Origin of the sequence: Paenibacillus turicensis (genome assembly GCF_017873435.1) — a bacterium.
Classification (GTDB): domain Bacteria; phylum Bacillota; class Bacilli; order Paenibacillales; family Paenibacillaceae; genus Fontibacillus; species Fontibacillus turicensis.
Window position 1 is genome coordinate 173015 of record NZ_JAGGKG010000006.1, and the last position, 43467, is coordinate 216481.

General features: G+C 38.7%; 40 protein-coding genes and 1 pseudogene (1 of these 41 running past the window's edge). 12 read left to right on the top strand and 29 right to left on the bottom strand.

Going from position 1 to position 43467, the window contains the following annotated elements:
- The 5 genes from J2Z32_RS08380 to J2Z32_RS08400 all read right to left on the bottom strand — a co-directional run.
- Positions 1–279, bottom strand: partial view of an ABC transporter ATP-binding protein gene (locus J2Z32_RS08380; protein WP_210088705.1) — the 5' portion only. Its footprint begins 513 nt before the window's first position; the window shows 279 of its 792 coding nt (coding positions 1–279); the start codon lies at positions 277–279; its stop codon lies off the left edge, out of view.
- Complete coding sequence (locus J2Z32_RS08385) at positions 260–1285, bottom strand: ABC transporter substrate-binding protein (RefSeq protein ID WP_245251307.1); 1026 nt, start codon at positions 1283–1285, stop codon at positions 260–262. The genes J2Z32_RS08380 and J2Z32_RS08385 overlap by 20 nt, the downstream gene beginning before the upstream one ends.
- Before the next feature lie 697 nt (positions 1286–1982).
- Entirely contained in the window at positions 1983–3074 is a 1092-nt protein-coding gene (ribD, locus tag J2Z32_RS08390; protein WP_210088706.1) for a bifunctional diaminohydroxyphosphoribosylaminopyrimidine deaminase/5-amino-6-(5-phosphoribosylamino)uracil reductase RibD, read from the bottom strand.
- Positions 3061–3840 carry a GTP cyclohydrolase II gene (locus J2Z32_RS08395; RefSeq protein WP_210088707.1) on the bottom strand — a complete coding sequence of 260 codons (780 nt, stop codon included), beginning with the start codon at positions 3838–3840 and terminating at the stop codon, positions 3061–3063. The genes ribD and J2Z32_RS08395 overlap by 14 nt, the downstream gene beginning before the upstream one ends.
- A 36-nt stretch (positions 3841–3876) precedes the next feature.
- On the bottom strand, positions 3877–4971 hold the full coding sequence (locus tag J2Z32_RS08400; protein WP_210088708.1) for an FAD-dependent monooxygenase: 1095 nt from the start codon (positions 4969–4971) through the stop codon (positions 3877–3879).
- Positions 4972–5271: 300 nt separating this feature from the next.
- On the opposite strand from J2Z32_RS08400, the gene J2Z32_RS08405 reads away from it, so the two are divergent.
- On the top strand, positions 5272–5592 hold the full coding sequence (locus tag J2Z32_RS08405) for a winged helix-turn-helix transcriptional regulator (RefSeq protein ID WP_210088709.1): 321 nt from the start codon (positions 5272–5274) through the stop codon (positions 5590–5592).
- A 75-nt stretch (positions 5593–5667) separates the two neighbouring features.
- Here the strand turns inward: J2Z32_RS08405 and J2Z32_RS08410 are convergent, their stop codons facing one another.
- The 3 genes from J2Z32_RS08410 to J2Z32_RS08420 all read right to left on the bottom strand — a co-directional run bounded on the left by J2Z32_RS08410 (position 5668) and on the right by J2Z32_RS08420 (position 14627).
- Complete coding sequence (locus J2Z32_RS08410; RefSeq protein ID WP_210088710.1) at positions 5668–8403, bottom strand: glycoside hydrolase family 43 protein; 2736 nt, start codon at positions 8401–8403, stop codon at positions 5668–5670.
- Positions 8404–8663: 260 nt separating this feature from the next.
- A complete protein-coding gene (locus J2Z32_RS08415) occupies positions 8664–13328 on the bottom strand; it encodes a collagen binding domain-containing protein (RefSeq protein WP_210088711.1) in 4665 nt (1554 codons plus the stop codon).
- 144 nt (positions 13329–13472) lie between these two features.
- Entirely contained in the window at positions 13473–14627 is a 1155-nt protein-coding gene (locus J2Z32_RS08420) for a response regulator (protein ID WP_210088712.1), read from the bottom strand.
- A 207-nt stretch (positions 14628–14834) separates the two neighbouring features.
- Here J2Z32_RS08420 and J2Z32_RS08425 point away from each other — a divergent pair, with 207 nt between their 5' ends.
- Entirely contained in the window at positions 14835–15059 is a 225-nt protein-coding gene (locus J2Z32_RS08425) for a helix-turn-helix domain-containing protein (protein ID WP_210088713.1), read from the top strand.
- Between the two features lie 114 nt (positions 15060–15173).
- Here the strand turns inward: J2Z32_RS08425 and J2Z32_RS08430 are convergent, their stop codons facing one another.
- The gene (locus J2Z32_RS08430; protein WP_210088714.1) at positions 15174–15563 is read right to left on the bottom strand and encodes a pepsin/retropepsin-like aspartic protease family protein; all 390 of its coding nucleotides are present in this window, start codon (positions 15561–15563) and stop codon (positions 15174–15176) included.
- Positions 15560–15820 carry a hypothetical protein gene (locus J2Z32_RS08435; protein ID WP_210088715.1) on the bottom strand — a complete coding sequence of 87 codons (261 nt, stop codon included), beginning with the start codon at positions 15818–15820 and terminating at the stop codon, positions 15560–15562. Before J2Z32_RS08435 ends, J2Z32_RS08430 begins: the two co-directional genes overlap by 4 nt.
- A gap of 152 nt (positions 15821–15972) precedes the next feature.
- On the opposite strand from J2Z32_RS08435, the gene J2Z32_RS08440 reads away from it, so the two are divergent.
- The 5 genes and pseudogenes from J2Z32_RS08440 to J2Z32_RS08460 all read left to right on the top strand — a co-directional run bounded on the left by J2Z32_RS08440 (position 15973) and on the right by J2Z32_RS08460 (position 20069).
- Positions 15973–16323, top strand: a complete 351-nt coding sequence (locus tag J2Z32_RS08440) for an AAA family ATPase (protein ID WP_210088716.1) — start codon at positions 15973–15975, stop codon at positions 16321–16323.
- Positions 16302–17009, top strand: a complete 708-nt coding sequence (locus J2Z32_RS08445; RefSeq protein ID WP_210088717.1) for a hypothetical protein — start codon at positions 16302–16304, stop codon at positions 17007–17009. The genes J2Z32_RS08440 and J2Z32_RS08445 overlap by 22 nt, the downstream gene beginning before the upstream one ends.
- Positions 17010–17036: 27 nt before the next feature.
- Positions 17037–17129: pseudogene (locus J2Z32_RS08450) on the top strand (LuxR C-terminal-related transcriptional regulator); the annotation flags it as partial.
- Between the two features lie 143 nt (positions 17130–17272).
- Positions 17273–18034 carry a SagB/ThcOx family dehydrogenase gene (locus J2Z32_RS08455; RefSeq protein ID WP_210088718.1) on the top strand — a complete coding sequence of 254 codons (762 nt, stop codon included), beginning with the start codon at positions 17273–17275 and terminating at the stop codon, positions 18032–18034.
- Between the two features lie 157 nt (positions 18035–18191).
- Positions 18192–20069 (top strand): flavocytochrome c, encoded by a 1878-nt coding sequence (locus J2Z32_RS08460; RefSeq protein WP_210088719.1) that lies wholly within the window; start codon positions 18192–18194, stop codon positions 20067–20069.
- Positions 20070–20234: 165 nt separating this feature from the next.
- Here J2Z32_RS08460 and J2Z32_RS08465 read toward each other — a convergent pair whose 3' ends face one another.
- Positions 20235–20750, bottom strand: a complete 516-nt coding sequence (locus J2Z32_RS08465) for a hypothetical protein (protein ID WP_210088720.1) — start codon at positions 20748–20750, stop codon at positions 20235–20237.
- Between the two features lie 33 nt (positions 20751–20783).
- Entirely contained in the window at positions 20784–21107 is a 324-nt protein-coding gene (locus J2Z32_RS08470) for a MazG nucleotide pyrophosphohydrolase domain-containing protein (protein ID WP_342453937.1), read from the bottom strand.
- Between the two features lie 81 nt (positions 21108–21188).
- On the opposite strand from J2Z32_RS08470, the gene J2Z32_RS08475 reads away from it, so the two are divergent.
- Positions 21189–21755 (top strand): LOG family protein, encoded by a 567-nt coding sequence (locus J2Z32_RS08475; RefSeq protein ID WP_245251310.1) that lies wholly within the window; start codon positions 21189–21191, stop codon positions 21753–21755.
- Positions 21756–21929: 174 nt separating this feature from the next.
- Here the strand turns inward: J2Z32_RS08475 and J2Z32_RS08480 are convergent, their stop codons facing one another.
- From J2Z32_RS08480 to J2Z32_RS08490, 3 genes are all read right to left on the bottom strand, one after another.
- Positions 21930–24194, bottom strand: a complete 2265-nt coding sequence (locus tag J2Z32_RS08480) for a sensor histidine kinase (RefSeq protein WP_210088721.1) — start codon at positions 24192–24194, stop codon at positions 21930–21932.
- Positions 24169–24867, bottom strand: a complete 699-nt coding sequence (locus J2Z32_RS08485; RefSeq protein WP_210088722.1) for a response regulator transcription factor — start codon at positions 24865–24867, stop codon at positions 24169–24171. Before J2Z32_RS08485 ends, J2Z32_RS08480 begins: the two co-directional genes overlap by 26 nt.
- Before the next feature lie 134 nt (positions 24868–25001).
- A complete protein-coding gene (locus tag J2Z32_RS08490; protein ID WP_210088723.1) occupies positions 25002–26792 on the bottom strand; it encodes an ABC transporter substrate-binding protein in 1791 nt (596 codons plus the stop codon).
- A gap of 110 nt (positions 26793–26902) precedes the next feature.
- Between J2Z32_RS08490 and J2Z32_RS08495 the strand changes: the two genes are divergently transcribed.
- A complete protein-coding gene (locus J2Z32_RS08495) occupies positions 26903–28141 on the top strand; it encodes an MDR family MFS transporter (protein ID WP_210088724.1) in 1239 nt (412 codons plus the stop codon).
- Positions 28142–28222: 81 nt separating this feature from the next.
- On the opposite strand, the gene J2Z32_RS08500 is transcribed toward J2Z32_RS08495, so the two are convergent.
- Entirely contained in the window at positions 28223–29242 is a 1020-nt protein-coding gene (locus tag J2Z32_RS08500) for a YhcN/YlaJ family sporulation lipoprotein (protein WP_210088725.1), read from the bottom strand.
- A gap of 173 nt (positions 29243–29415) precedes the next feature.
- Between J2Z32_RS08500 and J2Z32_RS08505 the strand changes: the two genes are divergently transcribed.
- Positions 29416–30348, top strand: a complete 933-nt coding sequence (locus tag J2Z32_RS08505) for an NAD-dependent epimerase/dehydratase family protein (protein ID WP_210088726.1) — start codon at positions 29416–29418, stop codon at positions 30346–30348.
- An 18-nt stretch (positions 30349–30366) separates the two neighbouring features.
- Here J2Z32_RS08505 and J2Z32_RS08510 read toward each other — a convergent pair whose 3' ends face one another.
- From J2Z32_RS08510 to J2Z32_RS08520, 3 genes are read right to left on the bottom strand one after another with little or no spacing between them, the layout of a single operon-like run.
- Complete coding sequence (locus tag J2Z32_RS08510; RefSeq protein ID WP_210088727.1) at positions 30367–30747, bottom strand: hypothetical protein; 381 nt, start codon at positions 30745–30747, stop codon at positions 30367–30369.
- Positions 30748–30778: 31 nt separating this feature from the next.
- Complete coding sequence (locus tag J2Z32_RS08515; RefSeq protein WP_210088728.1) at positions 30779–31843, bottom strand: glycosyltransferase; 1065 nt, start codon at positions 31841–31843, stop codon at positions 30779–30781.
- A gap of 17 nt (positions 31844–31860) precedes the next feature.
- Positions 31861–32199, bottom strand: coding sequence for a hypothetical protein (locus tag J2Z32_RS08520; RefSeq protein ID WP_210088729.1), 339 nt, complete (start codon positions 32197–32199; stop codon positions 31861–31863).
- 177 nt (positions 32200–32376) lie between these two features.
- Between J2Z32_RS08520 and J2Z32_RS08525 the strand changes: the two genes are divergently transcribed.
- Positions 32377–33006, top strand: coding sequence for a DUF1796 family putative cysteine peptidase (locus J2Z32_RS08525; protein ID WP_210088730.1), 630 nt, complete (start codon positions 32377–32379; stop codon positions 33004–33006).
- Between the two features lie 65 nt (positions 33007–33071).
- Here the strand turns inward: J2Z32_RS08525 and J2Z32_RS08530 are convergent, their stop codons facing one another.
- From J2Z32_RS08530 to J2Z32_RS08575, 10 genes are read right to left on the bottom strand one after another with little or no spacing between them, the layout of a single operon-like run.
- On the bottom strand, positions 33072–33239 hold the full coding sequence (locus J2Z32_RS08530; RefSeq protein ID WP_210088731.1) for a hypothetical protein: 168 nt from the start codon (positions 33237–33239) through the stop codon (positions 33072–33074).
- A 16-nt stretch (positions 33240–33255) separates the two neighbouring features.
- On the bottom strand, positions 33256–34458 hold the full coding sequence (locus J2Z32_RS08535; protein ID WP_280921117.1) for a glycosyltransferase family 4 protein: 1203 nt from the start codon (positions 34456–34458) through the stop codon (positions 33256–33258).
- Positions 34459–34511: 53 nt separating this feature from the next.
- Positions 34512–35225, bottom strand: coding sequence for a glycosyltransferase (locus J2Z32_RS08540; protein ID WP_210088732.1), 714 nt, complete (start codon positions 35223–35225; stop codon positions 34512–34514).
- Positions 35222–36169 carry an NAD-dependent epimerase/dehydratase family protein gene (locus tag J2Z32_RS08545; RefSeq protein WP_210088733.1) on the bottom strand — a complete coding sequence of 316 codons (948 nt, stop codon included), beginning with the start codon at positions 36167–36169 and terminating at the stop codon, positions 35222–35224. Before J2Z32_RS08545 ends, J2Z32_RS08540 begins: the two co-directional genes overlap by 4 nt.
- On the bottom strand, positions 36130–36978 hold the full coding sequence (locus tag J2Z32_RS08550) for a dTDP-4-dehydrorhamnose reductase family protein (protein ID WP_210088734.1): 849 nt from the start codon (positions 36976–36978) through the stop codon (positions 36130–36132). Before J2Z32_RS08550 ends, J2Z32_RS08545 begins: the two co-directional genes overlap by 40 nt.
- Positions 36975–37961, bottom strand: coding sequence for a polysaccharide biosynthesis protein (locus J2Z32_RS08555; protein WP_210088735.1), 987 nt, complete (start codon positions 37959–37961; stop codon positions 36975–36977). The genes J2Z32_RS08550 and J2Z32_RS08555 overlap by 4 nt, the downstream gene beginning before the upstream one ends.
- On the bottom strand, positions 37954–39045 hold the full coding sequence (gene wecB, locus J2Z32_RS08560; RefSeq protein WP_210088736.1) for a non-hydrolyzing UDP-N-acetylglucosamine 2-epimerase: 1092 nt from the start codon (positions 39043–39045) through the stop codon (positions 37954–37956). Before wecB ends, J2Z32_RS08555 begins: the two co-directional genes overlap by 8 nt.
- A 35-nt stretch (positions 39046–39080) precedes the next feature.
- Entirely contained in the window at positions 39081–40577 is a 1497-nt protein-coding gene (locus tag J2Z32_RS08565) for a glycosyltransferase family 4 protein (RefSeq protein WP_210088737.1), read from the bottom strand.
- 22 nt (positions 40578–40599) lie between these two features.
- Positions 40600–41709 carry a CgeB family protein gene (locus J2Z32_RS08570; RefSeq protein WP_210088751.1) on the bottom strand — a complete coding sequence of 370 codons (1110 nt, stop codon included), beginning with the start codon at positions 41707–41709 and terminating at the stop codon, positions 40600–40602.
- 56 nt (positions 41710–41765) lie between these two features.
- Entirely contained in the window at positions 41766–42851 is a 1086-nt protein-coding gene (locus J2Z32_RS08575; RefSeq protein ID WP_425342987.1) for a CgeB family protein, read from the bottom strand.
- On the opposite strand from J2Z32_RS08575, the gene J2Z32_RS08580 reads away from it, so the two are divergent.
- Complete coding sequence (locus J2Z32_RS08580; protein WP_210088752.1) at positions 42822–43088, top strand: hypothetical protein; 267 nt, start codon at positions 42822–42824, stop codon at positions 43086–43088. The two genes, J2Z32_RS08575 and J2Z32_RS08580, sit on opposite strands and share 30 nt — an antisense overlap.
- Positions 43089–43467 lie beyond the last annotated feature (379 nt).

Sequence of the window (43467 nt, forward strand, 5' to 3'; positions counted from 1 at the left end):
ATTTTGTGGTACAAAACCAATAAGTGTATCCTGATTTTTTTGCAGTTGAGAATTGTTATATAAAATTTCACCTTGAGTAGGTTGAATTAAGCCAGCAACACTTCGTAATAACGTCGATTTCCCACAGCCTGATGGTCCTAGCAATGTATAAATTTGATGCTCAGGCACATTCAAATCAATCCCATTTAAGGCTAACTCTCCACTGACATAACGAACGCTCACATCGGCAATTTGCAGCCCACTTGATTTTATCAAATTTTTATTTGTCGAATGCAACATTTGAAATCACTTCTTTAGGGGAAATGTCTTTCTTTAACAAACCTTTTGACTTCGCCCAAGCAAACGCACGCTCCACTTGCTTTTCATCCACTTGATTTGCCGCAACATAAGCAGGCACTGTAATTTCATTTTTTAATGTAGTTGGATAACCCACTTCTTTAATAATGAGGTCGATATATTCATCTTGCTTATGAGTTTTCATGTAATCCACTGCATCATTATAAGCTTGATACATCGCAACGATCTCTTTTGACTTCACATCAATGACGCTTTGCGGAATTGCCAAAATAAACGGATTAATTTCCGCTGTATGTGTAGAGCTTAACACCGTTAATCCAGCCGCTTTTCCCATCGTTACAAATGGTTCAGGTAAAATCGCAGCATCTGATTTGTTATTTTTAAGCAATTCTAAACGGGTTGGAATTTGTGGAACCTCTGTAATGTTGATATCATCTTCAGTAAGTCCTACTTGCTCAAGCATCATTGCTACTGTATATTGTGTAGATGTATTTTTGGATAAGATCACATTTTTCCCTTTTAAATCCTTAACCTCTTTAATGTCCGCAGATCCCGTCAACAAATCAAATTCACCAAAGGTTGTACTCGTTGCCTTTACGTCCAATCCAGCTTGATTATAAATCGCTAAAGCAACAAGATCCGCACTAATCGCTTCAATTTTACCTGCTTGAAACGCTACATCCCGATCCTTAGCACTTTTAAAGGTTTGGATATTTAAATTTACACCATGGTTTTTATCAAACCCTTGTTCATGTGCAATTACAAATGGAATTGCATCTATGGAAGGCAGCATTCCAAGATTAAGCTCGCCAAGTTGCTCCGCTTGTGCTTGATTGCCACCATTTTTTTCTTTGTCAGCTTCATCTGCACTAGAGTTGAACGCTTTGTCTTTTGCCCCACATGCAGCAAGCATACTTACTAAAAGAACAATTAAAATCGATAATGCCCATTTTTGCTTTACAGTTTTTTCAGTCTTTCCTTTTAACAATGTCAAAACCCCCGTCTGTTCACTATGATAGCTATATTTTAGATCATTAATTACGAATTCATTAATTACTAACAACTAAATGAATTGATCTTTCAATTTCTTAATACGTGTAAAAAAATGAGTCTCCTTCCTCTTGAATTGATATTGAGCATTTATTCACAAGTCACATCAAACAAAAACATGACAACGTGCCCCGCCTAAACAATGCAATTTTACACCAATCCTCACATTTTGTATATTTATAAATTAAAATATTTGAGGTTTGATATAAATTTGGCGCGCGAGCAAAGCTTGATGGAAGACGGATATTGAAAGATTGTGGAATCATGAAGTAGTCGCTGTTAAAACTAATTTTTTTCCTTTAACTTTCTTCAACGACTCAATCCGCTTTTAGTATTTGACACTTACTTACAGTAGCGAAGGGGCAGAGGGATGGTGGAGAAGCGAACGCGGCCGCCTTTAAGGTATGACTTTTATCATTTATAAGCTATATTTAAAAAAGTCATACCTTAACAGCGGTTGAAGCCACCCTCTGCACCGTAGCAACATACTCCCAATAGTGTCAAGTACTGATTTTTGATTGAGTCATTATAATAAATATTAGTTTGAACCGCGAGTGGTACATTCACTACTTGTACTACCAGCATCCTTTGTGCCTCTACCATTAATTTATATTAAGCCGAAAAAAAAGAGCTACTTAGAAGTAGCCCTCCATCTTAAAATCAACCCCAATTTGTGAAAAAGTAACATCACGAAGTGGCTTCGCCTCGCTCATTAGCTGTACGCCTGCACCTTCTAGGAAGGTTGGAGCCTCTGCGCCACCCACTACTTTGGGAGCAATATACAAAATCAACTTATCGACAAGTCCCTGCTCGATAAAGGAGGCATTCACATGTCCCCCACCTTCAATCATTAAGGAGGAATATTCGTGCGCACCTAAAGTTTCAAGCACTTCCTTTAAATTAACCTGATCAGTTGATGTTCGAAATACTTTGATCCCAAGCTGCTGAAGTCTTGCCTGCTTTTCCTCGTCAGGAGAATGACCAGTAAAAATCCAAGTTGGTGCTTCTCCATCGGTAATCACTCTTGCCTCTTCTGGAATACGTAACGTACTATCTAAAACTACACGTAATGGATTGCGCCCATGAGGCAATCTAGTAGTTAGCTGCGAATCATCATGAATGATCGTGCCTACTCCAACTAAAATTGCAGCATATTCATGACGTAAACGATGGACATCCTCTCTTGCTGCTTCAGAGGTAATCCATTTACTGCTTGCTTCACGCGTCGCAATTTTACCATCCATCGTCATCGCTGATTTCAGCATCACGAAGGGTGTTTTTGTTACGATATATTTGTTAAAGACTTCATTCATCTTCGTTGATTCCTCGGCTAACACACCTTGAATGACTTCAATTCCCGCATCCTGCAAAATTTTAATGCCCCTACCCGCAACCAGTGGGTTCGGATCTAAAGCAGCAATGACGACCTTTGTAATCCCCGCTTGTACGATGGCCTCGGCACATGGACCTGTCCGTCCATGATGAGAGCAAGGCTCTAAGGTGACATAAATGGTTCCACCCTTAGCAGCATCACCTGCCATTCTCAACGCATGAATTTCAGCATGAGGTTCTCCAGGCTTCAAATGTGCACCTACGCCCACAATTCTTCCTTCATTAACAACGACAGAGCCCACCATCGGATTAGGTGCCGTCTGGCCTGACATCGCTTTGGCATTTTCTAAAGCAAGTCTCATATACATTTCATCTGTTTTATCATGCATATTCATTTAACATCCCTTCACCTTGTGCAAAGTGACCTGATCTTTTCACCTTTGTTTGTAAATATTTCACGTTATATTCGGACACGTCACCCCATAACGGCATTCTTCCCGAAATATTCATACCTGAAGCACGTAAAGCTTCTAATTTCTTAGGATTATTTGTTATCAAGGTTACTGGTTTTTGTCTTAAATATTGCAAGATGCTAATTGCATCGCTATAATTACGCGCATCATCAGAAAAACCTAATGCAAGGTTAGCCTCTACTGTGTCAAGACCTTCCTCTTGTAATATATACGCCATCGATTTACTTAGCAAGCCAATGCCTCGACCTTCATGGTTTGCAAGATAAAAGAGTGCACCTGCACCATGCTCTACGATTAGCTTCATCGATTGATGTAATTGATAACCACAGTCACAACGTTTGCTACCAAAAATGTCACCCGTATGACAAATGCTATGCATCCGAATTACGGCATCTGGACTATGCTCAAAATCACCATAAACAAGCACACTGGATTGTTGCCCCTCAGCAAGCTGGAGTGATGGTAGTAATGAGATCAACTCTTCTGACGTATACGCGGCATATCTAGCCCGTTCCGCTTCATCGTGAAGCGACAACCATGAATACCATTGAAACTGGATCGTTTGCCCGTCCAAATTAACAGGGAGCTTAATAGGACCAACCATAATACTTGTTGCATTTTGAGCATTCACGGTATGAATTTTATGTTTAAGCACATCAAGTGCATCGTTTGTATGATCTTGTAGCATAATAATTACACCTTCCTTTAATCGATATATTAATAATTAGCTGACTATAAAGTTTTGTTGATAGGTTTCTTCCATTAAAAATTGCTCCTGTTGCAGAGCATCCACTGTTTTTCGTCTTGCTTGCTCAAGTTGCTTAAGCCAGGTTAGGTTTAGCTTGTTTGCATGTAATCCTTCGATTAAATGTTCTGCCAGCCAGTCCGCGTCCCGAAGCGCCTCATTTAAACCAAAAGCTCCTGTTGGTGTCATCGTATGCGCTGCATCACCGATTAGGACAAGACCGTCTTTTGCCCAAGTATCTACTTGACTACTAAAGATATCTAACAAGACAAAATCATGCCATGACTGAATGTGCTTCGTAACATGATGCTCAAGATCAGGAAAAGCCTTAATTAATGTTGCAATAAACGGCTCAAACGACTGTCTTCGCAACCTCGGGTAAGCATCTTCCTCGATGTTCCAGCCAATTTGGATATGACCTGTCGCTTGTGTAAATAAATGAAGCTGCTGGTTGTCCACGATAGCGGAACGAATAACAGGCTGCCAGTCATCTGGTGCAGGAATACGTGCCCATAATAGATCATAACCATGACTACGATGTGACACTGACAAAGCGGCTTGCTTGCGAACTGTTGAATAACGTCCATCTGCACCTACAATAATGGAGCTTTGTAGCTCGAATGGCTCACCATTTTCTAAAACAGCTGCAACCCCGCAATATTGTCCATCCTCATTTTGAAGAAGTTGATTGATTGTGACTCCAGTGTACAGGGTAAAGTTATCATATTGATTTGCCTGATTAATGATTCCATTTAGCAAATCACCTTGGGGTACATGTATACCCACATTTCCATCCGGTGAATCAGGAAATAATTTCTTTACAATTTTTCCACCAGACCAATACTCAATATGCGTTAAAGGTAAGACGGTTCCTTCGGCAAGAAAAGACAAGATTTGATGTTTGTTTAGAACCGCTTCGCCTTCCCCATTCAAAATTTCGCCACGAAATGCTTTACCAAGTGTTGGCTGCTTCTCTAATAAAACGACAGAAAGTCCCGCTTTGGCTAAAACATATGATAGTAATGCGCCTCCAGGACCCGCTCCAATCACACAAACTTCAGCATTTAATTTCATTATATGTTCCTCCCAAGCAGCCAAAAGCTAATTTAAAGCTGTAAAACCAAATCTAACTTTAAAAAATATAAAACAATATTATACATTCTTATCTGATTTTTCGACATAAAAAGAAGACGTCATAATCCGACATTTTCTAATACACTTCAATTCACTTAGTTACTTTATGTAATAAAGTTTATTTTATATTATAAGTTTCGTCAAGTAATTAATTTTTATTATGTAAGCTTGTTAAATTAATAAAGTCATTATATAATTTGGTATAACATTGGTTGTAAACATTAAAAAGAGGTGGAAACAATGACAACAGCGATAATGTGTCCACGGTTTGAAAAAGCGGTTGAATTACTCAGTAAGCGTTGGACTACATTTATTGTATATAAGTTATTAGATGGTCCAAAACGGTTTGTAGAGATTGAAAATTCGCTCTCTAATTTAAGTGGCAAGGTATTGTCCGAACGTTTGAAGGAGTTGGAAGAGGAAGGCATTATTCAACGTACCGTATATCCTGAAAAGCCAGTTCGCATCGAATATGCGCTAACCGAAAAAGGAAAAGCACTTGCTCCTTTGTTTGGTCAAATTCAGGATTGGGCATCAGATTGGATCGTACTTGCTGAATAACACAAATAACCTGACCTAATATGATCTCACATTTAGTCAGGTTATTTGCGGTGCTGTATATTTATTGCTTCATATTCATTGCTTCGTAATGATTATCCAGCTAATTTGTGGATCAGAATGAGACGTAGGTGCATGAGGGGAACGACGTACTGTCACCTCTAAATCCTCATTGTCATTTACATGCTTGTTAAATTGAAGGACATCTTTTGCATTAGTAAAGGTATACCCTTCTTTTACAATGCTGTTATTGATCACAATATCTGCAATCCGGTTTCCTTTAGAGGAGGAGTACCACGGATCATGAAGTCCCACATAAATTGTGTAATCCCCTTGCTCAATAGCAAAACGGTAGCTGAGATCATCACCGGAATTCCCTTTTAAATAACGTAACGCTGTAAATAAATCACCTGAATCACTGCCAGCCGTATTTGTACCATTCCCTATATAACCCCAGTTTTTTCCTTGGGCTGGTTGATAAGCCTGATCAGGCTGATTCGCATTTTGTAAAAGGTCTTTCTCCATTTTAGATAACCATGTTGTATAATGCTCTGTCATCGCTCCCCCTGCATTCACAAAATACACCACATTGTCTGGAATAACATCTAAGTTAAATGAAATTTCTCTTCCGGAAAGCTCTGGTAACACCCCCGTAATGACTAAACGATCAGGCTTGCTAAAGTCTGCGGAGTTAAGTTGCCAATTGACGCTAGTCTGTTTAACTTGGCCGTTTGATGTCTGCACCTCCAGAAATGTAGGCAATTGCGGTACTTCATCAACAGACGTTGTTGTTGGCAATGGGGTAACGACTTTGATGCGATCCATTTTATCTAGCAGCGATAAATCCCACTCATCTACCCATTTTAAAGCAATTTGGTCATCTTGCTGAAGCTCAATGGGCAGCCAGACATAACGAGAGTCCTTTAAATCGCCTTCCTTCCAGCGGTCCCCCATGTATATAAACTTGCCGTTTTCAGGATCAACTGGAATGACAAATGTACTTTGCGAATCAAAGGTTGTTGATGCCTTTTGACCTACAGCAGGATCACGCATCGGCTTCCATGGTCCAAAAATATGATCTGCAACCGTATAACGTGCTGGATTAGGTGCCCAGCCTGTTGCGCCTGAGGTAATCAAATAATATTTCCCATCGTATTTAAACATCGCTGGTGCTTCCCGTTGTGCTCCTGGAAATACACGTACATAATCGACACCATACTCTGCTTGATAGGTGGCATCGCGCTCTTTTTTGCCCTCTTTATGCCAACCTACTACATCGGTATATTCTTCATTCAGCTTAGAAATATAAATTGTCATATTTTCTTCACTGGAATAAATCAAATAAGCAGTCCCATCATCATCCTTAAACAATGTCATATCCCTAGCCATCCCAGGTTGATTAGGTTGACCGTTATATTCCGCTCCAGGTGGTACACGATCCATTCGTTCACTCTTGCCATATACAAACGGACCTGTTGGAGAATCACTTAACGCATACCCTGCTTCTGCTTTGGCATAGTTAGCTGTCGAGGTTGTACTTGGTCCATCCGTGTGGAGCCACATCACGTACTTGCCTGTGCTGTCATTGTAGATCACCTTTGGTCTTTCTAACACTCTTGTACTTCCAATATCATTAAATATGTCTGCTCGATCATTCCGACCTGCATATAACTGTGAAATGAGTGGATCATTATCAAATTGCTCCATGGACTCAATTGCGGTTAATGCGAGCCCTTCATCCTTCCAATTATACAAATCTTGTGAGCTGTAGACATGGATACCTTTGGTTGGTGAATAGCCATACGTTTTATCCTCACCATACCAATAATACGTTGAGGTGTTCTCATCATACAAAATGCCGCCACCATGGGCTTGAATCGGTACCCCATTCGTGTCCTTCCATACTTCTCCTGGTTTAAAGGAGGAATAGGTTTGAATGGCTTCAAGTGCAGAGATTGCTTGATCTAGCTTGCTTTTCCAATTGTGTAGTTCATTTTGTAGTGTAAGCTCGGCTTGTTGTTCATCGTTGATGCTATTAAGAAACTGTTGAGCCTGTGAGATAACATCCTGTAGCGTAGCGATGCTGCTGTTTGTGTATTGTGGATCAGAGGTATACTGCTCTGCGGTAAGTAAGCTTGCTTGTAGGTCTTGAATCTTCATAATATCAGGACTGCTAATTATAATGTAATTAATGAGTGGGTCATTCCAGCGATGAATGTCCCCACCTTGTGGGCCTTGAATTGCGATGTTTAACATCCCATCTGCCACTTCAAGGCTGCGGTACGTAAATTGTGTTAATGTTTCTGATCCTATCGCATAATTACCGCCTGCAAGGTTTTTTCCTTCTGCGATAATATTAACGTCTCTGCCACTCCAGGGATTGTAGAAGCCAAATGTAACATCGTAGTTGCCATGCGGTAATTCAAAATCATAATCAATACTTTTATCTGGACGTTGACTTCCATTATAATAACGTAACGAACCAAGCTTTGTACTATCTTCACTCGTATACACAGCTGTGGTTGTGGTTTTAAGTCCCCACATTTTACCTGTTGTTGGATCAGCTCCATAAGGCTGTTCTGTTGAGCTTGCGTATAATCCTAATTGCTCTCCTTCCTTAACCACGGTTGGCGTAGGATCTCCCGCATTAACAAAATAATAAATCTCAGATTGTGGTGATTGGGTGGGATTATTTTCCTTGCTTTCTGCAGCATGACCTACTTGGAAGCCGAAAGGAAAAGACAAACTCAACATAAGGGTGCTTACTAAAAAATGGCGAAATCCTCTTGATCGACGCTTACGTAAACTGAACATAACTAAATCAAACCTCCCATCAATTATAATTTACCATTCAAATTTAAATGGATATATTACCCATATTCATACTAACGATAAGCTCATCTCCTATGCAATTGTACAAATATGTAATTGGTGAACTATTATAACTTCCATGAAGTGAAGTATTTGGACATATATGTATTTTCTGTGCTTAAACAACGAAAAAACAGCCATACCTGAGTTGCTTTAGCAGCCAGATATGACTGTTTAATGATACATTAAGTCCATTAATGCATTTAGTTCATCGTTTGTTTTCTTTTACGTACATATAAGGCAATCCCCGACAAGATCATTGCTCCTCCAAGAAGCTGGATTGGTAATGAGCTATTTTCACCTGTTTGTGGAAGGGTGCCTGTTGAAGATGGGTTTGATCCTGAACCATCCCCTGTTACTCCACCTAAAGGAATCACATCTACGTCGATAGTAAGGAATTCCTCTTGTCCTTCTTCATTTTGAATAGAAATCGTAAATGAATCTTTACCTTCAAACTTTTTGTTTGGCGTGTAGGTCCAGTTTCCATTTTTATCGATAGTTACTTTTCCGTTTTTTGGTTTTTCCGAAACCTTAGGCGTTGTATTCTCTGGAACCTTTACCTTCCCACTCACTGGCGTTTTCTTAGGCGTTTTTACTTCCTCTTTTTTGGGAGGATTGTTATTTTCTTTGTCCGGTGTGTTAGGTTCGTTTGGTTTTGGCTGCTCAGGTTGTTCCTCACCTGGTCCGTTAGGCTTTTCTGGGTCTGGCTTTTGTGGCACATTAGGCACGGGAGGTGTGCTACCACCATCTGGACCACTTGGCGTTCCACCGCCACCTCCACCTACATATCTTTCATTCGCAATGGTTACTTTTATTTCCTTGTCCTTCACAACCTCAATTGGCGTTAAAGTGTTTTGAAGTACATAACCAACTGGCGCTTGAATTTCCTGCAAATAATATTTCCCAGGTCTAAGCTTAAATAAAGCTTGCCCCGTAGTATCTGTCGTTACTTGATCCACTGCCTTGCCCGAGCTGTCCTTTAGAATTGCTTTATTTTCGTCTAAAATTCTAAAGATTGCATTTGCTAATTTGCGCTCAGGACGGTTCGCTTCAATTTTGGATAGGATCACTGTACCTGGAATTTGCTCGTTCGTGACCTCAACGTTAACCGTCACACCTTCCTCCACAATTTCAAAATTACGTGGGGCTGGATCTAGAACATAATCAGGATGACTGCTAACCTCAACAAATTGATATTGACCTGCTGGAAGATTAGCGACTGTAATCTGTCCCTCAGCATCTGTGGTTAGGTTGTCTTGAATTAACTCACCTGACTCAGTTTGAAGCTTAAATATAACGTCTGCTAACGGTGTTTTCGTTAATGCATCCCGCTTTATAAGCTTAACTGCTCCAACATTAATTTCATTTACAGCCTGAATCTGCTGTGTCGCACTTTGGTTTTCATCTACTGTAAACAAAATTGGTGTGGCATCAAGCTTGTAGCCATGTGGTGCTACGGTTTCAATTAGGCGGTAATGCCCTCCCTTTTGCAAATTGCTATAAGAAATTGTACCGTCATGTAATGTAACCATATCTCTATAATCTACAACGTCTTCATATTCTCCTTGTGCATTACGTAGTTGAAGCTTATAATGCGCACCTTCTAACACTTTATCTGTCTTATCTTTGTCCACTTTAGTCAGTTGTACATCCCATACTCCTTTGACGTTTTTCACTTCAATCGTATGGTTACTGCTACTAAATGAAATCACTTTACCTGTTTTATATTCAAGATCAAACAAATAACCTACAGGTGCAGATAACTCCTTAAGCATATATTCCTTATGCTTGATGTTACTAAATACAGCTAGACCTGCTTCATTTGTCTCTGCCGTTTGAATTAATGTTTTGCCTGTTTTATCATAAAGGCCAAATGTAGCACCCTTGAGCTTCACATCAGGGGAAGCTGCATCTACCTTAACGATCGTTAAATCGCCCTTTGAAGTCGTTCCCCCACCAGAAGCACCTGAGAAAATGACTTTAATGCTTTTATCCTGTGACTTATCTACAACACCAGAGGATTGACCCGCAAATTTCGCTTCGTTCGTAATATCCTCTCCATGATCTGCATTGATAAAGGATTGATATTCTACGATCAACGCGCGATCAATCGCATCAGTAAAGGTTATTATGAACTGGTTATTTTCTATCTCTAATTTATATTGTTCTGGGTCTAGCTCTCCTGCTTTGGTTAAATCATTTACATTTGTTTTGTAAACTTTAAAGGAATCCTTCACCAAAATTTGATTGCTAGAAAGAGTATCTGTGAGCTTCGCCCCTGCCTCAATATGGGATTGGCTACGGTTTACATGTACTGTCCAATAAGCAAAATCTTGATTTTCACCGCTACCCTGTAACCCCGTTTTCATAATGTATTCGCCACCATGTGGGGGTGCTACTGTCGAGGTAAGCTTCGATAAATCGATTGGATTATCCCCATCTCTTAACGTCGCTTGATTGGAATACTGTTCTACGACAGGATGATTAACAAGGCTAGTTTTATACGTAATGCGATAAGCTTTATTGATTGGATTAGCAAACTTGAGCTCAAATCCGTTGATTTGTTCCCCTTGCTTCGTCTCTACAACGGTATAATCAATACCTTCCTGTAGCTGATCTTTTTGAACAACACCATTCACGCCTCCACTCAGCTCTAGCTCATGAACAGTGAGTCGATTTTTATCAAAGGTTTGCTCTCCTGTAAACTGATCGCGTACAACTGCCTGCTCAATTGGATGCAGATTGTAGTTAATATCTATTGTCCACGTAATTTCCTTGGAAGCACGATCATATACACCCGTTTTATTTCCGTTGTTTTGTGTATAGTTATCAGGGTTAATTTTAGCCTCCTTTTCAATAGGGACTTGCGCCTTGCTGTTCTCCTCCCAATCTAGCTTTGCCGTATTCGTATATCCTTTCGTATTTAGCTTAGGATCAAAGGAGGTTTGATACATAATGTTATGACTTGCTGTTACAGGTTGATTAAAGGTAATAATAAAGCCTTGATTATATTCTAAGCCTGAACGCTTAGAAACAGTATAATCTTCACCTTCGGTTAACCCACTGATGACAAGACTATCAGGTAAAAATTGCATATGCTGATCTAAGTCGAAATGGTCAGTAATCACAACATTGTCCATAACCTTCTCATCTTGGTTTAGACTCATGTTCCATGTTATTTTTTTAGAATTATAGTTTACATTTCCTGACGTTTTGTTAAAAATAACCTGCTGTAGGGTATGACTTGCATGCTCCGTTAGCCCACCATGCATAGTCACTTCATTTTCAACTCTAACCCCTTCAGCGTACACACGAGGAATGGATTTGGTTTTATACTTAATTTCGTAAGCTTCACTAATGTCTTTTGTGAAATTCAATTTAAAACCTGTTGCTGTTTTAACAACTTGATAATCCTCGCCTTTAACCATCGGCTGTGGGTTAGTTCCTGCTCCATTATTGGCAATGGTAACTTTGTTCACTACAAAGGAGTTTTCAAGTAGCTCATAATTTTCGGTATCAAAGTGATCTTCGATCCAAGCGTCCCCTTGACTAAAGAAGCGCTCATTAAAGTTATAGTTAACTTTCCAGCCCATCGTTTGTGAATTGGCATCGTAACCATCAGCTAGCTTTTCCAAAGGCTTACTATATTTCACTTGCACTGTCGCTTGTGTCTGCATCAATTCAGACCCTTCACTTGTCCCAGTTACTCTTGCCTTGTTCGTATAACTTGAAATAGAAGTATCCGTAATGGGTGTTGTATACTTCACACGATATGCATCTGAAATATTGCCAAAGGCAATTTCAAAATTCCCTGTTGTTGCCGAAGGTGTGTAGCTGGAAGTTACGTCTTCACCTTCAGTAACACTCCCATTTAAACTCACATTTAATTTGTAAATTTTCAAATTTTCTAATGTAAGATGATGAGGTAATTCATCATGCAGTACTGCATTTGCAATCGTTTGCTCCGCCTTATTAAAATCAATTACCCAGCTCATTTCAGTTGGATTCATCGTTTTGTTAGACGTTGCTGTTTTTGTCATGGGTGCCCCATTCACTTTAAAATGAACTGGAATTGTATATAATGTCTCTTCCTCGACTAAAAATTTTAATTCCTGCTTGGTGCTTTCAGAGGAATTTGAACGTTTAAATTCCCGCCATACATGAAATGTGCCATTATTCACCTCAGCACCCTCATTAATTTCTTCATTAAATGTAAAGGTAACAAGTCCATCCGCACTAATTCTAAATGTGCCTACATCACCCGCTAGTTCTGGTTCATCTTGTCCTCCTGATGGAATGGGTGCTGCCAACTCAAATTGCTGCGGAAGCTGAAAAGAGAACGTTGAACCTGCTTGATATGGATGTCCTCCCTCTAAATGCCAATTCATATCAATTTGTACGCGTGAACCTTGGTCAACAGGAATCTCTGTGATAGATTGACCCGCATCGTTAGTGATAGTAAGACTATCTACCTTAAAATGCTCTGTTGTAATCGGTAAAGCATTTGAAATAGGATCCTCTGCATTAGATAATTGTTGTTGCGACTGCTCCTCTTCTTCTGGAAGTGCCTCAGTGAGATCACTATTCCCCTCGGTATTCTCAACAGCTTCATTATTTTCATTGTTCTGAGCATTCTCAGTCTCACTATTTGGGCTGTTCTCTACATTGTTAGTCTCGCTATTCTGGTTGTCATCTGCATTGTCGCTACTCTCGTTGCTCTCATTATGCTGAGTACTTTCATTATTCATTTCTATCTGATTCTGATGATCTACCACATCTTCTGCGCTCACCAATGAAGAAGGCCATATCGTATTTATTAGCAATAACAAAATTACACCAATAAATACCGATTTTTTGCGCTTATTCATTTTCACCTGTCACCTCACCTCGTATTTTAAAAGAATATAAAATTTAATATAAATCAACCTACTGAATTTTTTCTGAATAACACAAAAAAGCCTCACTGCTAAAAGCAGTGAAGCTAGGGGCGTCTCTGAAAACTCACTCAAGGTTTAGGATTGACTAAAAGTGCTCCAGTTCTCATACCACGTTTTTACCTTATGACTTGGCGTAATATCAAGCAATTCACTCAATGCCTCACATAAGAGTTCATATTGTTTTTTAACCTCTGACGGATAATGGAGGATAGCATTAATTTGCATAAGTCCAAAATATCCAGCTTCCATATATGGGGTAAAATGAATCATTTTTTGATATACTTCTATTGCTTGTGGGTACCTGGATAATGAAAAATATAATTCTGCAAGCTGATTTGCATGATTAAACCATAATAATTGAAGCCGTTCCTGTTCTAAGCTTGCCCAGCTATAAGCAGATTGCGCTAAAAAATGTCCCTGATACATATTCATGATCTCAGTATGCTGTTCTACAGTATGAGGGGTAAATGCAGGCGCCTGCTTCACCGCTATTTCCCATACTTGCACATCTATTTCAACTTCGCCCATCACCATACTGTATCCCCCTTCAACATATTTAATTTCAATAGGCATGCCTACTTCCTTGAGCACCTTACGGATCTGATAGATCGCCGTATGAAGCTGAGTGGTTGCCTTTTCCAGATTGTATTGGGGCCATAACAAATCGATGAGGACCTGCTTATTTATTACCTTATCCCGATTCAACAATAAATAGGAAAATAACTCCTGCGCCTTTAACGTTTTCCATGGAAAGAGCTGCTCCACACCACATTCATCCTTATAATGTAGTTTTTGAAAACAGCCAAGTCTAGGCTTTAGCATGGGATGACCGTGTCCATGAGAAATCATAGGTGAAGAAGCAATACGATTTAATGTAATATCTAACCGATTTGATGTCACTGGCTTTAGCAAATAATCGATAGCATCAATCTCAAACGCCTTAATGGCATAATCTTTATATGCTGTCGTAAAAACGATGTACATCTGAGGTTGAAGTTTAAGTAATTCATCTGCAAGCTCAAATCCATTCATTCCTGGCATTTCTATATCCAAGAAAGCTAAATGAATTGGGGTCTTCTCTGCAACTTTAATTGCCTCAGCAGGCATTAAAAACTCTCCAATTAAAGCAAGTTCCATGCCAGGTGGAGCTTGCTTCTTTAGCATGTCCTTAAGTCTAAATACCGCAAGATGCTCATCGTCGACAACTAGCACATTTAAAGTCCTATTCATTTAAGCGATCCTCCCAAGCGTAAATAAACGACAATGTTTATAATATCATATTTTTTCTGTGGCATATCTATTTTTCCATTGTTGATATATAGAAGCCCATTTTTTTATCGTCATCGCACCAATACGGTTTTTCTTTCATAATATGTCTTGACTGTATCCCTTAACCTTGTTACACCACATAACCCGAGCAAGGAGGGGTGACGCATTTTGAAAAGCAACGAACGTAATAGTAAATTTTTGTTAACTCATCGTGAGCGCGAAGTTTTTGAACTTCTCGTACAGGATAAAACGACTCGCGACATTGCAGGCCAACTGTTTATTAGCGAAAAAACAGTAAGAAATCACATATCTAATGTGATGCAAAAGCTCAATGTCAAAGGTCGTTCGCAAGCAGTCGTGGAGCTAATCAAGCTTGGGGAGCTAAAAATCTAGTTATAAACATAAAGCCTTCTTTTCTTATTTTATTAAGGAGAGAGGGCTTTTGTTTTGTTGTTCTATAGTTTTAAAATAAAAACAAGCAATTACCTTTAATATCGGTAATGCTTGTTAATTTCCAAGTTCAATATTCATCGTTCCAAAATTCACCTTGCACTTCGCTCTAATCATAAAATCAATACCAACAATTCCATCAAATCCATATGGCTCTTGAATTGAACCAAGTTGAATTGGAAAATCAGTTAAATCAACGTGCTCGATACTTAGATCAGAAATATGTTGCTCATAGCAAATTTCACTTGTTCCCCCAACTCCATACATGCGTTTGGCTCGTCCATGTATAAAATCAATGTGAATATCTATTGCAGCTAATGCATCGGTATCAAAAACTGTTGCTGCACAGCCTGTATCAAATAGGATATTATCCAAAATAATAGATTTTTCATGATGGATTATGGTTAGTGAAATAATAGGTAAGCCCTGCTTTAGTTTCAGTTTCATGTTCGTTGCCGTACTCCTGAGAAAAACTCCTCTACTACCTCAACATCGCTTCTGCTTGTATGGAATACATATAGCTCACGTAAAGGATGTAGCTTATGCAATTCTTTATAACCAGTCCACGCATCCTTCGGATTATCAAAATCTTGAATAACAGCCATATCCTCTAATTGCCGTACACGATTGCTGGAGCTTGCCTTGATTGCCTCAACTAGCACAAAACGACTTGGATGTAGTTCAGTAATTTCTCCCCATTTCATCGGCTTCACCTCACTTGGAACTGTAATAATCCTATTATAGCATAGTTGCCTTAGAACGAAGGAAGTGGATGCGAACGATTGTAATTATATGGTACGATACTACATGAGACATCAGACAAATTTACTCATAATAATATACTGGAGTTGTTCGAATGGAATTAATATATTTGTGGGTGCAAAAATTTAGAAACATAAAAGAATTAGGATTTAATTTTTCGTCAAACTTCAACGTAACTTATAATAGAGATTCAAAAAAGCGCGAACTCAAAATAATGAAGACAAGATCACAGTCATTATTCAATGAAAAAATCAGCAACATTACTGCAATAATAGGTAAAAATGGTAGTGGGAAAACTAATCTGCTGGACTTATTAGGGGAGAAAATGGAGATTAGACGGAATCTCGGAGATGAGGAATATTTTATTATATATCATATAGAAGATGATATATATGCCATTGAGGGGATAAGGTGTGAGATAATATGCGTAGTCCTAAATGGTTGACTATAATTACATTTGTAATCAGTGCTACTAGTCTTATAGGAACAATTCTCCTTCATAGTAAAGAACAGATGCTACTAATTTATAACATCTCACTTGCACTTTTTGGAAGTGCAGTATTAGGATTTATTATGTCTCTAACTGAATATTTTGCTGTTAAACGAAAGGCAATGGAATTATTTTATGAAGAAGCTATACAGGCTATTATTTTGATTGGGAAAGCGAATTATTACTTTGATGATGATGATTCTAATAAAGTTGAGAAGCTTATTGATTATTACATTGAATTGCACAATAAAAACTGGACTAATTTAAAGAATGCATATGGAAACTTGGATTTCATATTTTCCAATAGGTCGTTGAGAAAATGGACTTACGAGAGCATTTATATTCCCATCATTCATTTCAAAAAATCTATAGGTGTGCCAGCTTGGCATTTTCAACTGTATAAGTCAGGTGAAGGTAATATAGCAGTTTGTAAAACACTTCTCCAAGAAATGAACAAAAACTGGTTTGTGGCAAAAGAAATTAAGGATGAAAATAGTCATACGATTACTGTATATCGAAAACACTATAACGACTTATCAAATGCAGTAGAGCATTTTCGTTGTAAAATATATGGTCAATTTTTTGAACCAGAGGAGCTAACTCCTTACACTGCAAAAACAAGAACGGTCAAATCTCTATAATCATGTGGCTAATACCGACGTACTTCAAACCACATCTCTAATGTGATGCAAAAGCTCAATGTCAAAGGTCGTTCGCAAGCAGTCGTGGAGCTAATCAAGCTTGGGGAGCTAAAAATCTAGTTATAAACATAAAGCCTTCTTTTCTTATTTTATTAGGAAAAGAGGGCTTTTGTTTGTTCCCTTCCCTTTAGTGATTACAATCACAAACTTATTAAGTCAACGTGATAGATTTAAATAATTAAAGAAGCTTTGGAGGGTCTATCATGTCAAGGTATGCACAGCAAAGGGTATTTTTAAAGTCTAATTTTCATCAATTTAAAGGAATTAAAACCGATAAAATCAAAGGTTTGGGGCAACCACCTGTCGTTAAACCCTTTGATGCAAGCTCACTTATTATTGATTTACCAAAGGTTAGTAAAGACGTTGTAAGTAATGAAAACATTTTTGATTGTATCACACAACGAAGAAGTACGAGATTTTATTCTACAGACTCATTAAGTTTAGAGGAATTGTCCTATTTATTGTGGGCTACGCAAGGTATTACAGGGATGAACAAGCTTGGTCTTACGTTACGAACCGTCCCTTGTAGTGGCGCAACACACACATTTGAAACGTATTTGATGATTATGCGTGTTGAGGGAATCGAGCAAGGGATTTACAGATACCTTCCAGTAGAGCATAAGCTATTATTTATGTTTAAGCTGGATGAGCTTGAAGCTAAAATTGACGACATTACGTTAGATCAACCTTTTGTACCTAACTTTGCTAAAAAAGCCTCCGTTCTATTTGCATGGAGCACAACCCCCTACCGCTCAGAGTGGAAATATGATATTTCAGCTCACAAAAAAATTCTTATCGATGTTGGACACGTATGCCAAAACCTATATTTGGCTAGTGAGTCGATTGGTGCAGGTGCTTGTGCAATAGGAATCTATGATCAAAAACTTATTGACGAGGTTCTCCAATTAGATGGTGAAGAAGAATTTATTATTTATCTTGGAGCTGTAGGGAAGAAACGAGATTAGCTCTCGTGAACCTCCCCCCTTCTTTCCTACTTTCAAATAGGCTTGCCCAGCAGCGTTGTGACATTTAACTCAGAAAAAAAGTAGGTTCTACGGTAATATATTAAGTGAAATATTTCACATAATGATTTTGCATATTTCTAATTAGGGGGAGACAGAAGTGAGAAAAGTCAGGTATGAGCTTTTAGGCAGAAAGGCAATGTTAGTAAGCTTGATTATGATTTTAGTTTTATCTATGTTAGCGGGTTGTGGAAAAGGGAGTTCCAAATCCGAAAGCGCTTCACCAAAAGATGGCGCAACATATGTAGCTGGAACCTACTCAGCTAAAGTGTCTGGTATGCATGAAATGACGGTTCATGTCACTGTGTCAGATACAGCAATTACAGATATTAAGGTAGACCATAAGGAAACCTCTGGAGTTGGAGAACCCGCAACAGAGTCCCTACCTGCTGAAATTATTGAAACGCAGGGCTTAGGTGTAGATGCAGTGGCAGGAGCAACCCTTACGAGCAAAGCAATCATAGATGGCGTTAAGGATTGCCTCAAACAAGCTGGTCTAAATGAGGATGGGATTAACAAGCTATTAGCAATTAAGAAAAAAGAGACAAAGGAAGCGGATCAAGAGCTTACCGCTGATGTCGTTATCATCGGGGCGGGTGGCGCAGGTATGGCCGCTGCAACAACGGCAAATCAAGCAGGTAAAAAGGTCATCGTCATTGAAAAGGCGTCTAAAATGGGTGGCAATACGATCCTTTCTGGTGGAGCCTTTAATGCGGTGGATGATGGCAGTGAAACTGCGCTAGCAAATAAGGACAGTGTGGAGAAGCACTACACGCAAACCTTTGAGGGCGGAGATAAACAAGGAGATCCAAAGCTGGTGCATACCCTTGTAGATAACGCTTGGTCTGGTGTAGTGTGGCTAAAAGAGCTTGGTATGAAATTCCATGATAACGTATTCACAGTAACTGGTGGCATGTGGCCTCGTGCACATAAGCCAATTGAACCAGAAGGCACAGGATTTTTTAAGACTTATCAGGAATACATCGATAAACATGATGGCATTACGATGGTTTACAATACAAAAGCCGATGAACTTATCGTGGAAAATGGGATTGTTACTGGCGTAAGCTGCACAGGTAAGACTGGCAACAAGATTACGGTCAAAGCTCAAAATGGTGTAGTTTTAGCTACAGGTGGTTTTGGTCAAAATGTTGAAATGCGTGTAAAGTATAATGAAATCAACAAAAAATGGCCTACCCTAGACTCCTCCATTCCAAGTACAAATACGAGTGGTATTACAGGTGATGGCATGATTATGGCTGAGCAAATTGGCGCTAAGCTCATTCAAATGGAAAATATTCAGTTGCTTCCATTAGGTGATCCAAAAACAGGAAGCCTTTCAGGCAATATTGAACATGCTGTTGAAAGTAGAATTTTCATTAATCTAGATGGGAATCGTTTTGTAAATGAAGGTGGACGTCGCGATGAGATGACACTTGCGTTGTTCAAACAAAAAGAAACAAAAATGTTTATCGTTATGGATAGTGACACGTATCCAAAGGGGAACGAAGTAAATAATTTTGGGGAGACCATTTCAAGCCTAGTAGACTCTGGTCGTAGTTTAAAAGCGGATACCTTAGAAGAGTTAGCTAAATTAATGGGTGTGCCTGAGAAAAACTTGATTGACACCGTGAACAACTATAACCGTTATTGCAAAGGCGGAGACTTAGAAGGTAAAAAGGACGAATTTGGACGTACATTATTTACCGATACTGATGGCATTAACAATGGGATTAATAATGGTCCATTCTATGCAGCAGCGCGTGTACCTACTGTCCATCATACGATGGGTGGCGTTCAAATCAATGAGCATGCACAGGCGATTTCAACCTCTGGAGAAATCATTCCTGGTCTGTTTGCTGCAGGTGAAGTGACAGGTGGGATTCATGGTACGAATCGTCTAGGTGGAAATGCGTTAACAGATACGATCGTATTTGGACGTATTGCTGGCACAAGTGCTTCCAATTTTGTAAAATAACTTAACCTAGCAGTAAAATAAGTAAGAGCTCACAAGAAACGTCACCTAAGTCTAGCTTGGGTGGCGTTTTTCATTTTAAGCTAAAAGGAGCATTAAAACTATTGGTACGATGATGATTGTGTATTTGTTAATTTACCTAGTACAACCCATTAACTCATGCTTTGTTCAAGCTTTTTTTGCATAATATCTTTTAAAAAAATCATCATATAAATCGTCATAATCATTTTCGATTTCATAAGCTAGCTCATTAATAATGATGTTGCTATCCTTTACATCTGCGTTAACTAGCGCATCTAAAAATATATCGGTAATTTCTTTATTCCAATGTATAAAAAGTAAAAACAAATAAGTCATACAGCCAATAGCATCTTCTTCAATTAATATGTTTATATTATTAATAATAATTTGTGAAGAACGTTTTGGATCAATTAAAACTGCATTATTTATAACCTCAGTAACAAATTCATTCTGCTCACTATTAGTAGCGTTATCACTATAAAGCTTCATTATGTCTGCAATATCATCTATGCTGATATCTTGTTCTATGTTTGAACATAACTCATTCATTAAATGAATACCTTGATCCTTTTCCTTTAAAGCATAGACTGTTTCGTATAACTTTTTGTCATACATTTTGTATCCCACCTCATCCCCATACGCTAAATTTGGCCAACCATCCATCCTCCGTATAGCCCTCCTGATTACAACTTCCCCCTAAACCTCTTGAAATCTTTGCTGTAATTTCTTTTGATGTTGTTCAAGGATTTGCTCTAAGGTAATGTTATACTTATCTGCCAAAATAAATATATTATCTAATACATCACCTAGCTCCTCGGTTAAATTATCTAGTAGCTGTTCTGAAGAAGCTGCTTGCTCATCTGGTCGATCTCTACCAATTTCTAAAGCCCGAACCGCTCTAGCTACCTCTCCTGTTTCTTCCGACAAAAAGTTGACCCGTATAAAAGGATTTAAAGCATACCATCCCCGATTTTTATAAAAGTCGCTAATCCAACATTGATATTGATTAATGTCTAACACAATACAGCACCCTCCCTTTTCATTTTATGATAACATAGATGAGAATGGAGAAAGTCAGGAAATTATACTGGAGGAATTGAATTGAAGCGGATAGCTGTTTATTGCGGGGCAAGTAAAGGAAATAATCCTGTGTATGAGCAAGCTGCAATTGAGTTAGGTGATTGGATTGTCAAGCACCATTACGAGCTTGTCTACGGTGGGGGTAAGGCAGGACTGATGGGACTGATTGCAGATACCGTATTAAAGCAAAATGGTGTCGTTACTGGTGTCATTCCTACCTTTCTGAAGGAGAGAGAACTAGCACATAATGGACTAAAGGAATTAATCGTCGTTTCTAACATGCATGAAAGAAAAGCAAAAATGATTGAGCTTGCCAACTGCTATATTGCCCTTCCTGGGGGACCTGGCACATTAGAAGAAATTACCGAGGTGATTTCATGGGGGAGAATAGGGGAGCATGTAAATCCATGCATTTTTTATAATGTAAACGGATATTATGATTTATTGGAACAATTTTACGATAAAATGGTGGCAGAAGACTTTTTGACTCAGTCAGACCGAGACAAAATTTTAATCTCTAGTGACTTAATGGAGATTGATGACTTTATTGAATCTTATATTCCACCTAACATTAGAAAATACAACTAAAAAATACACCTAATTAGGTGGGGCTGGGACTACATTATTAATGTAATCCCAGCCCCTTATTCTTTTTATCTCTGGATTCTTTTCTTCTTTATCTTTACTTATTTCTTTTTATTTATCTTTTCATATCAAAAAGTCTATACGTATTTATCTTTATATCTTTATACCTGCATACCTTTAAATTTTGTCATCTGTAATTGTATTATCATTCTTGTGCTTTGGCCAAGTGATCACAACCTTGAATAAATCACCATCAAGTACAATCTGAATGTTCCCGCCTTGCATCTCCACAAGATTTCTCACAATGGCAAGCCCAAGCCCAGAGCCTTCGGTATGACGTGCCTTGTCTCCACGAATAAATCGTTCCATCGCATCCTCAGCAGTAAATTCTAATTCGGATGCAGACATATTTTTAAATATCACTTGAACTTCCTGATCTTTATCATCCACTTCAATGTACGCTCTGGAATGAGGCGCCGCATATTTAATTATATTTGTATATAAATTTTCAAAAATACGGTAAGTTCTTTCGCTATCTAATTGCAGTAACACCTTATGATCAGGTAGATTGAAACGGAACTGAATGGTAGAATCCTTAATCCGCTCTGCAAGCTCTACCTCTACCTGCTGAATAACCTCCACGATATTTACGTCCATCCGATTTAAAACCATATTATAATCTGACGTTCGACTAAGCTCTAATAAATCATCAATGAGCCGTTTTAAGCGTTGTGATTTTTGATTTAAAATGTTTACATATTTTTGTTTGTCCTCTTCTGTTCCTTGCTGATCTAACAATAAATTGACATAAGTAATGATTGCTGTAACTGGTGTTTTCAGATCATGCGATACGTTAGTAATAAGCTCACTACGAAGCTTTTGACTTTTGACTTCCTCAGCTACCGCGATTTTAAAACCATCTTTTATTTTTTCAAGTTGCTCCTTTAACGGATTAAACATGCCTAAATCCTGATCAATCATAATTTCTAAATTTTTATCTGCCATTTGTTCTGTTGCTGATAGCAGCGTGTTATAGTTGCTTTTAATTTGGTTCAGACGTTTAGAAAGAATATAAAATAAAACAACAAAGAGTATAGGAATAATAAAGCCAAAATATACAATAAAGTTAGCTACTATTCGACTAAATGAATAATATTGAGAAGGAAGAAGAAGAAAACTCCCAATAAAACAGCCAATGAAAAGCACGCCATACAACATCAGTAGTAGCTTAATAAGTGCCTTATTGCTACGCTCACGTAAATCGATTTCACTTAATGAGATTAAAAATGACTTAAACCTTGCCCAAGAACACAACATTAGAGCCTTCACCTTTAGTATTAAAAAACCAGTGATTGTACGTTTCTTTAAATAACCTGCTATACCTAAGTCCGCTAATTGAGTAACACAGAGTGCTCCCACATGCCACATTGACAAAATTAAAAATATAAGCAATATAATCCCAATGACATGCAAAATTTGTTGCACATTAAGTATTTCATTGTGCATCATGAAATTGGACCAAGGTAACAACAACAAATATGAGCAAGTACCTATACTTATGATCACTACCCATACTTCAAATGGAATTTTAGCCAACCAAGGATGATGTATAACCCATTGTTTTCTTCCTGGCAATAGGAAGGCTAACATAAAGGCACAACCAATTGCACTCCAGAGTGTTAAATCAAAGCCCGCATCTGCAAAGGAGCCATCTTGGCCTTGAATAATGACCGTGTTTTTCATATAAAAATCCCTATCTTTGGCAGCAAAAACGAGGGTGTAATCCTTTGGTGGTTGAAAAGCCTTCATTACGTTGTCCGCTTGAAATCGTTCCAACTTATTTAAAGCTGGCTTAATTAAGGTTCGATTCAAATCCATTGTCATTAATTGCTCTTTTTTAGTTTTATCAAAAAGCCACCAAAACGGAACATTCATACGTCCTTCAGCATCAAAATTTATAACAGCGTAAAATTGAAACTTATCTTTTAGAATCTGTCCGCCAATAACATGTTCTAAATTCTCAATTGAATTTGTGAGTGATTTTTTATCCTTATCTCGCATGATATAATACTGCAACCCATATTGCTCTAAATTTTTATTAAAATCTAATTGCCAATTTTCTATCAAATTATTGATCGGATACACACCAGAACCATTAAATTTAGGAAGATATAAAGTATCAGCAAAAAAACGTTTACCCGCTATTGTTCCTTCCAATTCAACTGGCAAAACATAACTTGCCTTTAACAAATTTTCAATAAAATCATCCTTTAGAGATTCCTTTATAGAAACAATACCACTCTGCTCTATCTGATCCGCATTTTTAGCAATTAAAGGGTACAAACTAACCATAATGATCGCAAGGATCAATAATAACACCCATCTACTCCACCAACCGTTCCACCAGCTTTTCAACTTATTGCTTTTCCAATTTATAGCCAACACCCCATACCACCTTTAAATATTTTGGCTCCTTCGGATTAATTTCAATTTTTTCTCGAATATTTCGAATATGCACCATTACGGTTTCTGTAGAAATGACACGCTCCTGCCATACTCGTTCATATATTTCCTCCGCTGAAAAGACTCGTCCAGGGCTTTTAATAAGTAAGCTTAGTATTTTAAATTCAATAGGTGTACATTTTACAGCAACACCATCAATACTAACCTTAACTAAATTCTCATCTAACTCTAAGCCACCGATCGTAAAGACATGTTTTTGCTCCTTCTGAGTTACTGTATTTAAGTATCGATCATAACGTCTAAGCTGTGAGTTAACTCTTGCTAATAACTCCATTGGTGTAAATGGCTTTGTAACATAATCATCTGCACCGATATTGAGTCCAGTGACCTTGTCAATTTCCTCCGATTTAGCACTTAAAAAAATAACTGGAAAATCGTAGTCTTGTCTTAACTGCAACGTCATCGTAATTCCATCCATCATAGGCATCATAATATCAACAATCGCTAAATGAATATGTTCTCTCTTGATGACCTCTAGCCCCTCATAACCATTAGATGCTTGGAACACTTGATAACCTTGATTTTTTAAATAAATACTCACTCCTTCTGCAATTTCTTTATCATCCTCAACAACTAAAATCGTATGTGACATTTTGCTCCCCCAATTTCCATTGACAATCATATGTTTGATTCACATATACTGTCTTCTTTACAATAAGACATATTATTAAAAACAAACTGTAGCTAAAACAAAAGAAATTCTAAAGATTATTAGAATAGAGACTTTCAAGATGGCTTAACCCATAGCTTAGAAATATCAAGAAAGCCAAACGAGCTAGTATGCAGCCCTAGCAGGCTCTGATTTAATAACGCCGTGTTGTTAATATGATAGCCATGTAGCAACCAAGCATTTTTCTGAAGTACTTGTTCTGCCTTCACAAGTAAGGCGATTCGTGCTTCCTTCTCTAATTCCGAAAAGTGCTGTAACAAGCTATGTAGCTCATCTACTTGTTCAGGCAATAAAAAGCGATGTAAATAATTTGATTTGTTCCCGAAAAAATTCATCATCCCCCACTGCCAGTCATCCTCTAAAATCTCCTCAACCAAAACAATATGTGCTGACTCTAGCATAAGCTCTACTTTACAAGAAATCGTTGTATCTACTTGTGCATAATATTGTAGCTCAATATTTAAGCCAACTTGGGCTGCCCGACGCTTTAACCACTTCGCATCCTCATCATCCTTATGCAGCTTGTAGGCAAGGTTAATGGTTTCCCCTTGATAACCGCTACGCTTAAGCAATTGTGCTGCTAATGTTAAAGAAGGCTCACTCCATTCCCTTTCTTTACTTCTCCATGGAAGGAAGCTATCTGCGGGTGCAACACGAAAACCTCCCAGTTCCTTGACAATCGCCACCTGATCAAAAATGATTCTTAATGCCTGCCGAAAGAGAAGCTGATGCTGAATCCCCTCTATATGAAAGTTAAACAGCAAATACTTACAGCCCGAAGCTGTATAATGAAATCTTTTTGCCTCGTTCCCCTTCATAGGTAAATTCACTTTATTTTCCAAAGGGATTTCGTAATAACGTTCATTTGAGGGTGGATTTGCCACAAACCAAATATCAATTTCGTCCAAGTGAGGACGTAACCCATAATATTGTTCATAGGCATGAAGAATGAGCACATCTTGATTTAGCTCATATACACGAAAAGGACCTGTCCCGATTAAATTATCACTAAAATGATTAGCTTCAATATCGTAAGGCAAAATACTACTATTTACAGAGCTCAGCAAATGCAGAAAAAACAAATTTGGACGTTGAAGCTGAAACTGTACACACCGCTCGCCTTTTACAACGATCTCTTCAATATCTTTAAAGCTTTCCATAACCGAACTATTCACATCTAATAAGCGCTGAATCGTAAATTTAACATCTTGAGCAGTCATGACTTTGCCATGATGGAATTTTACACTTTTACGTAAATAAAACGTCCACAATGTGTAATCGTCATTATGCTCCCAGTTATGTGCTAATTCAGGCAGGAAATCATCACTTGTGGCATCATAAGTAATTAATGTATTGCAGATCTGCCCTACTAAATAAGCCTCAAACGCAGTATAAATAAATGCCGGATCAAGCTTCTCCAATTTACGTCCTTGCATCAACCTTAAAACATCCTGTTTGGAAGTCGTCTCCATCTCACTATGAAAACCCATTTTAACACTTAATGAGCTAAATAAACGTTGCTTCAGCCCCTCATTGCTCTCCCAACTACGCATAAACTCAATCGCTTCTTTTATTTTATTTTTAGCAATAAGCTCCTGAAAGCTACCTTCAATCACCTCTTCTACTTCTCTTAACAAAGTAAGCTGCGAGATATTCCCTCGTCCCCGCCCTGGCTTCCACTCAATAAAGCCACTCTCTTCAAGGCGTCGCAAAATAAATTTAACATTACGAGGTGTACAACATAAAGACTCCGAAAGCTGTTCAATCGTAATTGGAAACGGCTGATTTTTTTGCGGTACAGTCATCATTTTTGCTATATGTATAAAGTGGGTAGTATTTATATCCATTTCCTCACTCCTCTCAAAAGGTGAAATACTAAAAAAAATGTTACACTTTTAGTTCCCCCTTTTCCCTTTAAAATTATACACAAGTCATTTTGAAAATAGGAGTCTGCAATATGAAAAAACTAAAACACATTCATCCGTTAGCTTGGACCATTATTATTGGAACTATGTTTGGGCGACTCGTTACCTCAATGAGCATCCCCTTCCTATCCATTTATTTAACACAAACGCTTGGCGCTTCTCACGCCCAAACGGGGATTACTGTCGCAGTTAGCTCCTTAGCTGGCGTGTTAGTTAGCTTTTATGGCGGATACATTTCAGATATTTTTGGACGTAAGATTGTTATGCTTGTCTCTGTATTTGGTTGGGCTTGTGTTTTTGTTGGTTTTGCTATTTCAAATGAGCTGTGGGCATTTTTTGTTGTGAACACGTTAAATGGGTTATGTAGAGCTGTATTTGAACCCACCTCGCGTGCGTTGTTGTCTGATGTCACACCAGCAAAAGATCGTTTACTCGTATTTAATATGCGATACGCAGCGATCAATCTTGGTGTCGTGTTTGGACCTATTATTGGTCTACAGCTAGGGTCAGCGAAATCTACATTTCCTTTTCTAATTGCAGGTGTGGTTTATGTAGTTTATGGTATTGTCCTATTTATTCAATTTAGAAAACACGGTGCAAGCTTGTTAATGCAAGCAAATCAAACCGAACATGCCCAACATCACCACCAACGGCAGGCACCTTCTCTAAGGGAAGCTATAACAACAACAGCGCAAGATCGTGTCTTCTTGCCCGTTTTGTTAGGAACCATCTTTTGTGTGTTGGGTTATGGACACTTTGGGTCTACGCTTGCACAATATTTAGCATCTAACCCCAATTTACCAAATGGAGATCAAATTTATTCTTATATGCTATCATTAAACGCGGTGGCTGTGCTTGTTGTTCAATATCCTATTGTACGAAAAGCAAGCAAATTCCCACCTATTGTTCCATTAATATTAGGTAACATATGCGTGGCTTTTAGTATGCTTTTGTTTGGCTTAGATGGCGGCATATTGCTCCTTATGTTTGGAGTTGTCATCTTTACAATTGGCGAAGTACTTTTGTTCACGATGATGGATATGCTCATTGATGTCATTGCAAAGCCAGAATATAAGGGCACCTACTTTGGTACAATCGGTTTTAACAATTTAGGAAATGTGATGGCTCCTGTGTTAGGAGGGTTACTACTCGATCAATATGGAAATCATGGTCTTGCTGTATTTATCCCGCTTATGCTAACCACGATGTTGGGTTTACCTTTTCTAATCATTGCCCATAAAAGACTTAAAATCAGGCAATCCTCTACCTAGAAATAATTTCTTATCTGTAAACAAAAACAAGACTCATTTAAGCGATATCAAGCTTAATGAGTCTTATGTTGTTCTTACAAATTAACGAGTGCCGTTTTGATATCCCGAAGGATTTCTATCCATCATATCCATGTTGTTCATATTCATGTTGTTATTCATACGGTTGTTCATTCGATTGTTACGGTAATTATTTACGCCCATATCATTGTCACCATTGCCAAATGGGAAAATGCGATTAACAAGACGTTCAAAACCTGTCATTGTATCCTGAATCACACTTCCACCACGTGAATTTGTTGAATAACCTTCGACTTCATTCATGAAGCTTTCATCGCTAGAAATATACACGTTTTGTACAACCTTATTTGATCTTTTAATCAAACGAGTAATTTCATCACGCACATTTTGAGGCACTTGATCTTGATTCGTACCCATATTCATGTTGTTGTTATTCATATTGCTGCTTTTCATTCCCATACCTGTACCAGTACCGTTGTAGCTATTCATGCGAGAATTTCCGGCATTTCCTTTTCCCGTCATATCGTTCATCATGTTACGGCCTGTACCACCTATGTCATTAACGACATTACGTCCTGTATTTGCTACTCCACCTACTAGGTCACGGCCAGTATCAACTACACCTCTGCCAAGATCACGACCTGCCCGGCCAATATCCCCTGCAATGCTGTTGCCACCACGATTGCCATACATATTGTTCATATCTGTCGTACCATTTAAGCCATAGCTATTTATGTTACTACGATTGTAGCTATTGGTGCGGCTAGTGTTGTTATTTTCCATTAACCTAACAGCGACATATGCATCACGATCTGTTAACACGACATGTGCTGCTCTCACCCCTGGAAGCTTAGCAACCTGAGTGCTTAATGCACTGCTAAAGCGCATCGAGCCAATATGGTGATAACCAGCATTATAACGTCCAGCTTCATTTGTAGAATAAGGGCGCATATAGTTTTGATCATTTCTTACGTTTTGTGTACGAATATTGCTCTTCGCATTCATTCCACACCCTGTCATCCCCACAACACTTGTTAATAAAGCAGCAGATAAAGATAAACGAAGAAATTTACTTACGTTCATTGTCTCATCAGCCTTTCCTATTGGTTTATGAAATCATTATTTCGTCCTTAGGATGTCTGATTATCAATGAACACATACAGGAAAACATCACCGCCTCCTCCAAATGCCCAATCAACACAGGATATGTTTAACATAGGATATTTCATATGAAAATGAAGGGAGGAATACAGAAAATGAAACGAATTCTCGTCACAGGAGGGGCTGGGTTTATTGGATCACATCTTGTTTCAAGCCTAGTCCAGTTAGGATATGAGGTTCATGTCATGGATAATTTAAGCACGGGGGCAGCTCGGATGGTCCATCCAAAGGCTATACTACATGTTCATAATATTGCTCAATTTGATACAATTGAACTCATTAAAACGATACAACCTGAAATCATTTATCATTTAGCTGCACAAGCTGATGTACAATCATCAATTTTATTTCCAACCCATGATGCAGATACAAATATTCGTGGAACTTTGCATATTTTAGAGTACTGTCGGGAACATTGTAATACAACAAAAGTTATTTTTGCTTCAACCTCTGCTGTTTATGGACAATTGCAAAAAGAGTACATCACAGAGCATGATCCTACACATCCCATTTCTTTTTATGGATTATCAAAACTAACCGCTGAAGGATATATTAAGATGTATCATGATTTTTATAATATATCTTATACAATTTTGCGCTTTGCTAACGTATATGGTCCAGGACAAACTGCAAAGGGAGAAGGTGGCGTGATCGCGATCTTCATGGAGCGCTTATCAAAATCTCTTCCACTGCTCATTCATGGTGATGGAGAGCAAACCCGTGATTTTATATACGTTGACGACGTAGTGCAAGCATTAATAGCCGCCCACGAGAGAGGTGCCTCCCAAACTTTACATGTCAGTACCGCCAAAAAAACTTCTATTAATAAACTTGCCACCTTAGCCAATAACATTCACCAGCGTTACGGTGATATTGTTCCTATACTTCATTCCTCAACAAGAGAAGGCGATATTAAGCATAGTTGTTTATGTAATACTTCCATTTGTAAACACCTGAATTGGCAGGTACAATATCCAATTGAAAAGGGGCTTGAATTAACATACGCAACAAAACTAAACCCCCAATAAACTTGGGGGCTTTATTAATTACTCAATTGTTCCTGTTAGGAAGTAATCTCCATTAATTATGGCGCGTCCCTCCGCAGAGCGTACTGATAAATAGTACTGCTCTACACCTATGCTGCTATCCGTATCTGTTATAACCTCTTTATGTTTTGCTTGACCAAAACATGTTTCTAATGTCCAATATATAATAGGTCCCTCCACAGAACCACGTCTGATCATAATTTCTAGTTCTCCTGTATCCCATTCATTAGGTCTAGTCCATTCAATAATATATTGTAGCTTAATTTTATCACCTTGGCTGATTGGGCTTAAAGTTACAGAGGTTAATACTAGCTCATTTTCTCCAATCGAGATGGGACCATGCTCATATTTCCCTGCCCCCGTCCGGTGTTGATATTTCATTTAGGATTCCCCCAATAAAAATAAAATTTGGTTAAAGCGTATTAAGCATATGAATAAAAAGCTTGCAATACTTATCTACATTAAATGCATGGCACACGTGTTGATGTGCATTTACCCTGATACAATTTCTATATTCATAATCACCAATCAATTGACTTGCCTCTTTTACAGCTGTAGCTACTTGCCCTAACGGATATACTTTACCTGTTACATTGTGAATAACTGAGGAGGAAATTCCATCAGAACTAGAAGTCATGACAGGACAAAGACAACTCATTGCCTCTAACACTGACAGCGGCCCTCCCTCAACCTTAGACGTCAGACACACCAATCCACCTGAGTCCCCAATCATAGAATAATAGTATTGCATTTCCAGATTAGGAACATTCGAGAAAATATGAAGCGAAGGATGTAGATTAAGACTATAGACCATGTTCATTAGTGCATCTCTTTCCCCTGGCATCGCTAGATTTGCATCTTCATACATCCATAACACTAAGTTGGGAAAATGATCTTTTTTTAGCATATATGCAATCAAAATAAACTCTCTCCAATTTTTATTGTCTTCCAATCTACCTACCCAAGCCATAATTGGATTGCTAGGCTTCTCTAACACATGGTAAGTAAAAGAAGAGCTGTCAAAGCAATTGTTAAAGGAAAACTTAGGAATGTTCGGATATAATTCATTGAAAATTTCAGTGATATGTGGCGTATTGGGATTCAGTAGTGCAGCTGCATGCGTATTAATGGTTGAGCTTGCATTCCTTAACTGCTCTTGTGCAATTTCCTTAGAGCCATAACCTTGGATCTCAAGAATAAATTTGCCCGTATATCCTAATTTACGGAAGCGTTCAAAGCAGTAATGATCTGTTGTTGCTACAATAAAGTCATATTTTCCTTTTTCAAGAATATTTTTAATTTCATTATCATCGTTAGAAATATAGACTGGGATATCGCCATAATTTTGAACTCCCGCTCCCCAATTGTAATACAAACACTCTGCCTTAATTCCATATCTGCGTAACCCAAGGCAACGATTTCGATTTAATGTATCTACACCTCCACTTGGAACAAAAAAAACGAATAGTACGTTCACACCTGCACCCCCAGGTCTCAATAGTCTCTTTGCATCTGCTCCTGTGTATACACAGCTAACAATTGCCCTTGATTACGGCACCTTAAATTGATTACAGTTTCATAATAATTATTTGTATTTGTAATCACCATTAATTTAAAAAATATATATCCTGTTCTGATTCCTTGGATATTAATTGGTACTCCTGATGGTAAACCGTATAATCCCTGATAAAATACTCCCCCGGGTCCCACAACCATAATTAGTGCTTCATACGTTGACATTCCTATATTCATTAGCTCTACATCTATACTTTCGATATAAGGGGCATACAGGCAGCTAGGATCCTCCACCGTTTCAATCTGAAAAATAGACATGTCGTACCTCCCTCATCAAATTCTGACATATAACATAATATGCACATAGGCGTGTAGTGTAAGGGCACATCCAACCATTATACCTACCCATTTTTAAGATCGATGCGACCAATTATCCATACCAAATCTTAAAAACTAGCATTTACTATAGTATGGAATGAGAAAGGAGTTGATTGTATGAATTGGTCTGAGCTGAAAGGTACCTACGATGCAATATTTAGCTTAGGTGAGCTTTGTCTTACTTCCATTCAATTAGAGAAAAATGGTTTACGTCCTTATGCTGGACCCATAGATTGGATGGCGTCTTATGAGTTAAAGGATGTCAATCGGTTAATCCAAAATCGCTTTAAAGGATTTATGGATCTGGAGCATCTTAGTGTGGAAAATAAGGCAAGTGATAAATTATATTTAGTGAAAGAGAACTGTTACAACATTTTTTCCAATCATGATTTTTATACGCATAAAAACTCATCAACTCATTTGGCCAGCTATCCTGAGGTTAAAGTAAAATATGATCGAAGAATTCACCGTTTTCTTGAAAAGATGATGACTAGCCATAAAATATTGTTTGTACGTGTCGGTGGGTCAATGGAGGATGTCGCTGCTTTGCAGGAAACGCTCTCTAATCTAGTTGTAAATGACTTTAGTATTTTGTTAATAAACCATGCTCCTGTAGACCAACCAACGGAAGTGGCTTGCGAATTAAATAAAGTTTGTCATTTTCATTTCCCGGAATTCGACATTTGGCGAAGTAATGATCATTGGTGGACTCAGCTATTAAGTGAAATTTATTTATTGGATGAATAAAACTAAAAAAGAGTGCTAAAGGGGACTGCCTCCAAAAGTTATCTTTTCGAGAGCAGTCCCTTGCTTTATTGCTTTGTTATGTTTAAAACTTCATGATCTGGCAATTGATAATGATCTGGTAATGAGGAAAAAATTTGATTCCATACCATGTAATCTACCTGTAATTCTGGTGTAGAAATTTGTGAGCTGAAAATTCGATTATACAAATCACAAATAACGAACGGACCCTCCATATTCTTATCTCCTCTACTATACATTTATGAGACTAGAATAGACGTTTAATAACCGATGAATCATGTTCTCCATAGACCAATGCTCTTGTGCCCATACCTTCGCATTGTTGCCTATGGCAGCTCTAAGTTCATCTTGCGCTAGTAGTAAATGTAGGTGTTGAGATAATGTAACAAAATCCTGTACCGGTGACACTAAGCCAGTTACGCCATGCTCCACCATCTCTGGCAGCCCACCTGCCGAGGAAACGCAAACTGCTAAACCTGCCATCTGCGCTTCCATAACAGAAAAAGGTTGATTATCCTGTAAACAAGAATGCACAAATATATCAGACTTCATTAGCATAGCAGGCACATCCTGTCGTTCCCCCAAAAATAACACGTCATTTTGCAAACCTAAGTTAACAACCTGCTGCTCAAGGTCCTCTCTTTTATTTCCATCACCCACAATCCAGCAAACCCAATCCTGACGTTGTGCCTTTAATAAACCTAATGCTGAAATTAATACATCAATTCCTTTCACAAACACAAGACGTGCAGGGCAGATGATTACCTTTTTGCCAACCGGCTTTTGTATCTCACAAGGAAGTGAGGCTTCATTCCAAAATTTTTGTTGGTCTAACCCATACTGGAATACTTGAACTCTTTCTTCTGGAACATGAAGCTCATGAACAAGCTTATTTTTTTGCCATTGATTAGCCGTAATGACCGGATATGCGGATAACGAAGCATAATACTCAAGACTAGGGAAATATTTCCACGCATCACTTTGCTGGTTAATCCCTAATTCAGGATTTAAATTAAAATGATTATGGAATTCCTGAGTAACTGAACCATGAAAATGTGATAGTAATGGCTTATTTTTGGGTTTCACTCTTGCAAGTGATCTAGCTGAAAAAATGTCCTGTGCATGAATAACGTCATACTCATCAAGTCCAAAATAAGCAGCAGATAGCTCCAGCATATAGCGATCACGTTCATAAAAATCAATAAAAGGATCTACACTAATTTTTGAGCTTACATTTGCTCCCAGCTTCGCTTCTAACATGGGCTTTAAATGCTCTTTTGATAACTCTTTTTTATTGTAGATAATAAACTTTGAATAATCCGAACTATTTCCTAATATGTCCACCTCATGCCCCATCGCCTCGAGATAGTGCTTAATATCATTCATGAATTTCCATACTCCACCAACGTGAGGAATCAACCAATAGGTCGCCATTAAAATTTTTATAAGGATTCCCTCCCATCCTGCGACTCCTTAGCAATTTAATGTTAATAGTTTGATGTGCTAATTAGCCTTAGTAGCGCCTCACGATTGTTTTGCTGTAAAAAATTCAATTCCCTTAAAACCTCTGCATTATGCACTAGCGTTCCCATTTCATGATGCCAACGATACCCTGTGAGCGGTTCATCTAAAAATGGCATATGAAAGCCCGCTAATAAGACCCGATACCAAAAATCTAAATCTTGCGTATATTTTAAGCCTTCATTAAATAAACCAATTTGATTAAAGACATCCCTCGTAAACATCACCGTACAACCATTCACTGGATTCGCCTGTAAGAAAATAGAGTAAAATTGAGCTACGGAATAGTTTGGTGAAACGTTATATTGTGTAATGTGTCCTTCGGAATTTAAATAATGGAAATTAGTATGGGAAATATGTGCATGTTGCTCTATCATAAATCGAACTTGATGCTCTATTTTATCTCTATAAAATAAATCATCAGAGCTTAGCCAAGCGATATATTGACCTGAAGAAAATTGAATGCCGTGATTAAGGGCTGAGGCAGTGCCTCCATTGGCTTTCCCAAGATAATGAATATACGGCAAATAGGGCTGGATTAAATGCTGATTTCTCGTGGAGCCATCATCTACAACAATAATCTCAACGGGACTATAGGATTGATTTAGTACACTTTCAATCGCTATATTCACATAGGCGCAATTATAAAACGGAATAACCACACTTACTGTTGGATTCATTTTACCCCTCCTCGTGTTCTGAAATCATCAATAATATCCTGTAAAGACTGTGCTAACGGGATACGCGGCGTCCAGCCTAAGTTACGAATAAAGGATGGCTGCGGGAAATTTTGAACCGCTTTAGTTCCCTCTTTATTTCCCCAAAAGATAGGAATCTGATAATCGGTCATCCCCAGCATTAACTTAGCAATTTCCTCTAAGGTTCGCGTTTTTCCTGAGCTGACCCCATATTCTTCCCCACTTTTTCCATGTAACAGTAAAAATGCATATCCAGCCACTGCATCACGCACATCTAAAAAGTCACGTTCATCCCCGCGGGAGGAAATTTGAAAGGGCGGTACCTCTATGCCTTGCTCATAAGACACAATATATTTTCCTAGTAAGGAGCAAAAACCTGTTGAGGGGCCAGGCCCAATTAAATTGCTTGGCTCTACCACAACTACATCTTGCTGGAACCAACGGTGCCAACACAACACTGCCATCTTTTGCAAGCCTTTACTAAGTCCATACGGATGAGCAGATTGATGAATACGACTTAAATCTCCCGAAAGCGACGAGCCAGCCACTAACACTCGACTTTCAGGAATCGATCTTAACGCATCCAGCAGATGGAACGTATATTGCACATTGGTCTGCATATAAATAAGCGGATTATCCCATGACTCTGGTACAGAATTTTTACCACCTAGATGTAATACATATCTAGGTTTTATTTCTTTCATTAAAGCACGTAGACCTTCAAGATCTCCAAGATCACAAAAAATATAATGAATATTGGATTGGATATTTTGGGGGATACCCGTCGTATTTATAGGCTTGCGAACTAGTGCAAATACCTGCATACCTAGCTCACCCGCAAAATAGTTACACGCATGACCTCCGGTAAAACCGGAGGCCCCTGTAATTAATATCGTTTTGCTGCTAAGGAAGTTTTGCGCATCCATGCCTCCAACTCCTTTAGCATTTCGAAATACGATGGTGTGTCATGGCTCCAATCTGTGCGTGTTGAGACAAGTGTACGGTCAAGAATAGGTGTATCACTTGGTGTAATCGTAACATGGCCTCGTTGCCATATTTTTTGAAACAAAACTAACAAATCATGCTTACTGATAGGAATTGGATGACAAAGATGAATAAGTCCGGACAAGGAGGAGCTTAGTAATTGATCGATGACTTTCGCTAGCTCTAGTGTCGTGACGCCATTCCATAATACGTTGCGATAGCCAGACACCTCACCTGTAGCATTCATAAACCAATGCATTAACCCTATCCCATTATTTTTAAGCTCAGGTCCAATAATTGAAGTACGAATGGTAAGATGTCCTCGTTGCTTCACTTCCCCTAAAGCCTTTGTTTTAGCATAGACACTTATACCATCAGGTTCATCCAGCTCTGTGTAGCTTCCTTTTGTTCCTTCAAATACACAATCAGAGCTAATATGGATAAGGCGTGCCCGAATTCGATCCGCAAGCTTTTCTACATAATGTGGAAAGAGTCCATTAATATAATAGGCTTCATGAATATTCATAGCCGCAAACTGGTTCAGAATCCCAATTGCATTGATGATAACATCCGGTCTAACGGCATCAATTACTTTTTCCGTTGCCACAGCATCAGCTACATCTAAAAACAAGCCGTGCGAATCGTCTTCATTCCGGGTTGTATAATAACAAGTATGACGGCCTTGCTGCTGAAAATATTGCACCAGCATATGACCTGCCATACCTCCCCCACCCAGAATTAACAGTTTCATAATAAGAACCCCCCACGTCGGAGAATATCTTTAATTTCTGATTTATTCATTAAGTTCTGATGGGAGCTAAAGCTAGTGAAGGTTACTTTTTGATGATTTTGATAATGCTCTTTAAGATTAGGAATATCAATCGTTGGTAAAATGACTAAATAATGATCATCATAAACAACGGTTGTGATACTTTCGTAATCACTCATCAATATTTCATGTATTTTTTCCCCTGGACGAATGCCACGCTCCACGATATTTACATTTTCAACTGCTGAATCCTCAATTAACACCTCTGCCAAATCTACGATTTTGCACGTTGGCATCATCATGACAAAGATTTCTCCCCCTATACTTTCAATCGCTGCCTTAAATAATAAGGAGATTGCATCGTGTAAAGTAAGGAAAAAGCGTGTCATGTTGTAATCCGTAATGGAAACTTCCCCTTTTTTACGAATCTGATCGCGGAATAAATGAACAACACTTCCATTCGTACCAAGCACATTCCCCCCACGAACAGTCACAAAGGAGGTTTTACTGCCTAACAAATTAGCATATACAATTAGTTTTTCGCCAATCGCCTTTGTCATGCCATAAAAATTGGATGGATTTGCTGCTTTATCAGTAGAAATATAAATGACCTTTTTAACGTTATTTTCAATTGCAGCCTCAATAACGTGTTGCGTGCCAATTACGTTTGTTTTTAACGCTTCATAAGGCTGATCCTCGCACACAGGCACATGCTTAAGTGCAGCCAAATGAAATACATAGTCCACGCCTTGGCACGCTACTGTTAATGCCTCTTTATCACGAATGTCACCAATGCAGAAGCTTAATCTAGCATCCTCAAACTGGCGACTCATTGCGACTTGAGTTGATTCATTACGCGAATAAATAATGATCTTCTTTGGGTTGAAAGGTAGTAATTGTGTTACTAATTCATGTCCCCATGAACCCGTTCCCCCGGTTACTAATATTACTTTATTTTCAAACATGCCGTTTCCCTCCAAGCAAAAATTTGACAACCGTCTCTGATACATTTGCAGTAAGGTATCCTGTGGGTACTTCCCAATTTTTGTCCATTTTGCTCATCACTAAGCAAGCTCTTGCAATACTAGCTGCATCTATACCAGATACGATGTTACTGCCACAATCTACCGTCTCCGGTCGTTCTGTTGTATTACGAATTGTCACTGTAGGCACATGCATAATGCAGCATTCTTCCTGAACAGTACCGCTATCGCTTAATGTCATTTCGGCATGACGTTCTAGCTTCACAAAGTCAAAAAAGCCAAATGGTTCATAAAATTCAACAAGTGGATGCATCTGGAGCTGTTCATGGTCAGCAAGTTTGGAGCGAGTGCGAGGATGTATGCTGCAAATGAGTCTACGACCACTTTGTTCTGCTACCAGGTTAAGTCCCTTCATGATTTCTGCTAAGGAATGTGGATGATCTACATTTTCTGAGCGATGTACAGTAACAAGATAATAAGAACGTTCCTCTAACCCAAGCTGCTCCAAAATCATCCGGCTTGTAATTTGCTCCTCATAAAACTGCATAACCTCATAAATTGGATTTCCTGTTAGTACAATCCGAGAAGAATGAATTCCCTCCGCCTCTAAATGCTTTTTGCTTTGTGATGTATATGGCATATTTATAGAAGAAATTGCATCAATAATTTTCCGGTTTTTTTCCTCAGGTACATTTAAGTCGAAGCAACGATTCCCCGCTTCCATATGAACAACCTCAATCCCCATCCGTTCAGCCAAAATAGCACAAAGTGCACTATTGGTATCGCCCAACAGAAGAATACGATCAGGCTGCTCCTTCCACAAAATTTGTTCCATTTGGGTAAACATCGCAGCAATTTGCCCCCCAAATGAAGCTTGCTTATCTTGCAGCACATAATCAGGTGATCTTACCCCAAGCTCCTTGAAAAAAATATCGCTTAAGCTCTCCGTAAAATTCTGACCTGTATGCACAAGCACATGCCCATCCGCGTATTGATCCAGTAAAGGAATAATACGACTTAATCGAATGATTTCAGGACGTGTGCCCAGTATTGTCATGATTTTCACGTTCTCACTCCCCATTTCTAACCGCGATGTCTCATCTATTTTTTTCTTTTTTTGGAGCGACGCTTCGATATAACCTTCTTAGTTCTTTTAATGTTTGGCTTTATTTTTTTAATCTTGCGACTGCTTCGGTTTAGGCTTCGGTTTAGGCTTTTTCTTCCTTTCCCCTTAAGTTTTCTTCCTTTTTTTGAGATTTTTCTACGAGTTATTTTTGACTTTTTAGTACGAACTGAGCTTGGTGAGGATCTTCGACGAGTTATAGTTTTGGTTGCTTCTGTTACAACAGAGGTAGGTGGTGAGATCGGTGTGCCTATATTGTTAATTTTTTCCTGATTTAAGTGAATCGCTTCGCCACTTAGATTTGAAATTGTCGCAACTAAAGCGTGTAATTGATGTTCATAATTTTGTGGGCCAAAAATAAGATTTACCTTTTCTTGGTTACTTTTTCCGATTTCCTTTGCCATATTAGGTGCTTCAACTAAGCTTGATATTTTAGCCTGTAGCTGCTTTTTATCTCCAACTCCAACCAAGTATTCACTAGAGCTGGTATTTTCTAAAATTTCACGTAATCCCCCTGCTGCATAGCTCACGACAGGTTTACCCACAATCATAGCTTCCATCGCCGTCATCCCAAAGCCCTCACTTAACAAGCTAGGTACAACGACAATATCCATGCCGCAATAGGCTGTTTCGATGGCGTCTTCATAATCAATAAAAATAAATTTCCCAACACATTCCGCTTCTCTAATTTTCCGTTTTAGTTGACGATAAAATTTCCGATCTAGTTCGCCACCAATAACTATAAATTTTAGGTTTTTATATTTTCTGTTCAATTCTATTGCAGCTTCAATAAAATGCTCTGGACCTTTCTGTGCAATTAAAAAGGAAGAAACATAACCAATGACCGTCTGGCCCTCTTTAATTCCCCATTCTTTTCGTTTGGTAATTCGAGCAGTGTCCCATCGTTCAGGATGATATTCGTATTGCTCCCAAGAGGGGTATAACAAGCTTACTTTGGATGGTGCTGTCCCCATTCGATATGGAGACAACACCGCTTCCGAAATCCCTACAATATGATCGCTATATTTCTGTACTAAGCCTACTGTTAAATGACGAAATGCTTGCTCTGGCACGGTCTCCGTAATATGCCATATGACAGGGATACCGAGGTGCTTCGCCATCATAGCAGGCACAACATTAACACACGTATTCACAAATACATAGTCACAGTTTTCCTCTTGCAAAAACGATAATATTGCTTTGCCATCAAAACTATAAGCAAGCATTTCCGCCTTCGCCTGTAAGCCTTCGAATGGCGCACACATTTCGTATAATAATGGGTTATAGAGCTGTTTTGTGCGTATTCCAGAGGCTCTCGCCATCTGTGCAAGCTTTCCCTCCAGCGGAACAACCAGCACACATTCGAAATAGGCATTTAGTTTTCTAGCAAGAAATAATAGCAGTTTTTCTGCACCTGTCATATTTCTTGCGTTACATACATGGGAGAACAAGATCATCTTTTTCCTATCTGACATGAACATTCACCTGCACTCTCATTTAGCCAAATATAGCCCGAAGCATTTCATCTATGCGATGTGCATACGTATGCTCGTTATAAGTTCTTTCCAATGCACGAAGTGCAATTTCTCTTCGCTCATTTTCGTGTGCCAAATAAAAATTAACCTTATCCATCAGTTCCTCTGGAGAACTAAAGGTTTCAATCTCTTGCCCTGGAGTATAAAATTGTGCTAAATCATCTCTGGCATCTACAAGCTGCAGTGTACCACAAGCCGCGATCTCAAATGTTCTCGGGTTAGGCGATACGCCAACAATGCCGAGACCATTTTGGTTAACAGACTCATCAAAAGGAGAACGGTGTAAATTAAGCACAATTTTACTTCCACTATAGGCTTCGGATGTCTCTTCTGGTCCCATCCACTTGCCGATTTCAATTTGATTTGGATATTGAGAAAACTCAGGCAGACGATCCCACCAAATTCCGTTAATGTGAGTTCCCTTTTCCATCAGACTACCAATAACAGGTTGTAAAAAGCTGATACGATTCCAATACGCAGAACCAATAAAGCTAACGTTGCGGCGAACCGCAGATTGTGAAATGGTAGGGTGGAAATGAGCATTGTAGGCGGCAAAGGGTAGGTAATGAACTTGACTGGCGCCTTGTGAGCGATAGAGCTCAACGCAATTGCGTTCTAATGTAAAGATGTGATCAAAATGAACGGCCATGCCTAAGGTAACATCTGTATAATAAGGATCGTCTGTTAACCAAACTGCTGTGCGAATTCCTAAGGCCCGAATTCCATCTACTTGATCAAGTGGAAGCCCCATTCCATCTAGAGCAATGACTACATCAGGACGTGTGGAGCTTGCTAATTCTAAGAGAGGGGCACTAGGATCAACGACAGTCACTTCAGCTACCATAGAATGAAGTGTAGCTATGATTGCCTCATCGATTGGGGAATATGGAAATCCCTTACCTGAATTAATGTAAAGCACTTTAACTGGACGAACGGGAAACACTTCTCTTGGTCTGCTTATAATTTCATTAGCACGCCCTCTTAAATATCCCTCTTCAAAACCATCCTGCAATCCTTTGTCAAATCCAGTACGTCTTGGATCATTAATCCCATAACTTACATAAGGATTCATTATAGGATTCGCTTGTTGATTCAACATATTGTCACTCCTCATCCTGTTGTTATTTCCTATAGTGCAATACTCAGCAGAGAAGAAACTCTGCTCACATATGTGTGATTTTGATATGTCGTCCATAAAGAACGCCATGCCATTTCTACTCGTTCATTCTCATGCTCCAAATAATAGGTAATTTTGCTTTGTAGCTCTTCTACACTTCCAAAAGTGCCAATATCGTATTCTGGTGTATAATACTTACTTAGATCTCCACGTACATCTGTAAGTTGACATGTGCCACAAGCATTAATTTCGTAAGTCCTAGGATTAATTGAACCGCCTTGCCATTCCATTACGTTATGATTGTCTTGCCCAAAGGCAGTAGGGCGATGAAGGTTAATGACAATTTTAGCTCCATTATAGTAACGAACAGTTTCCTCTACTGGAATCCAGCCATGTGAAACAAATTTAGCTAGTTCACTCCCCTCCTGAAGTCGATCCCAATGTCCTCCTGCAATGAATACCTTCTTATCCTGCAAAAAAGGAGCTAAGGACTGGAACAGCTCAATACGATTCCAAAATGCATTGCCAATAAAACAAACGTCATACTGATAACCCGAAGCAACTTCAACAGGTTTAAACATGTTAGGATTTACGCCAAGCGGCAAGTAGTGAACCCTTTTACAGCCAAGCCGCTTATATTGCTCCACACATTGCTCTTCATGTGTGAACACAAGATCATAATGTAAGCTTAGGCCAGAGGTATACTCGGAGAAATAAGGATCATCCACAAACCAAACTGCGGTTAATATCCCCATCGCTCTAAGCTGGTCGATTTGTGCAGTATGATCTGCCGGGAAAACGTGTAAGGCGTTCATCACTAGCACTAAATCAGGTCGATGATTAATTGCGTCCATAAGCATAGACTCAGGTGAGGTCACAATACATTCACTTACGATCGTGTGTAGTGCTTGATGAATGCCTCCATCAATGGCTTCAAAGCCCTGAGTAACATATAAGATGCGAGCTTTACGTTTCGTAAATGACGGCCTAGAGATGCGTTGCAGTATTGCCTGACATCCTCCAATACGATATCCCTGCTGATATCCCCCCAGATAATCACGATCAGAATGAAGCTCCAGCTCCGTTACATTCTCCAAGGTCATTCATCCTTTTCTTCTGTGAATTTTCTAGGTCTATCCATTCCAAATGGATTTCTATATAAATATATGCTTGCGGTACACGTGCATCATGGACGACTACCCTATAGGTTCATAAATTGGCTAATGCCTGTGGTGGAGGGAATGAAGCTCTCCGAGGGGAATGTATTTGAATTTTTGAAGCATCGTTCCGTTTTGCAGGAAGTTCCCATCGCGCTTAAAAGTGGATTTCATTGAATATCTGTAATGGGAGAAATCCACTTTTTAAATGCGACCGCTCCGCTTGTCCACTTTCCTCCAAAACTCTCACTGTAGTGTTTCAATGTCGACTCAAATACATTAAATTCGGAGTGCTTCATTCTACATTGCGCATAAAAAAGAAGTGGCTTGTGGGTTTGTTTTCCCACAAGCTTGATTTAGCTATGAAGCGGTGTTCCGTTTTTGAAGGAAGTTCCCATCGCGCTTAAAAGTGGATTTCATTGATTGTATGTAATGGGAGAAATCCACTTTTTAAATGCGATCGCTCCGCTTGTCCACTTTCCTCCAAAACTCTCACTGTAGTGTTTCAATGTCGACTCAAATACATTAAATTCGGAGTGCTTCATTCTACATTGCG

Excerpts from the sequence above, each read along its gene's own strand:
- ribD (WP_210088706.1), bottom strand. The coding sequence starts at position 3,074 with ATGAATATGCATGATAAAACAGATGAAATGTATATGAGACTTGCTTTA.
- J2Z32_RS08395 (WP_210088707.1), bottom strand. The coding sequence starts at position 3,840 with ATGCTACAAGATCATACAAACGATGCACTTGATGTGCTTAAACATAAA.
- J2Z32_RS08400 (WP_210088708.1), bottom strand. The coding sequence starts at position 4,971 with ATGAAATTAAATGCTGAAGTTTGTGTGATTGGAGCGGGTCCTGGAGGC.
- J2Z32_RS08405 (WP_210088709.1), top strand. The coding sequence starts at position 5,272 with ATGACAACAGCGATAATGTGTCCACGGTTTGAAAAAGCGGTTGAATTA.
- J2Z32_RS08410 (WP_210088710.1), bottom strand. The coding sequence starts at position 8,403 with ATGTTCAGTTTACGTAAGCGTCGATCAAGAGGATTTCGCCATTTTTTA.
- J2Z32_RS08415 (WP_210088711.1), bottom strand. The coding sequence starts at position 13,328 with ATGAATAAGCGCAAAAAATCGGTATTTATTGGTGTAATTTTGTTATTG.
- J2Z32_RS08420 (WP_210088712.1), bottom strand. The coding sequence starts at position 14,627 with ATGAATAGGACTTTAAATGTGCTAGTTGTCGACGATGAGCATCTTGCG.
- J2Z32_RS08430 (WP_210088714.1), bottom strand. The coding sequence starts at position 15,563 with ATGAAACTGAAACTAAAGCAGGGCTTACCTATTATTTCACTAACCATA.
- J2Z32_RS08435 (WP_210088715.1), bottom strand. The coding sequence starts at position 15,820 with ATGAAATGGGGAGAAATTACTGAACTACATCCAAGTCGTTTTGTGCTA.
- J2Z32_RS08440 (WP_210088716.1), top strand. The coding sequence starts at position 15,973 with ATGGAATTAATATATTTGTGGGTGCAAAAATTTAGAAACATAAAAGAA.
- J2Z32_RS08445 (WP_210088717.1), top strand. The coding sequence starts at position 16,302 with ATGCGTAGTCCTAAATGGTTGACTATAATTACATTTGTAATCAGTGCT.
- J2Z32_RS08455 (WP_210088718.1), top strand. The coding sequence starts at position 17,273 with ATGTCAAGGTATGCACAGCAAAGGGTATTTTTAAAGTCTAATTTTCAT.
- J2Z32_RS08465 (WP_210088720.1), bottom strand. The coding sequence starts at position 20,750 with ATGGATGGTTGGCCAAATTTAGCGTATGGGGATGAGGTGGGATACAAA.
- J2Z32_RS08485 (WP_210088722.1), bottom strand. The coding sequence starts at position 24,867 with ATGTCACATACGATTTTAGTTGTTGAGGATGATAAAGAAATTGCAGAA.
- J2Z32_RS08490 (WP_210088723.1), bottom strand. The coding sequence starts at position 26,792 with ATGGATATAAATACTACCCACTTTATACATATAGCAAAAATGATGACT.
- J2Z32_RS08495 (WP_210088724.1), top strand. The coding sequence starts at position 26,903 with ATGAAAAAACTAAAACACATTCATCCGTTAGCTTGGACCATTATTATT.
- J2Z32_RS08500 (WP_210088725.1), bottom strand. The coding sequence starts at position 29,242 with ATGAACGTAAGTAAATTTCTTCGTTTATCTTTATCTGCTGCTTTATTA.
- J2Z32_RS08505 (WP_210088726.1), top strand. The coding sequence starts at position 29,416 with ATGAAACGAATTCTCGTCACAGGAGGGGCTGGGTTTATTGGATCACAT.
- J2Z32_RS08510 (WP_210088727.1), bottom strand. The coding sequence starts at position 30,747 with ATGAAATATCAACACCGGACGGGGGCAGGGAAATATGAGCATGGTCCC.
- J2Z32_RS08520 (WP_210088729.1), bottom strand. The coding sequence starts at position 32,199 with ATGTCTATTTTTCAGATTGAAACGGTGGAGGATCCTAGCTGCCTGTAT.
- J2Z32_RS08525 (WP_210088730.1), top strand. The coding sequence starts at position 32,377 with ATGAATTGGTCTGAGCTGAAAGGTACCTACGATGCAATATTTAGCTTA.
- J2Z32_RS08530 (WP_210088731.1), bottom strand. The coding sequence starts at position 33,239 with ATGGAGGGTCCGTTCGTTATTTGTGATTTGTATAATCGAATTTTCAGC.
- J2Z32_RS08535 (WP_280921117.1), bottom strand. The coding sequence starts at position 34,458 with ATGGCGACCTATTGGTTGATTCCTCACGTTGGTGGAGTATGGAAATTC.
- J2Z32_RS08540 (WP_210088732.1), bottom strand. The coding sequence starts at position 35,225 with ATGAATCCAACAGTAAGTGTGGTTATTCCGTTTTATAATTGCGCCTAT.
- J2Z32_RS08545 (WP_210088733.1), bottom strand. The coding sequence starts at position 36,169 with ATGGATGCGCAAAACTTCCTTAGCAGCAAAACGATATTAATTACAGGG.
- J2Z32_RS08550 (WP_210088734.1), bottom strand. The coding sequence starts at position 36,978 with ATGAAACTGTTAATTCTGGGTGGGGGAGGTATGGCAGGTCATATGCTG.
- J2Z32_RS08555 (WP_210088735.1), bottom strand. The coding sequence starts at position 37,961 with ATGTTTGAAAATAAAGTAATATTAGTAACCGGGGGAACGGGTTCATGG.
- J2Z32_RS08565 (WP_210088737.1), bottom strand. The coding sequence starts at position 40,577 with ATGTCAGATAGGAAAAAGATGATCTTGTTCTCCCATGTATGTAACGCA.
- J2Z32_RS08570 (WP_210088751.1), bottom strand. The coding sequence starts at position 41,709 with ATGAATCCTTATGTAAGTTATGGGATTAATGATCCAAGACGTACTGGA.
- J2Z32_RS08580 (WP_210088752.1), top strand. The coding sequence starts at position 42,822 with ATGAAGCTCCAGCTCCGTTACATTCTCCAAGGTCATTCATCCTTTTCT.